52 protein-coding genes and 2 pseudogenes (2 of these 54 cut by a window edge) are annotated in these 57,671 nt (G+C 59.9%); 21 read left to right on the plus strand and 33 right to left on the minus strand.

From position 1 onward, the window contains the following. From ACIOYV_RS06280 to ACIOYV_RS06300, 5 genes are all read right to left on the minus strand, one after another. Window positions 1–1,216, minus strand: partial view of an LLM class flavin-dependent oxidoreductase gene (locus tag ACIOYV_RS06280; RefSeq protein ID WP_401321875.1) — the 5' portion only. The gene continues 155 nt to the left of window position 1, outside the view; only the first 1,216 of its 1,371 coding nucleotides appear in the window; it begins with the start codon at window positions 1,214–1,216; its stop codon lies off the left edge, out of view. A gap of 446 nt (window positions 1,217–1,662) precedes the next feature. Further along, the gene (locus ACIOYV_RS06285; RefSeq protein WP_054050904.1) at window positions 1,663–2,316 is read right to left on the minus strand and encodes a peroxiredoxin; all 654 of its coding nucleotides are present in this window, start codon (window positions 2,314–2,316) and stop codon (window positions 1,663–1,665) included. A 92-nt stretch (window positions 2,317–2,408) separates the two neighbouring features. Then, the gene (gene nadE / locus ACIOYV_RS06290; RefSeq protein WP_401321878.1) at window positions 2,409–3,266 is read right to left on the minus strand and encodes an ammonia-dependent NAD(+) synthetase; all 858 of its coding nucleotides are present in this window, start codon (window positions 3,264–3,266) and stop codon (window positions 2,409–2,411) included. Between the two features lies 1 nt (window position 3,267). Continuing rightward, on the minus strand, window positions 3,268–4,497 hold the full coding sequence (pncB, locus tag ACIOYV_RS06295) for a nicotinate phosphoribosyltransferase (protein WP_054050900.1): 1,230 nt from the start codon (window positions 4,495–4,497) through the stop codon (window positions 3,268–3,270). A gap of 10 nt (window positions 4,498–4,507) precedes the next feature. Then, window positions 4,508–5,155: a nicotinamidase gene (locus tag ACIOYV_RS06300; RefSeq protein ID WP_401321881.1), complete on the minus strand. Its 648-nt coding sequence runs from the start codon at window positions 5,153–5,155 to the stop codon at window positions 4,508–4,510. Between the two features lie 183 nt (window positions 5,156–5,338). Between ACIOYV_RS06300 and ACIOYV_RS06305 the strand changes: the two genes are divergently transcribed. Both ACIOYV_RS06305 and ACIOYV_RS06310 read left to right on the plus strand, forming a co-directional pair. Next, on the plus strand, window positions 5,339–5,884 hold the full coding sequence (locus ACIOYV_RS06305; RefSeq protein ID WP_401321884.1) for an adenylyltransferase/cytidyltransferase family protein: 546 nt from the start codon (window positions 5,339–5,341) through the stop codon (window positions 5,882–5,884). Between the two features lies 1 nt (window position 5,885). Next, a complete protein-coding gene (locus ACIOYV_RS06310; RefSeq protein WP_401321886.1) occupies window positions 5,886–6,593 on the plus strand; it encodes an NUDIX hydrolase in 708 nt (235 codons plus the stop codon). A gap of 25 nt (window positions 6,594–6,618) precedes the next feature. On the opposite strand, the gene ACIOYV_RS06315 is transcribed toward ACIOYV_RS06310, so the two are convergent. After that, a complete protein-coding gene (locus ACIOYV_RS06315; protein WP_401321888.1) occupies window positions 6,619–7,392 on the minus strand; it encodes a helix-turn-helix domain-containing protein in 774 nt (257 codons plus the stop codon). Window positions 7,393–7,563: 171 nt separating this feature from the next. Here ACIOYV_RS06315 and ACIOYV_RS06320 point away from each other — a divergent pair, with 171 nt between their 5' ends. From ACIOYV_RS06320 to yghU, 9 genes are all read left to right on the plus strand, one after another. Next, complete coding sequence (locus ACIOYV_RS06320) at window positions 7,564–8,490, plus strand: 4-hydroxyproline epimerase (RefSeq protein WP_401321891.1); 927 nt, start codon at window positions 7,564–7,566, stop codon at window positions 8,488–8,490. A 45-nt stretch (window positions 8,491–8,535) separates the two neighbouring features. Beyond that, window positions 8,536–9,483: a dihydrodipicolinate synthase family protein gene (locus ACIOYV_RS06325; protein WP_054050870.1), complete on the plus strand. Its 948-nt coding sequence runs from the start codon at window positions 8,536–8,538 to the stop codon at window positions 9,481–9,483. After that, entirely contained in the window at window positions 9,476–10,747 is a 1,272-nt protein-coding gene (locus ACIOYV_RS06330) for an FAD-dependent oxidoreductase (RefSeq protein WP_401321893.1), read from the plus strand. The genes ACIOYV_RS06325 and ACIOYV_RS06330 overlap by 8 nt, the downstream gene beginning before the upstream one ends. An 86-nt stretch (window positions 10,748–10,833) precedes the next feature. Continuing rightward, a complete protein-coding gene (locus ACIOYV_RS06335; protein ID WP_401321895.1) occupies window positions 10,834–11,469 on the plus strand; it encodes a hypothetical protein in 636 nt (211 codons plus the stop codon). A gap of 55 nt (window positions 11,470–11,524) precedes the next feature. Continuing rightward, window positions 11,525–12,676, plus strand: a complete 1,152-nt coding sequence (locus tag ACIOYV_RS06340) for an epoxide hydrolase family protein (protein WP_401321898.1) — start codon at window positions 11,525–11,527, stop codon at window positions 12,674–12,676. 374 nt (window positions 12,677–13,050) lie between these two features. Beyond that, complete coding sequence (locus tag ACIOYV_RS06345) at window positions 13,051–13,710, plus strand: hypothetical protein (RefSeq protein WP_401321900.1); 660 nt, start codon at window positions 13,051–13,053, stop codon at window positions 13,708–13,710. A 369-nt stretch (window positions 13,711–14,079) separates the two neighbouring features. Beyond that, on the plus strand, window positions 14,080–15,042 hold the full coding sequence (locus ACIOYV_RS06350) for a hypothetical protein (protein WP_401321903.1): 963 nt from the start codon (window positions 14,080–14,082) through the stop codon (window positions 15,040–15,042). A 38-nt stretch (window positions 15,043–15,080) separates the two neighbouring features. Further along, complete coding sequence (locus ACIOYV_RS06355) at window positions 15,081–17,462, plus strand: hypothetical protein (RefSeq protein WP_401321905.1); 2,382 nt, start codon at window positions 15,081–15,083, stop codon at window positions 17,460–17,462. A gap of 137 nt (window positions 17,463–17,599) precedes the next feature. After that, window positions 17,600–18,439: a glutathione-dependent disulfide-bond oxidoreductase gene (gene yghU / locus ACIOYV_RS06360; protein ID WP_401321907.1), complete on the plus strand. Its 840-nt coding sequence runs from the start codon at window positions 17,600–17,602 to the stop codon at window positions 18,437–18,439. Between the two features lie 158 nt (window positions 18,440–18,597). Here yghU and ACIOYV_RS06365 read toward each other — a convergent pair whose 3' ends face one another. From ACIOYV_RS06365 to ACIOYV_RS06375, 3 genes are all read right to left on the minus strand, one after another. Then, window positions 18,598–20,052: an aldehyde dehydrogenase family protein gene (locus ACIOYV_RS06365; protein ID WP_401321910.1), complete on the minus strand. Its 1,455-nt coding sequence runs from the start codon at window positions 20,050–20,052 to the stop codon at window positions 18,598–18,600. A 109-nt stretch (window positions 20,053–20,161) separates the two neighbouring features. Then, a complete protein-coding gene (locus ACIOYV_RS06370; protein ID WP_401321912.1) occupies window positions 20,162–20,839 on the minus strand; it encodes a type 1 glutamine amidotransferase domain-containing protein in 678 nt (225 codons plus the stop codon). 26 nt (window positions 20,840–20,865) lie between these two features. Next, entirely contained in the window at window positions 20,866–21,462 is a 597-nt protein-coding gene (locus ACIOYV_RS06375; protein ID WP_401321915.1) for a TetR/AcrR family transcriptional regulator, read from the minus strand. A gap of 182 nt (window positions 21,463–21,644) precedes the next feature. On the opposite strand from ACIOYV_RS06375, the gene ACIOYV_RS06380 reads away from it, so the two are divergent. Both ACIOYV_RS06380 and ACIOYV_RS06385 read left to right on the plus strand, forming a co-directional pair. Next, window positions 21,645–22,583, plus strand: coding sequence for a GlxA family transcriptional regulator (locus ACIOYV_RS06380; RefSeq protein WP_401321918.1), 939 nt, complete (start codon window positions 21,645–21,647; stop codon window positions 22,581–22,583). Window positions 22,584–22,675: 92 nt separating this feature from the next. Further along, window positions 22,676–22,852 (plus strand): annotated as a pseudogene (locus tag ACIOYV_RS06385) (N-acetyltransferase); the annotation flags it as partial. A 71-nt stretch (window positions 22,853–22,923) separates the two neighbouring features. Here ACIOYV_RS06385 and ACIOYV_RS06390 read toward each other — a convergent pair. Further along, complete coding sequence (locus ACIOYV_RS06390; RefSeq protein ID WP_401321920.1) at window positions 22,924–23,940, minus strand: succinylglutamate desuccinylase/aspartoacylase family protein; 1,017 nt, start codon at window positions 23,938–23,940, stop codon at window positions 22,924–22,926. 228 nt (window positions 23,941–24,168) lie between these two features. Between ACIOYV_RS06390 and ACIOYV_RS06395 the strand changes: the two are divergent. Then, window positions 24,169–24,597: pseudogene (locus ACIOYV_RS06395) on the plus strand (TetR family transcriptional regulator C-terminal domain-containing protein); the annotation flags it as partial. Here the strand turns inward: ACIOYV_RS06395 and ACIOYV_RS06400 are convergent. The 15 genes from ACIOYV_RS06400 to ACIOYV_RS06470 all read right to left on the minus strand — a co-directional run bounded on the left by ACIOYV_RS06400 (window position 24,553) and on the right by ACIOYV_RS06470 (window position 42,014). Beyond that, on the minus strand, window positions 24,553–25,560 hold the full coding sequence (locus ACIOYV_RS06400) for a DMT family transporter (RefSeq protein ID WP_401321922.1): 1,008 nt from the start codon (window positions 25,558–25,560) through the stop codon (window positions 24,553–24,555). The pseudogene ACIOYV_RS06395 and the gene ACIOYV_RS06400 overlap by 45 nt on opposite strands. Next, window positions 25,560–26,258, minus strand: a complete 699-nt coding sequence (locus ACIOYV_RS06405; RefSeq protein WP_054050925.1) for an ABC transporter permease — start codon at window positions 26,256–26,258, stop codon at window positions 25,560–25,562. The genes ACIOYV_RS06400 and ACIOYV_RS06405 overlap by 1 nt, the downstream gene beginning before the upstream one ends. A gap of 5 nt (window positions 26,259–26,263) precedes the next feature. Further along, the gene (locus ACIOYV_RS06410; protein ID WP_401321924.1) at window positions 26,264–26,968 is read right to left on the minus strand and encodes an ABC transporter permease; all 705 of its coding nucleotides are present in this window, start codon (window positions 26,966–26,968) and stop codon (window positions 26,264–26,266) included. Between the two features lie 152 nt (window positions 26,969–27,120). Further along, the gene (locus tag ACIOYV_RS06415) at window positions 27,121–27,903 is read right to left on the minus strand and encodes a transporter substrate-binding domain-containing protein (protein WP_054614506.1); all 783 of its coding nucleotides are present in this window, start codon (window positions 27,901–27,903) and stop codon (window positions 27,121–27,123) included. A gap of 27 nt (window positions 27,904–27,930) precedes the next feature. Then, window positions 27,931–29,934, minus strand: a complete 2,004-nt coding sequence (locus tag ACIOYV_RS06420; RefSeq protein ID WP_401321927.1) for an aminotransferase class I/II-fold pyridoxal phosphate-dependent enzyme — start codon at window positions 29,932–29,934, stop codon at window positions 27,931–27,933. A 177-nt stretch (window positions 29,935–30,111) separates the two neighbouring features. Further along, window positions 30,112–31,746 (minus strand): 5-guanidino-2-oxopentanoate decarboxylase, encoded by a 1,635-nt coding sequence (locus tag ACIOYV_RS06425; RefSeq protein WP_401321930.1) that lies wholly within the window; start codon window positions 31,744–31,746, stop codon window positions 30,112–30,114. A 198-nt stretch (window positions 31,747–31,944) separates the two neighbouring features. After that, entirely contained in the window at window positions 31,945–32,652 is a 708-nt protein-coding gene (locus ACIOYV_RS06430; RefSeq protein WP_401322620.1) for a winged helix-turn-helix domain-containing protein, read from the minus strand. A gap of 110 nt (window positions 32,653–32,762) precedes the next feature. Next, complete coding sequence (locus ACIOYV_RS06435) at window positions 32,763–33,398, minus strand: TetR family transcriptional regulator C-terminal domain-containing protein (RefSeq protein WP_401321933.1); 636 nt, start codon at window positions 33,396–33,398, stop codon at window positions 32,763–32,765. Window positions 33,399–33,419: 21 nt separating this feature from the next. Continuing rightward, window positions 33,420–34,121, minus strand: a complete 702-nt coding sequence (locus tag ACIOYV_RS06440) for an NAD(P)H-dependent oxidoreductase (protein WP_163914616.1) — start codon at window positions 34,119–34,121, stop codon at window positions 33,420–33,422. Window positions 34,122–34,159: 38 nt separating this feature from the next. Beyond that, a complete protein-coding gene (locus ACIOYV_RS06445) occupies window positions 34,160–36,247 on the minus strand; it encodes an acetate--CoA ligase family protein (RefSeq protein WP_401321936.1) in 2,088 nt (695 codons plus the stop codon). Window positions 36,248–36,265: 18 nt separating this feature from the next. Further along, window positions 36,266–37,426, minus strand: a complete 1,161-nt coding sequence (locus ACIOYV_RS06450) for an acyl-CoA dehydrogenase family protein (RefSeq protein ID WP_054050825.1) — start codon at window positions 37,424–37,426, stop codon at window positions 36,266–36,268. A 23-nt stretch (window positions 37,427–37,449) separates the two neighbouring features. Next, window positions 37,450–38,241: an enoyl-CoA hydratase/isomerase family protein gene (locus ACIOYV_RS06455; protein ID WP_401321939.1), complete on the minus strand. Its 792-nt coding sequence runs from the start codon at window positions 38,239–38,241 to the stop codon at window positions 37,450–37,452. 230 nt (window positions 38,242–38,471) lie between these two features. Then, window positions 38,472–39,569, minus strand: coding sequence for a polyamine ABC transporter substrate-binding protein (locus ACIOYV_RS06460; protein WP_401321942.1), 1,098 nt, complete (start codon window positions 39,567–39,569; stop codon window positions 38,472–38,474). 133 nt (window positions 39,570–39,702) lie between these two features. Next, on the minus strand, window positions 39,703–40,542 hold the full coding sequence (locus ACIOYV_RS06465; protein WP_401321945.1) for a helix-turn-helix transcriptional regulator: 840 nt from the start codon (window positions 40,540–40,542) through the stop codon (window positions 39,703–39,705). 53 nt (window positions 40,543–40,595) lie between these two features. Continuing rightward, window positions 40,596–42,014, minus strand: coding sequence for an aminotransferase (locus tag ACIOYV_RS06470; RefSeq protein WP_401321948.1), 1,419 nt, complete (start codon window positions 42,012–42,014; stop codon window positions 40,596–40,598). Between the two features lie 701 nt (window positions 42,015–42,715). On the opposite strand from ACIOYV_RS06470, the gene wecB reads away from it, so the two are divergent. From wecB to ACIOYV_RS06495, 5 genes are all read left to right on the plus strand, one after another. Next, window positions 42,716–43,954 carry a non-hydrolyzing UDP-N-acetylglucosamine 2-epimerase gene (gene wecB, locus ACIOYV_RS06475; protein ID WP_401322623.1) on the plus strand — a complete coding sequence of 413 codons (1,239 nt, stop codon included), beginning with the start codon at window positions 42,716–42,718 and terminating at the stop codon, window positions 43,952–43,954. A gap of 41 nt (window positions 43,955–43,995) precedes the next feature. After that, window positions 43,996–46,209 (plus strand): hypothetical protein, encoded by a 2,214-nt coding sequence (locus ACIOYV_RS06480; protein ID WP_401321950.1) that lies wholly within the window; start codon window positions 43,996–43,998, stop codon window positions 46,207–46,209. Window positions 46,210–46,221: 12 nt separating this feature from the next. Further along, entirely contained in the window at window positions 46,222–48,336 is a 2,115-nt protein-coding gene (locus ACIOYV_RS06485; protein ID WP_401321953.1) for a glycosyl transferase family protein, read from the plus strand. After that, window positions 48,333–50,876 (plus strand): tetratricopeptide repeat protein, encoded by a 2,544-nt coding sequence (locus ACIOYV_RS06490; RefSeq protein ID WP_401321955.1) that lies wholly within the window; start codon window positions 48,333–48,335, stop codon window positions 50,874–50,876. The genes ACIOYV_RS06485 and ACIOYV_RS06490 overlap by 4 nt, the downstream gene beginning before the upstream one ends. A gap of 157 nt (window positions 50,877–51,033) precedes the next feature. Further along, complete coding sequence (locus tag ACIOYV_RS06495) at window positions 51,034–51,837, plus strand: hypothetical protein (protein WP_401322626.1); 804 nt, start codon at window positions 51,034–51,036, stop codon at window positions 51,835–51,837. Between the two features lie 14 nt (window positions 51,838–51,851). Here the strand turns inward: ACIOYV_RS06495 and ACIOYV_RS06500 are convergent, their stop codons facing one another. Further along, window positions 51,852–52,415, minus strand: coding sequence for a TetR/AcrR family transcriptional regulator (locus tag ACIOYV_RS06500; protein ID WP_401321958.1), 564 nt, complete (start codon window positions 52,413–52,415; stop codon window positions 51,852–51,854). A gap of 149 nt (window positions 52,416–52,564) precedes the next feature. Between ACIOYV_RS06500 and ACIOYV_RS06505 the strand changes: the two genes are divergently transcribed. After that, the gene (locus ACIOYV_RS06505) at window positions 52,565–53,284 is read left to right on the plus strand and encodes a glutathione S-transferase (protein WP_401321960.1); all 720 of its coding nucleotides are present in this window, start codon (window positions 52,565–52,567) and stop codon (window positions 53,282–53,284) included. Window position 53,285: 1 nt separating this feature from the next. Here ACIOYV_RS06505 and ACIOYV_RS06510 read toward each other — a convergent pair whose 3' ends face one another. Both ACIOYV_RS06510 and ACIOYV_RS06515 read right to left on the minus strand, forming a co-directional pair. Next, on the minus strand, window positions 53,286–53,525 hold the full coding sequence (locus tag ACIOYV_RS06510; protein WP_290028580.1) for a hypothetical protein: 240 nt from the start codon (window positions 53,523–53,525) through the stop codon (window positions 53,286–53,288). A 312-nt stretch (window positions 53,526–53,837) separates the two neighbouring features. Further along, complete coding sequence (locus tag ACIOYV_RS06515) at window positions 53,838–54,023, minus strand: hypothetical protein (RefSeq protein ID WP_054050801.1); 186 nt, start codon at window positions 54,021–54,023, stop codon at window positions 53,838–53,840. A gap of 277 nt (window positions 54,024–54,300) precedes the next feature. Here ACIOYV_RS06515 and ACIOYV_RS06520 point away from each other — a divergent pair, with 277 nt between their 5' ends. Further along, a complete protein-coding gene (locus ACIOYV_RS06520; protein WP_163914587.1) occupies window positions 54,301–54,498 on the plus strand; it encodes a hypothetical protein in 198 nt (65 codons plus the stop codon). A gap of 46 nt (window positions 54,499–54,544) precedes the next feature. Here the strand turns inward: ACIOYV_RS06520 and ACIOYV_RS06525 are convergent, their stop codons facing one another. The 5 genes from ACIOYV_RS06525 to ACIOYV_RS06545 form a co-directional block, all read right to left on the minus strand. Beyond that, entirely contained in the window at window positions 54,545–55,147 is a 603-nt protein-coding gene (locus ACIOYV_RS06525; RefSeq protein WP_401321964.1) for a transcriptional regulator, read from the minus strand. A 66-nt stretch (window positions 55,148–55,213) separates the two neighbouring features. Beyond that, a complete protein-coding gene (locus ACIOYV_RS06530) occupies window positions 55,214–56,203 on the minus strand; it encodes an ornithine cyclodeaminase (RefSeq protein ID WP_401321967.1) in 990 nt (329 codons plus the stop codon). A 3-nt stretch (window positions 56,204–56,206) separates the two neighbouring features. Continuing rightward, window positions 56,207–56,410, minus strand: a complete 204-nt coding sequence (locus ACIOYV_RS06535; protein ID WP_401321970.1) for a hypothetical protein — start codon at window positions 56,408–56,410, stop codon at window positions 56,207–56,209. A gap of 96 nt (window positions 56,411–56,506) precedes the next feature. Further along, the gene (locus ACIOYV_RS06540; RefSeq protein ID WP_401321972.1) at window positions 56,507–57,400 is read right to left on the minus strand and encodes a LysR family transcriptional regulator; all 894 of its coding nucleotides are present in this window, start codon (window positions 57,398–57,400) and stop codon (window positions 56,507–56,509) included. Window positions 57,401–57,441: 41 nt separating this feature from the next. Then, a protein-coding gene (locus ACIOYV_RS06545; protein WP_401321975.1) for an acyltransferase family protein crosses the window boundary here: on the minus strand, window positions 57,442–57,671 show its final stretch. It continues 769 nt past the right edge of the window; only the last 230 of its 999 coding nucleotides appear in the window; its start codon lies off the right edge, out of view; it ends in the stop codon at window positions 57,442–57,444.

Here is a 57,671-nt window from a genome sequence, read left to right on the forward strand (position 1 = left end):
GCAGGACTTCGTTGGCGAATCGGGCAAACTCCCCTGGCGCACCGACGCGAATGTTGAACCCGTCGACCGCCCCTTCGACAAACCAGCGCTCGATCTCGTCGGCCACGGTTTTTGGCGAGCCGACAAAATTCGAAAACGGAGAGGCAAAGCGCAAGGCTGCCTGACGCAGGGTCAGCCCCTGCTCACGAGCCACCTGTTTGATGTGTTCGGCATGACCGCGATAACCGTTGCTGCCCAGCTCACCCAGCTCCGGGAACGGTTCGTCGAGCGGGTATTGGGAGAAGTCGTGATAGTTGAACGGCCGCCCGAGTTGCACCAGCGCCTTGTTCAGGTCCAGTTCACCGTGGCGTTCGCGATCGATGGCTTGGGCCTGCTCGTCGGTGTCGGCAATGATCGGCGCGATGCCCGGCAGAATCGTGACGTGATCGGGGTTGCGACCGGCCGCAGCGGTGCGCTGTTTGATGTCCCGATAGTAAGCGCGGGCATCCTCGAAATTGTCCACGCCGGCGAAAATCCCCTCGGCAAAGTTCGCCGCCAGGTTGCGCCCGGACTCGGAAATCCCGGCCTGGAAAATCACCGGTTGGCCCTGGGGCGAACGGGCGATGTTCAATGGCCCGGTCACGGAAAAGAATTCGCCCTGATGATCGAGACGGTGCTGACGTTGCGGGTCGAGAAACACCCCGCTCTGCTTGTCGCGTACAAACGCATCGTCTTCGTAGGAATCCCACAACCCTTGCACCACTTGCAGATGCTCACCGGCCCGGCGATAGCGCTCGGTATGGTCGATGTGCTGCTCGCGCCCGAAATTCCCGGCGGCGCCTTCGAGCCCGGTGGTCACCACGTTCCAGCCGGCCCGACCGCCGCTGATCAGGTCCAGCGAGGCAAATTGCCGGGCCACGTTGAACGGTTCGGTATAGGACGTCGTCAGCGTGGCAACAAGCCCGATCTTCGACGTCGCCCCCGCGACGGCGGACAGCAATGTCAGCGGTTCCAGGCGATTCAGATAATGCGGCGCCGAATCCGGCGTGATGTACGGGCTGTCGACAATGAAGATCAAGTCAAACTTCGCCGCCTCGGCCTGTTGCGCCTGCTGGCGATACCAGTCGATATCGATGCTCGCATCGCCGGGTATTTCCGGGTGCAGCCATTCGTTCTGGGCAGTACCGACGCCGGTGAGAATGGCGCCGAATTTGAGTTGTCGTGGTGAAGTGGACATCTGGATATTCCCCCGGAGATGGCAGCTCTGCTGGCCGTTGAAGGACGACCTTAGGCGTTGGGAATACGCTTGTGAAATGCTTTGTTGATCTATCCTAATTATGAAAAACAATGATCATAACTATTTTCTATATTTAACTATTGCATATAAACACATCAAACCTGTGGGAGCGGGCTTGTGTGGCGAGGGGGCTTGCCCCCGTTCGGCTGCGAAGCAGTCGTGAACAATTCACTCCGTTTGCCTGACATATCACAGCTGCAGGTTTTGGGGCCGCTTCGCGACCCAACGGGGTGATGCGGCATTCCGACGAGCCCCCTCGCCACACAAGCCCGCTCCCACATGGGATGTATATCGCTTCGCAAAGCGTGCTCGACTCAAGCAAACCTTGATCAGGCAAAAAAAAATGGACCTGTTTTCACAGATCCATTTTTAAAGCCTGGGGCGAATTACTTCGGTTGCGCCACCGTGCGCAGATACGGTTTCACCGTCCTGAAGCCGTCCGGGTATTTCTTGCGCGCGTCTTCGTCGGAAACCGACGTCGGGATGATCACGTCTTCGCCCGGACGCCAGTTCACCGGCGTGGCGACGGTGTGCTTGGCGTTCAATTGCAGGGCGTCGAGCAGCCGCAGCACTTCATCGAAATTGCGCCCGGCGCTCATCGGGTAGATCAACATCGCCTTGACCTTCTTGTCCGGGCCGATGATGAACACCGAGCGCACGGTGGCGTTGTCCACTGCGGTCCGATTACCGCCGCTGGCGTTCGGATGAATCATGTCGTAGAGCTTGGCCACCACCAGGTTTTCGTCGCCGATCATGGGATAGTTGACCGCATGTCCCTGGGTTTCTTCGATGTCCTTGGCCCAGCTCGCATGATTGCTGACCGGGTCGACGCTGAGCCCGACCACCTTGGTATTGCGCTTGTCGAACTCAGGCTTGAGGCCGGCCATGTAACCGAGTTCAGTGGTGCACACCGGGGTGAAGTCCTTGGGGTGCGAGAACAGAATCGCCCACTTGTCGCCGATCCACTCGTGGAAATGCAGGGTGCCTTCGGTGCTTTCAACGGTAAAGTCCGGTGCTTCGTCGCCTATGCGGATTGCCATGTGCGTTCTCCTTACTGTGGGTTCAGAGGGAAGTTCAACGGCGTTCAGGAACTGCGTTGAACCTGTCGACGCGAGACAGTATAGGAGACGGTTCAAGACATGCCGGTTACCGTTGGATTGCCGGTAACAGGGGCGCGAGGCAGTGCGCGCTTATGCGCTGTTTTCAGGTAAGCGCCCTCAATGATCTGCCGTGCCTGCGGCGATACCGTTTCGCCCATCAGGTAGGCATCGATCTCCTCGTAAGTGCAGCCGTACGCGGCTTCATCCAGTTTGCCCGGCGCCAGGTCTTCGAGGTCCGCCGTCGGTGCCTTGCGCACCAGGTAAGCCGGCGCGCCCAGGCCATCGGCCAGCAGCCGCACTTGGGTCTTGGTCAGGCCCGACAGCGGCGCCAGGTCGCAGGCTCCGTCGCCGAATTTGGTAAAGAACCCCATCAACGCTTCCGCGCCGTGATCGGTGCCGACCACGAGGCCGTTGCTGAAGTTGGCAATGGCGTATTGCGCCAGCATCCGGGCCCGGGCCTTGACGTTGCCTTTGGCAAAATCGACGAGTTCGGCGCTGGGCTGCAAGCCGCCGATGGCGATGCTCGCCATCAGTCCGTCAACGCACGCGGCGATATTGCTGGTGGTGATCAAGTCCGGCCGGATGAAATCCAGGGAAGCCTGGGCGTCGCGCTCGTCAGCCTGAGTCTTGTAAGGCAGGCGCACAGCGATAAAGCGCGCGTCATAGTCGTCGTCGCGCAGTTGCTCCACGGCCAACTGGCACAGGCGCCCAGCCGTGAGCGAGTCGACGCCGCCGCTGATACCAAGTACCAGCGCTTTGCATCCGGAGTCGCGCAACACCTGTTTGATAAAGTCGATACGTCGGGTGATTTCCGCGGCCTCGCCACCCAATGCAAGTTGACGGTTGATGCCTAATTCCCGAGCGATGATGTCTTGCCGTTGCGTAGTCATATCAGGCTCCCAATTGTGGATTAATCATCGTGACGTTGAACACCTGGGCCGCGTAGCGCAGGAACGAGGCGTCTTCGCAGACGTTTTTGATCGGGTCGTCGGAGAACTTCACCACCGGCTCACCGTGAACCCGTACCAGTTTCATCACGATGCTCAGCGGTTCGACACCTTCGACATCGCACGCCAGGCTGGTGCCCATGCCGAACCCGAATTTGGCCTTGCCGCGAACGTGGCGCAGGATCGGCAGGCATTTTTCGAAGTTCAGGCCGTCGGAGAACATCAAGTCCTTGGTACGCGGGTCGATGCCCAGTTCCTTGTAACGCGCCAGTACCTTGTCGGCCCAGACAATCGGGTCACCGGAGTCCTGGCGCAGACCGTCGTAGAGCTTGGCGAAGTACAGGTCGAAATCCTTGAGAAAGAAATCGGTGCTGATGCAATCGGTCAGTGCGATACCGAGCCGGCCACGGTACTCGTGCACCCAGTTTTCCAAGGCGGCGTTCTGGCTCTCGCGCAACCGCCCGAGTTGCTGGTGCACCATCAGCCATTGGTGGGCCATGGTGCCGATCAGTGGCAAGTCGAACTCATACGCCAGGTGAGCATTGCTGGTGCCGACAAACACACCGGGGAAATCACTGCGCATCACGTTCACCACTTCGCGCTGGGCCCGGAAAGACAGGCGCCGGCGGGTCGAGAAGTCCGAGACACGCAACTCGGCGAGTTCTTCACGACTGGCGTTTTTCTCCAGCCATTCGAACTTCTGGTACAGCTGGCGAGTGACGTCGGCCAGTTCGACTTCGGGGTACTTCTCGCGGTTGCGCAACTCGCTGACCATCGCCAGCACCGGCTGCTCGAACATGATGCAATGCAGCATCGGGCCGCGAACGCGGATGTTCAGTTGACCGTCGATTTCCGAGACATGGATGTAGCGCAGATTGAAGCGGAACAGCCCCAGAAACTGTTCGAAGTCCGGTGTCAGGTACTCGCGGAAACGCTTGTTGAACAGGAACCGCTGTTCACCTTCGCGCAATTGCAGTCCGGCGAGCTTCTCCAGCTCTTCGCGAATCTGCGGGATCAAGTGCCCGAGCCGCTCTTTGGAGCGCACGATGAACTGGTATTCCACTTCGACATTCGGGTGTTGGTGCAAGACTGCCTGCATCATGGTGAAGGTGTAGTAATCGGTGTCCAGAAGACTCTGGATCACACCATTGCCTGAATCGAATGCACTGTCCATGTTGATATCCTTATGCGCTTGCCCATTGGGCGGTGGCTTCGCGAGTCGCGGCAACCGCGATGCCCGCCTGTTGCATGTCTTGAATAGCCTGGGTGGCGCCCTCCTCGTTGATGGCCCGACAGGCCGGGAGATGCACGATCACTTTGAAACCGGCGGCCGCGAGTTGCAGCGCAGTGGTCTTGACGCAGAAATCCAGGGCCAGGCCACCGACGATGACCTGCTGCACATCCCGGCTTCTCAGGTATTCGATGACGCCGGTAGACAACTTGCCGTGCAGGTCGTGGTAACAGGCGCCGTAGGGGTGAAGGTCCGGCTCGACGCCCTTCCACACGAAGTAGTCGTAGTCGTAAGGGCTCGGCAACTCGTCCAGCAAACCAAAGCCTTCAGTGCCGGGAACACAATGGCTGACCCACGTCACGTCGGCGTGCTCAAGACCGGTCGGCTGAAGCATTTGCGAGTGCTGCGCAACCACCCAAGGGGCGTGCGGTGAATGTGCATCCTTGCTGCCGACACGCAGGCTACCAAGGGACGCCATGAAGTTCAGCTCGCCGCCAATCTGGTCCCCTCCGGTGACAGGAAGTTCATCAGGGCACAACGGCGTGAAGCTCTTTTGTGCATCAACATCGAAGGAAGCGGTTTTCACGGTCAGGCTGTTCATGTCGTGTCTCTCCTTTGCATGGATCGAACGGTACACGTCATGTACTTACAAGACAAGCCGCTTTCTGAAAATAATTTCGACCAACAATCTTTATGCGTAGGAAAAGAAAGAATGGCGCAGTGTTTCGCCTGAAGAAATTTTGATGATAAGGTACACGTCATGTACCAAACAGGAAGATCAGCCATGTTTGAGATTGCCCTTTATGGCGGCGCCTTCAATCCGCCGCACGCCGGTCATGTCCAGGCGATGATCGAGGCATCAACCCAGGCCCGACGTGTATGGGTCGCCCCAAGCTTCAGGCACCCCTACGGCAAACGCATGGCCGATTACGCGCTTCGCCTGGAATGGCTGGAATCGATCGTTGAGCATGTGCAGCCGCTGTGCCAAGCCGAACTGTGTGCGAGTCGAGTCGAGCAAGAGGTGGCGCGCAGCGTCGAAGGACCGATCTACAGCTACACCCTGCTCGCCCACCTCGCTGACAGCCTGGCCCTGGATGGCAAACAGATTGCGCTGGTGGTGGGTCAGGACGTGGCACGGCTGTTACCCACGTTCTATCGCGGCGCGCAATTGCTGGAGCGTTTTTCCATCCTCTGCGTGGAGGAAAAAATCCAGGTCCACAGCACGCAAATACGCGAACGCCTGGCCTTGGGCGAGTCACTGCCCAGTCAATGGCTGGCGCCGGGCATGAACCCGGTAAACTACGACCTCTACGCTGCTCACGGAAACTGACATGCCAGACCGCATCGCCCACACCAGTGCCTACCTGCACACCATCGACCTCTGCGTCTTGCGCTACTGCCGGCAAACCCAGGCGCTTGAAATTCTCTTGAACCGGCGCGAAGCCGAGCCGTTCGCCGGCCATTGGGCGCTGCCCGGCATTGTGGTCAATGGCGGAGTCGAAGACCTGACACTGGGCGATGCCGTCGAGCGTTTGCGCCAGTCGAACAAGGTCGGCATGCCGCTGGCGTGGATTGAACAGGTCGGCACCGTCGGCGATGCGTTCCGCGATCCACGCTGCTGGTCGTCATCCACGTTCTATCTCGCCATCGTCAGCCAAGACGTACAGCTCGCAGAGCATCAGAAGTTTTTTACGCTCAAGGATGTGGCGGACGCCTCGACGAAACTGCCGTTCGACCACAACAGCCTGGTGGCCGCCGTGCAGGAGCGACTGCTGTCGAAAGCCCTCTACAGCAGCCTGCCGCTGATGTTCCTCGGCAGTGAATTCAGCGCGCCGGAAGCGGTGAACATCTTCTCGCTGGTGCTCGAGCGCCCCGTACTCAAGACCAGCATTCGTCAGCGTTTGTTGAAAATGGCCGAGGCTGGCTACTTAAAGGAAACCGGGCGCAAAAAGAGCGGTGACGGCGGCCGCCCGCAAGCCACCCTGGAAAATCTCAAGCCTGCCAGCCTGTACCTGTTTGATCGAAGTTTTCTGGAGTGAGTTTCGTCAACAGGCGTATCTAACGTTAATCCCCGGTGGCCTGCCGATACTGACGCGGCGTAAACCCGGTCAACGCCTTGAACTGGCGGGTGAACGCACTGTGGTCGGTGTAGCCACACTGCAACGCGACTTCGGTGATGGGAATGTCGGTGTGCAGCAGACGATGCGCGTGTTCCAGGCGGACCTTTTGAATCATCTGCCGTGGCGTCAGGTGGAACACCCGCTTGCAATACCTTTCGAGTTGCGCCACGGAAATGCCGGCAATCCGCGTCAGTTCGGCCAAGGTGACACGACGATTGAAATGCGTGCGAATGTAGTCATCCACGGCCGCCAGACGCTGGTACGCCGGGTGCGTGTCGCTGGCCGATTGCAAATCCACCGAGATGCCCGCCAGGCCTATGATTTCACCGTGGTGGTTGAACAGCGGTCGCTTGTGCGTCAGGCACCAACCGGGCTCGCGGCTGCCGTACAAGTGCAGCTCCAGCTGATCTTCCAGCACCAGTCCTTGCTCCAGCACCCGTCGATCCTGCTCGGTATAACCCGGCCCAAACTGTGCTGGAAAAACCTCGGCGCTGGTTTTTCCGAGCAGGGAATGCAGCTGTTTCAAGTTACAGCGCTGAACCAGCGCCCGGTTGGCCATGACGTAGCGCGCCTGGACGTCCTTGATAAAAATCGTCGCGTTCGGAATCACGTCCAGCATCGGCAACAGCGGTGCCACGCCGGCCAGTAATGCTTCGATGGTTTCGGGGCGATTCCCCTCGCTCCCCTGGCACAGCATCGCCAACGCGTTCTGCGTCATCCGTCTCACCCTCTCAATACCCGACCCGAGATTGCCCCGTCGCGGGGGCAGTGTCGAGCACTCCTGCATTGTGCTGATTTCGTCATCCGCACCCACTGAAAAGATCAATCGCTAGAGTGGCGCCAAGTCCAGGCTATGGCCATTGCCTGCGCACTCCTCAAGGATAGGTTTATGAAACTGGTTCATGTCATTGACTCTCACACTGGCGGCGAGCCGACGCGCCTTGTGATAAGTGGCTTTCCGCAATTGCCCGGCCAGACCATGGTCGAGAAACGCGATGCCCTGCGCGACCAGCATGACCACTGGCGGCGTGCCTGCCTGCTGGAACCACGCGGCAACGATGTATTGGTCGGCGCGCTGTATTGCGAGCCGGTGTCGCCGGACGCCACTTGCGGCGTGATCTTCTTCAACAACGCCGGCTACCTCGGCATGTGCGGTCACGGCACCATCGGCCTGGTCAACTCGCTGCATTACCTGGGGTATATCAAGCCCGGCGAGCACAAGATCGACACGCCCGTCGGCCCGGTCAGCGCCACGTTGCACGACGACGGCAAAGTGACGCTGCGCAATGTGCCCGCCTATCGCCACCGCCAACAGGTGCCGGTCGACGTTCCGGGACATGGCCGTGTGTACGGCGATATCGCCTGGGGCGGCAACTGGTTCTTCCTGGTGTCCGATCACGCAAAAGTGCTGCAACTCGACAACGTCGACGCCCTGACCGAATACACCTGGGCGATGCTCAAGGCCCTGGAAGCCCAAGGCATCCATGGCGAAGACGGCGCAGTCATCGACCATGTCGAGTTGTTCGCCGACGACGATCAGGCCGACAGCCGCAACTTTGTCATGTGTCCCGGCAAAGCCTACGACCGCTCGCCGTGCGGCACCGGCACCAGCGCCAAACTCGCGTGCCTGGCGGCGGATGGAAAACTTGCCGCCGGTGAGCCTTGGGTCCAGGCCAGCATCACCGACAGCCAGTTCATCGGCAGTTACGAATGGGAAGGCGAGCGTGTCCGCCCGTTCATTACCGGCCAGGCGTTCATGACCGCCGACAGCACACTGCTGATCGACGAACAGGATCCCTTCGCGTGGGGCATTTGAGCGACCACGCGGCACTTCCCTCTCAATAAATCTGGAGTGATCACCATGAGCGGTAACATTTTCACTGGCTGCATCCCTGCCCTGATGACCCCGTGCACCGCCGAACGCAAACCGGACTTTGACAAGTTGGTGGCGAAGGCTCGCGAGCTGATCGATATCGGCATGAGTGCAGTCGTGTACTGCGGCTCCATGGGCGACTGGCCGCTGCTGACCGAAGCCGAACGCCAGGAAGGCGTGGCACGCCTGGTGGCAGCGGGTGTTCCGACCATCGTCGGCACCGGCGCCGTGAACAGTCGCGAGGCGATTTCCCATGCGGCCCACGCCGCCAAAGTCGGCGCCCACGGTTTGATGGTAATCCCGCGCGTGCTGTCTCGTGGCGCCTCGGCCACCGCGCAAAAGGCCCACTTCGCCGCCATCCTGAATGCCGCGCCGAAGCTGCCGGCGGTGATCTACAACAGCCCTTACTACGGCTTCGCCACCCGCGCCGAGCTGTTCTTCGAACTGCGCCGCGAACACCCGAACCTGATCGGCTTCAAGGAGTTTGGCGGTGCCGCAGACCTGCGCTACGCCGCTGAAAACATCACCTCCCAGGACGATAACGTCACCCTGATGGTCGGTGTCGATACGCAAGTGGTGCATGGTTTCGTCAACTGCAACGCCACCGGCGCCATCACCGGCATCGGCAACGCCCTGCCGCGTGAAGTGCTGCAACTCGTGGCCCTGAGCAAGCAAGCAGCCAACGGTGATGCCAAGGCTCGTCGCCTGGCCCGGGAGCTGGAATCGGCGTTGTCGGTGTTGTCGTCGTTCGATGAAGGCTGCGATCTGGTGCTCTATTACAAGCACTTGATGGTGCTCAATGGTGACAAGGAATACACCCTGCACTTCAACGACACCGATGTGCTCAGCGCTGCCCAGCGTCGTTACGCCGAGAACCAATACGCGCTGTTCCGCCAATGGTACGAACACTGGTCGACCGAGCAAAACGATGTCTGATCGCGGCGCTGAGTATCCCGACATTGCGGTCATCGGCGCCGGCATCATCGGCGTCGCCTGCGCCTTGCGCCTGGCACGCCAGGGGCTGCGGGTGGTAGTCATCGATCAACAGGAACCCGGTCATGGCGCCTCGTTCGGCAATGCCGGGCACCTGGCCACCGAGCAGGTGTTTCCCATCGCGGACCTGTCGATCCTCAAGCGCCTGCCCGCGATGCTGATGGACCCGATGGGCCCGTTGCGCCTGGACTGGAAATACCTGCCTCGCGCCCTGCCCTGGTTTACGCGGCTGTTGCTGAACCTGCGCCCGGCGCCCTTCCAGCGCACCGTGGCTGGCATCCGCGCGCTCAACGAAAGCAGCCTTGGCGCCTGGCGTCGGTTGCTGGAGGACATCGCCCGTCCGGATTTGATGAGGGAGGACGGCTCATTGCTGGTGTTCGAGCGCGCCGACTCGCGTCAGGCAATCGAAGCACTGCAAGCACGCATGCGCCAGCAGGAAGTGCCCGTCGATTACTGGCAGGCCGAGACCGTAAGCGCCATGGCCCCGCAACTCAGCGAGCGGATACAGGGCGGATTGTTCTTCCCGAGCACCGGGCATTTTCTCGACCCCTTTCGCGTGGTTGGCGAACTGGTGCACGCCGCCAAAACCAACGGCGTGCAATTCCTCAAACAACAGGTCCAGGGCGGACACCTCAACGAGCACGGTGTCTCGCTGATCACCAACCAAGGCCGCCTCACCGCCCGCCGGGTCCTGATCGCTTGCGGCGCCCACTCGGCAAAACTCACCAAGGCGCTGACCGGCAAAAAAGTTCCGCTGGACACCGAGCGCGGTTATCACCTGATGTTGCCCCATGAACATGATCGCCTGCCGTTCGCCGTCACCTCGCTGGAACGCAAATTCATCATGACGCCGATGACCGAGGGCTTGAGATTGGCCGGCACCGTCGAATTCGCCGGTCTCGACAGCCCGCCGACCATGCAACGCGCCTGGCAATTGCATCGCCTGAGCCAAGGCTTGTTCAGCCGCGACCTGAGCGCGGAAGCCGCCACGCCATGGATGGGCTTTCGCCCGTCCTTGCCGGACTCCCTGCCGATCATCGACCGGGTGTGCGATGGCAAGGTGTTGCTCGCCTTTGGTCACCAGCATTTGGGGCTGACGCAGGCGGCGGTGACGGCTGAGCTGATTGCTCAAATCGCTGCGCCCGGGGCCACCAGCACATCCCATGAGTTGCCGGCTATCGGGCCTTACAGGCTGGATCGTTTTTGAGAAATACGCCGGTGATGTCTTCGGATTGCAAACTTCTGAATGGAGCTAAGCTCCATAGCTCGGATAAACATCAGGAGGATGCAGATATGCGATTGATTGCGACTGTAGCGGCCCGTAAAGAAGAACCGGAATGTGAAATCTGGGAAGACGATGATCTGCGAGTGTATTTTACCGCTGACGCCGATATTGACGCGGACGGGGCTAACGGGCAGAACGGCGAACTTGCCGCTTACAAACTGGGAGACTCGGGTAGCGATTATTTAGAAAACGGCGGCATGTACGAGAAGCATGGAAAGGTCTATAGCAGCGAAGATGACAACAGCATCGCGATACTCGACAAGCATGGTAATCCCACCATCTATGCAGGCGGCGTTGTTGGCTGCAAGACGACCTACAAGGATCCCCAAAAGGCTTCGACTGATCTTGACGCCTACGTCGATGCCGCAACCGTGCCCTATATCGCTGTTCCCGGCCTAATCGTGAGACTGACTAAAGGCGTTGTTATTGGTTGCCGGGCAAGAGCGACGTATAAGGGCAAATCGGTTGACTGTGTAGTGGCTGATACCAGCTCCGACAAAAAGGTAGGTGAACTCAGTATCGCTGCCGCCAAAGCGCTGGGCATCGCATCGAGTCCAAGAAACGGGGGAACAGATGACCCGAACATTTTGTATGAGCTATGGCCTGGCGTGCCAGCGCCTGGCTTTGTGTTGATCCCGTCTTAGAAAAAGTGTTACGCAGTACGCACAACCTTAATCCCCCGCCAGGAAAGCGCACGCCATGCAGCTCCAGCCGTTCAAGATCGCCATCCCCGACGCTGACATTGCCGATTTGCACCAGCGTCTGCGGCGCACCCGTTGGCTGGAGGCCATCGACGGCCAGGGTTGGAGCGAGGGCACGGAGCTGGGTTTTTTGCAGTCGTTGCTTGCGCACTGGGCCGAAAGTTTCGACTGGCGTGCCCAGGAAGCGCAGCTCAATCAATTGCCGCAATGCCTCGCCCAAATCGACGCACAAACGGTGCATTTCGTTCATCAACCCGGCACCGGACCCGCGCCGCTGCCGTTGATCCTGACCCACGGCTGGCCGGGTTCGTTCGTGGAGATGCAGCGCCTGATCCCCTTGCTCGCAGACCCGGCCAGCCATGGCGGCGACGCGGCGGATGCCTTCCATGTGGTGGTGCCGTCTCTGCCGGGTTTTGCGTTCTCGCCTGCGCCGAAACATAAAGGCGTCGGCCCGTATGAAGTGGCCGAATTGTGGGCGGCGCTGATGGCCGGGTTGGGTTATGAGCGATTTGGCGCTCAGGGCGGCGATCTGGGCGCTGGCGTCTCGACCTGGCTGGGGCGGCGTTTCCCTGAGCAGATCAGCGGGATTCATTTGAACTACGTGCCCGGTTCCTATCGCCCGCCATTGGGTCCTGACCAGCCACCGATCAGCGTCGAAGAACAAGCCTTTCTCGATCGTGGTGCAGCCTTTGCCGACGCCGAGGGTGCCTACGCCAAAGTCCACGGCACCAAGCCGCAGTCCCTGGCCATCGGCCTCAACGATTCGCCGGCTGGATTGGCGGCATGGATCGTCGAAAAATTCCAGGCGTGGACCGATGGCTCCGGCGATCTGCAACGCGCCGTGGCCCTCGACGCGCTGCTGACCAATATCAGCGTTTACTGGTTCACCGGCAGCATCGGTTCGTCGCTGCGACCGTATGTCGAAGGTCGCGCTCGTCCGCTGGCCTTTGCCGCTGGGGAACGGGTGCAACCGCCCACCGGCGTGGCGCTGTTCCCCGCCGAACTGCCGATGCCGCCGCGCAGTTGGGTCGAGCGCTGTTTCAACCTGCAGCGCTGGACCGCCATGCCCAAGGGCGGGCACTTCGCCGCGATGGAACAACCGCAGTTGCTGGCCGAGGATATCCGCGCGTTCTTTCGACCGCTGCGTTGATCTTAGAGGTTCGCCCACCGGCAATATTTGTCCGAGTGAAAAGCTGATTCGTTCGCTCGCTTCTAAATTAACGCAGCATTTCGCCCAAGCCCCCGAAATTGCCAGCAGAGCATTACCGGCCTCATCATCACCCCTGGCGTTCCACCTACCAGTTGCTACCTTTGCACTTGTCAGATGCATAGACTTTCAACTGCGTTGGAATCCAATCAGCAGCGTCGGCACGGACGTTGGTTGCAATGCTTTTCTCAGAGACCTCTTTCACAATGCTCCTGAGACACTATCAGATGTAGCAAAATGCAATTATTTTGCAATCATTTTGCCTCGACCTATACTCCGTTCAAACGCCTGCGCGCACTGGCTAATGGATGGTCCAGATGCTTAAAAATGTCGCACTATGGGTCGCTGTTGTCTCGCTGTCTGGCTGCTCGACTGACTCCCTGTTTGTTGGAACGTATACCCGCGTCGGAATCGATGCATCTCAGGACGGCGCCGGAGGGGGTATCGGTGTGAAGAACGTCGCGATGACGATCGCACCGACAAAGGCAAATGGTCAGGCCTATGACGTCCTCGGCACCACAGATGTCGACCTCGCATTTTCGAATCTTGTCCTCTCAGAAACTGTCGCCACCGGTGAGGCGGCGGTGTGTGCAAGCGGAAAAAGCAAGGTGACCGAACTAATAGCACTAGCAGAAAAAGCTACCAAGCCACAGGGTCCTCTGATCTTTGTGGCGTCGACATCATGGTCTCTTCTCGAAGTAAGTCTGGGTGAGGCGACTGGCCCTGGCATATCGTTCGGTTATCGGCGAACCGTTGGTATCCGCATGCCGATCAAGAACGAGACCATCGGTAGCACCTTTGCATCCGTCTCGATCAGCACTGTCGATAACGACCATGGGAGCACCGCCCCGAAGACAGAAATAGGTGGGACCCGCAGTGTTTATACATTCGCGACCGGAAAAGCGTCAGTGAATATGGCCCAGAAGTACGCCTCCAAAATCGCCAGCAACTCTCAGCATATCGGCTGCCCGGATTGAGGCTTCCCTTGGTGGCTTGCCTGGCACTTCAGTTGAGTGGGTGTGCAATAACCTATGTTGATGCAGAGGGAACCACGCACAGGATGGGATTGTTATCGACCACGGAGAAGAAAGGTCGCTGCTCCATTATGCGGACGATAACCACGGCCGGTGTGAGCCTGGACACTTCACCATCCACTGGCGGACTTAGTGTCGGTTACAGGAGTGTGACCCTCATCCAGGCCCCTATTGATGGAATGGTCGCATTTGAGACAGCGCCAGGTGGCCAGTTGGTTTCCTATGACGGAGCAAGCACCGCGTTGCCCAGCGGTCACGTTACCTGCAAGTAAAAGCGCCAATTTCAACGGTGGGCCACAAGGAGCATTCGTTTTGGACAGCAAAGAATCCATGAGCTCGGACATCGAAATCCGGAACAACACCGCTCTACCCCTCCGAACGATAGATAGGGGAGCCTTGCAAGTACTTGGAACGTTGCTGTTTATGCTCATGGCAATCGAACCAGCATTCGCTTTCGACGCCAAACGTCATTCGATCTACACCCTTCAAGCTGTTCAAGCCTACCGCGATTGCGCAGGTGTAAACCTGCCCTTCGATGCCGGTGCGGCTTTGGCTGCGGGCACAGAATCAGAAGACACCAGTTTGCTCACCATCGGTGAACGCGCGACGAACTGGCACTTTTACAATCGCGAAGACAAGCTGCGGCCAGGCTGGTTCGGGAGTCGCAATCTTGATGGGGTTTTTGCCAAGCGTACTCGGGCGCTGGAAGAGCTGATGCTGAGCCAAAAGCCAAGTCAGGATGACGTCTATGAGCTCGCGGGACGTGTATTGCATTACGTCCAGGATATGAGTGTACCGGCGCATGTCATACCAGTATTCCACGTCAAGTTACCGCTACTGGACCGTTCCGACCCGTTTGACAACTTCGAACGAAGAAAAGATTTACCCCCCTTCAGGCTGACACCGGCTGAGTGTCAGACGCTCAGTACCGAGATTGTGTCGAACAAAAGCTATCCAGCTACCCTCCTCGAAAATGCGGCCCAAGCGACTTTAAAAGCAATAGGTCAAGCCAACTCATCAGACACGCCCCAAAACTCCTGGGCAAGATACTGGTTCTATCCGGCACGTCAGGCGTCTGACGCACGTAAGGGATGGGGCGATTATGGTGACTGCGCATTCACACGCGGTTCTACAACTGCGGGTTGCAAAAGTGACGCCGAGCTAGACGCGTTATTTGAGCATCAGTATCGGCAAGCGCTGATGAACTCGGTCCGAATTTTGTTTTATGTCGACGAGCGACTCCAATCCAGCCAAAAAACTGCATCCACTCGCTGAGAGACTAAGAACGGAAAAATCGTCAAGGAGACAGTCACATGGCCGAACAAATAAGGCGTGAGGATGAACAAGCACAAACACTGACAGGACGATGGAGTTGGATCAGCAGGGTTGCATTGATCTGCTCAGCCGCAACTTTAGCGATCGTACTGGGTTGTGCTCCGATCACAGGGGGCATTGCAAACAAGGTTTATCCCAACCTGGCGCAACCCGAAGAAACCGAAGCACCGCCAACGTTTTCCACTTTCCCCCCATCCAACGCAACCGAAGCCATTATTGGCGGACGCGGACAGGGATTGAACTGTTCTATTCCGCAACCTCTCAAGAGCTTGGCTTTTGAGCGCAAGGTCGATGGAGCATCAGTAGGTCTGCGCTTCCGTCAGTCCTGCGTGATGCACGACTTTTGCTATCGACACGGTTACGCAACGTACGGCTATACGCAGGCGGATTGCGACACGATGCTGCAAGAGTCCGCTTATCGCCTGTGTCGACAAATCTATCGACCGGCATCGGATAGTCAGATCAAGAAAAAGCAAGGCGAAGACCGGGAAAATGAGCTGCAAAAGCGCAATGTTTATGATCAGTGCGAGACAGAAGCCAAGAAGGTTCTGCTTGGCGTGGTCCTGGGTGGAGCCGGTTCTTACAAACCTGCAGGTCACTCCACCTACTTTGAATACGATCCTATGCCGAATCGAGCCGATAATTATGTCGTTGGCCGCGCCCTCCCCCAAAGCGATATGGAAAACACGACAAGTGATCTAGGAGTCAGGACTTTCTTCATTAAGCGCAATACTGTGCAAATGCGCATATTGAAGTCCCAATCAGATGCGAGCGCTCAAGGAGGAAAGTTGCTTGCGCGATCGGTTCTCTTTCCAGAACGACGAATTGTCACGCCGCCGGTAATTACCGGGATGCCTGGAGTTGCCGGAGGGACCTTCTTCCCACCACTCGTATCGTTAGCCAGGGATTCATTTGGTGACACGAGCATGATGGTCATTGGTTTCGATACGACCCCATTGGACCCAGCACCGGGCCAACCTCCAACGCTTGCATTGACTACATGTTCCGGGGGTATTGATGGACCCTGTGCGAGTAAGGCGGACGCATCGATTCACAAATTTGCCATTGTAGAAGGCAAGCCTCTTCTAATATCCCTAACGCATCGGGGAACTTTCAATACAAAGGGCGCTGGAACGACGGTGAAGCTTGTCCAGAAGGAACTGATGAACGTTTCGCGGACGCGAAACGTGAATGATACACCGCTTGCTGTATCGCTCACCCAACCCGAAAGTCCAGAAGAGAGCGGAATTAGCACAAACGCTCCAAATGCTCGCCAGAACAATCAATCAAAGCTTCGGATGGACGATTACCCGTTAAATGGCACGACTGCCATGCAGAACAAGTATCGCTTTTTGCAGCATGATGTATTGCTTGAAAAGAATCATGAGGGGCAGACAACACATGCGTGGGTGCTGGGCCGTGGCGCTAAAGTCGAAACAGGTTTATCCGAAACGCCGGAGTTCACCACCGATGATTCTGGCAGTGAGTATGAATCTCGGCTGGTCGTGGCGAGGCAGGCATTGGGTAACAACAAATCCGGCGAGATCCAGCGCTTCATGTTGGACGCCCGGGAAACCGATGAACCGCTTTCGCTGATTCGTTTAGGACCTGTCAACGGTTCAGCGCTTACCGGGTTGGCCTGGACGGAATCAGATCTTAAGCGAATACAAAATAATCAGCCGCCGGTAGACCCACCACAACTCAAAATCTGGAGGGTACCTGCGACAGGAGCGATACCGGCTCCAAAACCACTGGTGCTTGCGCTCCCGCTTGCGGTCAAGGATGGGTACATTGACTTGCCGCCCATCTTTGCTCGTCTAAGTGAAAAAGACGCTCCCCTGTTGATCCTGACCAATATAAGCACTCCATCAGTACAAACCGATACGAGCGAACACGATCACCCCATAAAATCCGTGCCGACCAAACTTGATATCACATTTAGAATTGAAGGCCTGGAAAGCGGGAGTAACGACACATTAAAACTCGCGCCTTGGGAGCAATTTCGTTGCCAACTCGATCTGGATGCACAACTCAGATCCGATGAAGCCGAGACTCTAAGGACTCGTGCCTATCGAGCTGAAAGCAGAGACCATAAACAATTCAACAAACTGCAACCAGAGTCGCTTCCCGACGACGTGAGGAATCGTGGAGTATCAGATCTGGCTAATCGCTGGAGGATGAGCCAGTTGATAGCTTCAGAACGGCGACTCTCCGACCAAGGAAGCGCGCTTGCTCTGACCCTGGTGTTTAACGGATTTCCCGCACTCTCCTTCCAGACGCTACTGCGACCCACATCAGCTGGCCTCACATTTGACCGAGTTGTATCTCAACCCTCATTCCTGAAGTGCATGTCCTTGTGAGTGCTTGAACTGAGCCAAGGTTCTTTCGACCGCTGCGTTGAAATTTGCAGGCGTGCCGAGTAAAAAAGCCTGTTCGCTACGAGAACTGTTCATCCTCGTTCTCGTGATCACAGTCAGCAACCCATAAGGTTCGTCTCATGAGCAAAGCGTCTTACATACCTCCCCAGGTCTGGAAAAACAACGCCCCGTCCGGCGGACAATTCGCCAGCATCAACCGCCCGACCGCCGGGCCGACCCACGAAAAAGAACTCCCCGTCGGCAAGCATCCGCTGCAGCTTTATTCCCTGGCCACACCCAATGGCGTGAAGGTCACCATCCTGCTTGAGGAACTGCTGGCGCTCGGGCATAGCGCAGCCGAATACGACGCCTGGCTGATCCGCATCAACGAGGGCGACCAGTTCTCCAGCGGCTTTGTCGAGATCAATCCCAACTCGAAAATCCCGGCCTTGCTGGACCGCAGCGTGGAGCCGGCGATCCGTGTCTTCGAGTCCGGTTCGATCCTGCTGTACCTCGCGGAAAAGTTCGGCGCCTTCCTGCCCACCGAACTGGCGGGACGCACCGAAACCTTGAACTGGCTGTTCTGGCAGATGGGCGCGGCGCCTTACCTGGGCGGCGGTTTCGGGCATTTCTACGCTTACGCGCCGGAGAAGCTTGAGTACCCGATCAACCGCTTCACCATGGAGGCCAAGCGTCAGCTGGATGTGCTTGATCGTCGTCTGGCCGAAAGCCCTTATCTGGCGGGTGACAGCTACACCATTGCGGATATTGCGGTCTGGCCCTGGTACGGCCAATTGGTGCGGGACAAGGTGTATTCGGCGGCGGAATTTCTGTCGGCCCACGAATACACCCATGTGCAGCGCTGGGCGGAAGACATCGCCAATCGCCCGGCGGTGATCCGTGGCCAGCGAGTCAACCGCACATGGGGCGATGAGGCGAGCCAGGTGCCTGAACGGCACGCGGCTGATGATTTGGCTTAGCCGATCAGTTCGGCGGCCGGATCGGGTTCACTCGATTCGGCCGCTGGCGCCATGAGTTCAAGCAATGTCATCTATTTTTGGCCGAGAACCTGAAAAAATCCCGGACACATGTATGCCTCCGGGATTTTTCATTTATGCCATCGGGAACGGCTGCTGATTTACTTCTTGATCAGCAGCGTTTTCGGGTTGGTGAACAGCAGCCGACCTTCATGCCCGCCTTCGGTGCCCACACCGGATTGTTTGTGGCCGCCGAACGGAATGTCCACGCCTTGGGTGTGCATCTCGTTGACCCACACCATGCCGGTCTCCAGACGATTCGCCACCGCCACAGCCAACCGGGTATCGCGTCCCCACACCGAGCCGCCCAAGCCGAACGGGCTGTCGTTGGCACGCTCGATCACATCGTCCACTTCGTCGTACACGATGATCGGCACGATCGGGCCGAACTGTTCCTCTTGAACGATTTTCGAGTTCTCCGGCGGGTTGTCCACCACGGTGACGGGAATGAAGTAACCCGGCCGCCCCTCGTCCACCTCGCCGCCCAGCACGATTTTCTGCCCGTTGGCCTTGATGTCGTCGAGGAAGGTGCGGACCTTGTCGAACTGCATCTTGTTTTGCATCGGGCCAATCGTCACGTCCGGATCGAGGCCGTCGCCGAGCTTCTGCTGGCGGGCGTACTCGACGAATGCCGCGACGAATTCTTCGTGAAACGACCGGTGAATGTACAGGCGCTTGATGCCCACGCACCATTGGCCCGAGTTGCCAACCGCGCCCCAGAACAGCTGGGGAATGGCGGCTTTCCAGTCGGCATCGGGCAGGACGATGGCGGCGTCGTTGCCACCCATTTCCAGGGTCAGGCGCTTGACGGTGCCGGCAGCCGAGCGGATCACGTGCTTGCCGGTTTCCGTCGAGCCGGTGAAGCTGATCTTGGCGATGTCCGGGTGAGCCGTCATTTGCGGCCCGAGCTCATTGCCGCCGGAGACAATCGACAACACGCCCGGCGGGAATACCGATTGCGCAATTTGCCCGAAGCGCAGCGTGGTCAGCGGCGTGAACGGCGAAGGCTTGATCACCATGGTGTTGCCGGTGAGCAACGCCGGGGCGACCTTCCACAGCGCCAGCAGCACCGGGAAATTCCACGGCGTGATCGCGCCAACCACGCCCAGTGGCGTGTGGTGCAGTTCGACAATGTGGCTGTCGGTGTCTTCAAGGATTTCGACTGGAATGCGTCGGGCGGCAATCTGGCGAATCCAGGAAATTGACTGGTCGACTTCCGGCTCGGCTCCGCTTTTGAGCGGTTTACCCTGCTCCAACGTCAGCAAACGGGCCAGTTCATCGCGGTGAACTTCCAGTGCGTCAGCATAGGCATTCAAGTAGCTCTGGCGTTCGTCGTAACTGAGCAGCGACCAGCCCTTGAACGCAGACTTGGCAGCCGTCACGGCCTGGTCAAGTTGTTCGGAAGTTGCCGCTGGTGCGTTAGCCAGCACTTGTCCTGTTGCCGGGTTTATTACTGCGAATGAGTCTTTCGTCTCGACAAGTTCGCCGGCGATGCTCAGATAATAAGGACCTTCAAACAGATTGGTCGGCGCAATACTGCGCGACAGGTTATTCATGATATCAACTCCAAAATATTAACTTTTCAGGCAACAGTTGGCCGACGTGCTAACGAATCGTCAGCACGTGACTTTTAAACTTTCGAAAAGTGAGTGTTAGCAGGTTAGATCACGCCAGCAACTTGAGCAGTGCTCTTGCAACTGCCTCGGAACTTGCCGGATTCTGTCCGGTGACCAGCAGACCGTCTTCGACAATAAACGATGCCCAGTCACTGCCCTTTTCATACCGGGCGCCAAGTGCCTTGAATTCATCTTCGATGAGAAACGGCACCACTTCGGTCAGACCGACGCCGGCCTCTTCCGAGTTGGTGAAACCGGTAACGCGGCGGTTCTTGATCAGCGGCTCACCGCTGGCAGCCTTGACGTGGAGCAATGCGCCCGGGGCATGGCATACGAAACCGATGGGTTTGCCGGCGCGCTCAAAGGCTTCGATCAACGCAATCGATGTGCTCGATTCCGCCAGATCCCACAGCGGGCCGTGACCACCTGGGTAAAAGACCGTGTCGAAATCCGCCTGCGAAACCGAATCCAGGGTCACGGTAGACGCCAAAGCCTGCTGCGCCGCCGGGTCGGCCTTGAAGCGTGCGGTGTATTCGGTCTGGAAGTCGGGCTCATCACTTTTCGGGTCCAGCGGTGGCTGCCCGCCAGCTGGCGACGCCAGCACCACTTCAGCACCCGCGTCAGTAAAGGCGTAGTACGGCGCGGCGAATTCTTCGAGCCAGAAACCGGTTTTCTTGCCGGTGTTGCCCAGTTGGTCGTGGGAGGTCAATACCATTAATACTTTCATGTGTGCTTCCTCGGAGAGTGTGGTTATCAGTTTTTTTCAGCGCATCCCAACAACGTTCGCGTCATCAGCATCGCCTCATCGAATGCAACGGTTGTAAGGGTTATCTTTGCCATGACACTTGCCCCCAGCCACAACGCGTACAAGCGCAGCGCCATGCGCTCGGGAGCTTCATCAATCGTCAACGAGCCATCTTCAATGCCGCGATCCAGCGCGGCGGCCAGCACGCTGATGATTTGCGACGTGCCGCGATCCAGGGCCAATCGCATCGGTTCGGAAAGATCCGCCACCTCGGCCCCGAGTTTGACGGCCAGGCACTTGCCAGCCTCTGTCTGCTGCGTCTGGTTGTCGATCCAGCACTGCCAATACCGCATTAACTTCTGGCGTTGCGACGCCTTCGGCTCCTGAAAAATCTGCCGCACGTCGTTCAAATAACTTTCAAAGTAGTTATCCAGCAGCGCAACACCGAATGCATCTTTGGAACTGAAGTAATGATAAAACGAGCCTTTTGGAACATCGGCGGCCTGAAGTACTTCATTCAAGCCCACTGCGGTAAAACCTTTATGACTTACAATCAGTTGTGCAGTATCGAGAATATGCTGTCTTACACTTTTGCTGACGTTCATCTTCCTATCCAACTGTCTGAGTAGACTAGTCGTCTAGCTCGTTGAGTTGAATGTTAGGAGCCGGGCAAAAGTTGCACAATGTCAAATCCGCAAGGATTCCGGACATGGCTGTCACGATGTCAGTTGCCGTTTGCCGGACCAACCCCGACAATCACCGACTTGTCGCCCCCTGGAGAGATGGAATGCACAGCGTTGCATTGGTGATTTATCCAAATTTTCAACCGCTGAGCCTGTCCGTAGGCTCGGTATTCGAGTGTGCAAACCTGCTGCACGATGAACCGGCCTACGAATTTCATCTCGTGTCGGAAACCGGCGGCGCCGTCATGTCCTCCCAGGGCTTTTCGGTGAACAGCACGCCGATCCGCGCAGAGGGTTATGACACGCTGATTGTCAGCGGCTACCTTGAGTTCCAGTTGCCGGACGCTAGCCTGCTTGAATTTGTCAGAGCGGCCTCCGCGCAATCGCGGCGGGTGGTCTCGCTGTGCACCGGCATCTTTGTACTGGCTGAAGCCGGTTTGCTCGCCGGCAAACGCGCCACCACGCATTGGCTTCACGCGCCGGCCTTCCAGAAGCGCTACCCGGACATTCGCCTTGAGGAAAACAAGCTGTTCGTCGTGGACGGCCAGGTGTGGACAGGCGCCGGGATGAGCGCCGCGCTGGACTTGACGCTGGCCATGGTCGAGAACGATCTGGGCAGCGACCTGGCCCGGCGGATCTCACGCAAACTGGTGATCTATCAGCGCCGTGGCAGCGAACAATCCCAACTGTCGGCGCTGCTGGAACTGGACCCCAAATCTGATCGCGTGCAGTTGGCGATGGCTTACGCACGGGAGAATCTGACCGATGATCTGTCGGTCGAAGCGCTCGCCGCCGTGGCGCGGCTCAGCCCTCGCCAGTTCAGTCGTTTATTCAGGGAAGAAACCGGGAAAACACCCGCCAAGGCGATTGAGAGCCTGCGGGTGGAAGCGGCGCGAATCATGATGGAGACCGGCCGCCATCCCATCGAAGTCATCGCCAGGACGACCGGATTCGGTGATCGCGAACGCATGCGCCAGGCGTTTTTGCGGGCCTTCGGACAAGCGCCACAGGCGATGCAAACCGCGCTGTTCAACGCCGGGTAATGCACCGCGCGGTTGTTTCACCTTTGCATTGATCTTTGCCGTCGCGCCGCGTAAAAAAGCCTGTCCCTTTTCGATCGCGCAAGGAGCATTGGATGCTGGCGTTACACACCGAGCAGCTGTATTTCCGGACCATGGTCGAGTCCGACTGGCCGCTGTTTCTCAGGCTGCATTCCGAACCCCAGACCATGCAGTTCGTGTTCGGCGAAATTGCCGAAGAGCAGGTTCGCAAAGGCTTCGATCACCGGCTCCCGGCGTGGACGCCGCAGTCCGCAGCCTCATCTGACGGAAAGCGCCGCCGTAAAGCCTTCGAGCGGCGCTCGGATGAGGTCGGGGTCGGGCCTCAATTTGGATCCAGCAAGCCGCCGCTCCAATGCCGTGATTCCCGGCTGCCAGTGAACTTGGCCACGACCATGCCTTGCGACACCAGCCGATCCCGGTAGCGCGTGACCATTCGCCCGGTCTGTTCGGCGTACAACACCACTTCGGAAGCAGGGTCGCCGGGGCGCTGGAGGACCCGCGCAAAGCGCTGCCCTGCCTCGACGACATCCCCCAGTTCCTTTTCGAAAATCAACACACCGGGTTGCGGCGCGAGGTGGGTTTCCATGTGGCTCATCTGCATGGTCTCGACGGGCCAATCAGCCGTCGGCACGGTCTCATCGATGGCGCCGATAGCGCACAGCCAGGCGTACAAGCCCTGCGCATCCTGTTCGGCGAAGTGATCGCTGACGTCACCCTGCCCGCGCAACTCCAGGGTTGCCGCCATTTTCTGCTCGGTGACGCCATCGCGCAGCCAGGGCGCAATGATCGTTTCTTCGAAAGAACCGTCGCCGCCGTCATCCCAGATAATCGCCACCTCCATTTTCATCGCCACGGCCAGTTCACGGCCTCGGGGCCAGAAACTGCGGTGCACGTAGAGGTACGGCAAGGCTTCGTCATCGGTGTGCAGATCGAGCATCACGTCCGCCGTGGCCGCCAGTTGCACCAGGCTTTTTTGCCATTCCTGGACGTTGGTCGAAGGTCGCTCCAGCGCCGCCGACAGATCAAACGAACGGTTGAAGTTATGCCCGGTGGCGTCGTGAAAACGCCCAAGAATTCGCCCCTGGCGAAACTGCCCGATGCCGAGCGGATTGGCTTGCGGCACCACCGTCACATGGCTTTTGAGCCGACCCTCGGCCTCGGCGACTTTCAGCCGTTGCATCAACAGGTGCAGGACCAGCATCCCGGCGATTTCATCGGCATGCACTCCCGCCTGCAAATGCACCTTCGGCCCACTGCCATCGCCTTCAAAACGCCAGACGCCGACCCGCGCCGGATCGCCGTTGTTGTTGCGAACACTGAACGAAATATTCTGCGCCATCCGCTTGTCCTCCCCTGTTGATCGTTAAAAAACCCTGGATTGCCGTCGCCGATGCTGGAACTTGAACGCACGTTCAACTAAGCTCGCCAACCAGGCACTGCACCCAAGGATTCGCTTGTGACCACCGACTCTCCAAAATTCCGTCGCGTTGAAGCCGACGCGCGCCGCGAACTGCTGATCGCCGCCACCCTGCGTTGCCTGGCCCGCGACGGCCACGCGGGTATTTCCGTGCGCCGTATCGCGACCGAGGCCGGGGTGTCCGTCGGCCTGCTCAATCACCATTTCGGCAGCATCGATGCGCTGATCGCCGACACCTACCAGACCCTCGCCAGCGAGCTGACCAGCGCCCTGCTCCAGGAAGTCCAGCAGGCCAATACACCGGCCGAAAAAATGGACACCTTCCTCGTCGGCTCGTTTTCGCCACGGGTCATGGACCCGCAACTGCTCGGGGTCTGGGTGGTGTTCTGGAGCCTGATCCGGCACTCGGAACACGTCAGCCAGACCCACGAAAAAAGTTACCGCGCCTACCTCGATCTGCTGCGCCAGTTGCTCGACGATCTGGCGGCCAGCGAAGGTTTTGTGATCCACGACACGCGCCTGGCGGCCATCGGTTTATCGGCGATGCTCGACGGACTCTGGATCGAGTGGTGCCTGAACCCCGAAACCTTCAGCCCCGCCAACGGCCTGCACATCTGTCGTTGCTGGATAAAGGGGCTGCGTCACGGAGCATTCAGCACCGACGACGTCCTGTGAAGCGTGGCGCCCGAAGAGCATGGCCAGGGTACCGCTGACCGCGATCAGCCCGGCACCGATCATCAGTGACACGTCCATCAACGTGCCCCAGATCAGGTTCGACAGCGCGAAGGCCCAGATCAGCCCGGTGTACTCGAAGGGCGCCAGCAAAGTCGCGGTCGCGCGCTGGAAACTGGCGAACAGCAGGAACTGACCGATACCGCCGACCAGCCCGGCCGCCAGCATGCCCAGCCAGGCCGGGGTCGGCGCCGGGGTGTGGGTCCAGGGCAGCGCCACCGTCATGCAAATCACAAACACCACGTTGGTGATCAGCATCTGCTCCAGCACCGAGGTCTGGTCGTCGACCTGACGCAACTGGATGTAGGTGAACGCCCAGCACATCGCCGCCAGCAGCGTGAGGATGATCGGCAACGGATCGGCGATGTGGCTCGGGCGGCAGGCGATGATCACGCCGATAAAACCGATGATCAGGCTGAACCACTGCCAGCCACTGGCGCGCTCCTTGAGGATCATCGCCGCCAGCACGGTGACCATGATCGGCGCGGAAAAATACAGGGTGGTCATCTCGGCCAGGGTCAGGTCCCGGGCGGCCGTGTAGTACAGTAGCCAGGCGACGATCGACAACAAACCGCGCACCACCAGCAAGCGCCGGCTCGGCGAACGCCAGGCCCGCTGAACCAGCCGCAGACGCCCCGCGAGCAGACAAGCCACGACCACCACCAGGCTGCGCCAGAACAGAATAGTGACCACCGAATAGTCGGCCACCAGCCACTTGATGACCGCGTCCTGCAACGCCAGGAACGCGTAGCCCAAGGTGCACAGGCCGATGCCCTGCAACGAGCGGTCGACGATCTTTGGCGAACTCATTACACCGACCTGCGCACGGGCGTCCCGCGCCGCTCGACGAAGCCGAACAACGCCTCGATCAGGAAAGTCAGGCAAACATACACGCCGGCTACCAGCAGCAGCGGTTCATAGACTTGCAGGGTCTGCGCCCGCACCACGTTGGCGGCGCCCAGCAAATCGATCACCGCAATGGTCGAGGCCAGCGCCGTGGACTTGAGCAACATCACGGTTTCACCGGCCAAGGTCGGCAACAACAAGCGCATCGCCCGAGGTAAACGCACCCGCAACAGCGACTGACGCGAGGTCATGCCGAAGGCCGAAGCGGCTTCCATTTCACCTCTTGGCACCGCGAGCAGGCCGCCGCGAATCACCTCGCCGACATAGGCGCCCATCGACACCACCAGGGCGAACACGATGTACCAGTAGCCGTCACGCAGGTAAGGCCAAAGGAAGCTGCCGCGAATCAGCGGGAACTGCGCAAACAGGCTGCCGAGCCCGTAGTAGAAAATGTAGATCTGGATCAGCAACGGCGTGCCGCGAAACACGCTGGTGTAGAACAGGCTGGCCTTGGCGATCACCTTGTATCTGGAGATCCGCGCCAGCGCGACCAGGATGGCCAATAAGAAACCGAACACACTGGACAGCAACAGCAGGGTGACGGTGGTTTGCAACCCTCGGCCCAACAGCGCTGCGTATTCAACTATCCACGCTGGAATCATTTCAATCACTCAGCCAAAGGCATCCAGCGACGAATGCGTCGCTCAAGCCGTCCCGACAGGTAGTTGGACACCAACGTCACCGCGTAATACATCGCCGCGGCCGTGAGGTAGAACAACAGATAATGACGCGTGGAACCCGCGCCTTGCTTGGCGGTGTACAACAGCTCGTTGGTGCCGACCACGCTGATCAATGCACTGTCCTTGATCAGGTTGATCCACAGGTTGGCCATCCCCGCCATCGCGAACGGCGCCATGATCGGCAACGTGACGCGCCGGAACAGACCGAAGCCGCTCAGGCCGAACGCCCGCGCCGCTTCGATCTGGCCGAACGGAATCGCCTGGATCGCCGCGCGGAAAATCTCCGAGGCATACGCGCCTTGCACCAGACCCAGCACCACGATGGCCGCCAGCGGCCCGCTGACATTCACCACGCCGTAACCCAACTGGGTCATCAACGAGTTGAGCAGCATGGAGCCGACGTAGTACAGCAGCAGGATCAGCAACAACTCCGGCACCGCGCGGAACAACGTGGTGTAGCCGCGCATCAGCGTCGCAATCGGTTTCGGCGCGTTGAGCTTGAGGCAGGCCACGACCAGCCCGATGAACAGCCCGAGCACAAACGCCCCCGCTGAAATCTGCAGGGTCATCCACAACCCTTTGAGCAGCGCCCCGCCCCACCCTGTTTCGCTGAAATTGATCAACTCGAACATTGTTGGCTCTCCTGTTTCCCGTCGGCGACCTGAAAACCTCACCGAACCCCGTGTAGGAGCGAGGCTTGCCCGCGAAGGGGCCTTTGAAGCCGCCAAAAGCTTCGCGGGCAAGCCTCGCTCCTACACAGGGATTGTGTTTGCAGTACTTGGTGTCAGAACGCAGGTTTCACGCTGGTGCCGAAGTAATGCTCGGAGAGGTCGTCGTAGTCCTTGCTGGCCAGCAAGGAAGTGATGGCCTTGTCGAGTTTGGCCTTGAGCTCGGTGTCGTCCTTGCGCAGACCGGCGCCCACGCCTTTGCCGAAGATCGGGTCATACGGCACCGGGCCGAGGTACGCCAGGTCCTTGGCATCGGGGGTCTTGACGAAAGCCGCCATGGCCGTGCCATCCGCCATCATCAGGTCGATGCGCCCGGCAATCAGGTCGGCGTTGGCCGAGTCCTGGGTGTCGTAGTACTTAACGTCGGCAATTTTTTCATAGTAGGTCTTGAGGAAACTTGCGCTCACCGTCGAGTTCTGCACGCCGATGGTCTTGCCCTTGAGGTCATCCGGGTACTTCTTCACCGAAGCGTCCTTCGGCCCGACAATCGCGATCACCGAGTCATAGTAGGCCTTGCTGAACGCGATCTGTTTTTCGCGCTCTTCGGTCACGGACATTGAGGAGAAAATCACGTCGATCTTCTTCGCCAGCAGCGACGGAATGATCCCGTCCCACGCCACTTCCTTGATCTCGCACTCGGCTTTCATTTCGCTGCAGAGCTTGTGAATCAGGTCGACTTCAAAGCCTTTCCATTCACCATTGGCCTGTTTTTCGGTGTACGGCGGATAGGGTTCTGCCGCGACCGCGAACCTGATCGGTTGGGCTTGCGCCGCGCTCATGCCGGCCAGCATGACGCAGGCCACGCCAGTCAAGAAGTTTGCCAAACGTCGATTTCCCATGATTTTTCCCCGTCTTTTTATGATGCGTTAGCGAGTCTGATGAGCGTTGACGAACTGCCGGCAACGTTCGCTGCGTGGGTGTACGAACACTTCATCCGGCGAACCGGTTTCTTCGATCAGCCCTTGGTGCAAATAGGCGACTTTGGAAGACACATCGCGGGCGAAAGCCATCTCATGGGTCACCAGGATCATGGTCCGGCCTTCTTCCGCGAGGGAGCGGATCACCCGCAGCACTTCGCCGACCAGTTCCGGGTCGAGTGCCGAGGTGGGTTCATCGAACAGCATGACTTTGGGCCGCATGGCCAATGCGCGGGCGATGGCCACCCGTTGCTGCTGTCCCCCGGAGAGAAACGCCGGGTACTCGTTGCGCTTGGCCGCCAGCCCCACGCGTTCCAGCAAGGCTTCGGCCCGTTCAGTGGCTTCGGCACGGCTTTCGCGCAGGACCTGGGTGGGCGCTTCGATGAGGTTTTCCAGCACCGTGCGATGGGGCCAGAGGTTGAAGTTCTGGAACACCATGCCCAGGCTCGAACGAATCCGCACCAGTTGCTTGGCGTCCGACACCAGCGGCGCGCCGGGGCGATCGAAGTTCAGGTGAATGCTTTCGCCGTCCACCAGGATGCGTCCCTGGTCCGGCACTTCGAGCATGTTGATGCAGCGCAGCAAGGTACTTTTGCCTGAGCCGCTGGCGCCGATCAGGGAGATCACATCGCCTTCGCGGGCGGTCAGCGAGACGCCTTTGAGCACCTCGATATTGCCGAAGCGTTTGTGCAGGCCATCGACTTCGATCATGGTCCGGGCGGCGACCGGCTCAGGCGTTGCGGCGCTGGTGACGTGGGTGGTCACGGGCCGTGGCGCCTCGCCGTTGAGCACCAGGACAAAGTCGCGAATGCGCTGGCAGGCCTGGGCCAGTCGTTCTTCGCCCAGGGTGAACGAGATTCGCACGAAGCCTTGTGCCGGTTCACCGAATGCCGCTGCGTCCAGCACCGAGACATGCGCCTCGCGCAACAGGCGCCAGGCGAATTCCAATGAAGTCAGCCCGGTGCCGCGCACGTCCACTAACACGAACATGCCGGCGTCGGGGTTGAGTACGGAAATGCCCGGGCAATCCGATAGTCCAGCGACCACCAGATCCCGGCGATGGCGATAGATTTCGCGCATGCCGTGGGTGACTTCTTCATGGGACTCCACCGCTTTAAGCGCAGCCTCCATGACGAACCCCGGCAAGCCGTAGAGCATGCTCAGCACCAGGTTTTCCGCATGGGCGACCATCGTTTCATCGGCAATGATCCAACCGGTGCGCCAGCCGGTCATTGCATGGGATTTCGACAGGCTGCCGATCACCACGCAACGCTCGGCCATGCCGGGCAATGACGCCAGGCTCAGGTGTTCGCGTTCGAAAGTCAGGCTTTCATAGACCTCGTCCACCACCACCCACAATTCATGGGCGATCACCAGGTCGGCGATGCCTTGCAGCTCTTCGCGGCTGAGCACCACGCCGGTAGGGTTGTTGGGGTTGGAGAAGAAAATCGCCCGGGTCTTGGGGGTGATGGCTTTAGCGAGGACAGCGGCGTCGAGGCGGAAACCTGCGTCCGCCGAGCATGCCACGCGGACCAATGTTGCGCCGGAGGCCTTGAGGGTCGCCTCGTAGGTGACGTACATCGGGTCCAGGGCAATCACCTCGTCGCCGACATTCAGCAGGCACATCGAGGTGGCGAACAACGCATTCTGCGCCCCGGCGACGATGATGACGTTGGAGGCAGTCACTTCACGGCCGAACAAGCCGCTGTAGCGGGTGGCGATGGCTTCGCGCAAGGCCTGGCGGCCGGCGATTTCGGTGTAGTGGGTGTCGCCTTCGCGCAAAGCGTGGATCGCGGCGTCGGTGATGAAGTCCGGGGTGGGAAAATCCGGGTCGCCGACGCTGAGGATGATCACGTCTTCGCCACGGCGCCGGGCTTCGAACGCTGCATTGTGAATATCCCAGGCGGCGACGCCATCGCCTGAAATCCGCTCAACAAAGGGTGAAAACCGCATGCCAGTGCCTCGTTCGAAGGGAAGAAACGCAAGCCCGCAACCAACCGGGGGTGGTGGAGCCAACATAGCCGACGCTGAACAGTCGTTCAACAGAAAACTCATGGTGGTTCGTGTTCAGCGTAAACAGGTCGTTTTCACGACAGTCGAGCCGTTATTTCAGCAGGATTTTTCCTGGGTTTATCGGCACGCGCAGGCGTGCTTGAGCTCGATCAGGGTTACGCCGGGATGGGCAAAACCACGGCGCAGATCGCGTTCGAGTTCGTCGAGGCTTTGCGGTTCGTGCACCGTGCAGCCGAAGGCTTTGGCCAACAGCGGGAAATCCGGATTGCGCGGTAGTACTCCCACCGGCTCGATGTCCAGGCTGAGCATGTCGTCGCGAATCTGTCCCAGTGCGTCGTTGTTCCAGAGCAGCACCACCAACGGGCTGTCCAGCTCCTCGACGGCGGTGGCCAGTTCCTGCGCGGTGTAGAGAAAACCGCCATCCCCTACCAGCACCAAACCGGGTCGTTGCGGCGCGCCGAACTTCGCACCGATGCCCGCCGGCAAGCCATACCCGAGGGTGCCGTAGCCGGTGGGATGCAACCAACTGCGGATACCCTGGCTGGCGAACGCGTAGTTGCCGGTGTAGGCCAGTTGGGTCATGTCGGTGCTGATGACGGTGTTGGCGGGCATCGCGGCGGCAATGCGGTCCAGGATCTGTTGATGGATCGACTGCAATTCACCGTGGCCGCTGCGGATCGCCGCTTTCAAAGCGGCCACCGTCGTTGCCGCTTCACGCGGATCCCGCGTCTCGTCAGGCAAGCGCTCCAGTAAAGCCCCGAGGGTTTGCCGGGCGTCGCCATGCAGGGCGACGGCGCAAAGGTAGAAATCGTTGAACTTGCGTGGATCGATATCAACCCGGATCACGTCACCGCTCAGCGGCAGGCGCTCGCGCCAGTAATCGGTGTCGGCCATTTCCGTACCGACCGCCAGCACCACGTCCGCTTGCGCGATCAGGTCCCAACCGGGTTGCACGCACAGGCTGGAGCCGGCATTCAGTGGCGCATCTGGCGCCAGCAGACCTTTGCCGGCGACACTGGTGAACAGCGGCGCGGCAAGACGTTCGCTCAAAACCTGCAACTCATCCCCCGCAGCCAAAGCACCGCCGCCCGCAATGATCATCGGACGCTTGGCCTGTTGCAGACGCCGGGCCGCGTCATCCAGCGCGCCAGCCTCCGGCAGACCGCGTCCGGGACGCCGCACCACGTCTGCGCTCCAGTCGCGGCTGATCGCCCCGGCCAGTACGTCCAGCGGCACCGAAATATGCACCGGACGTGGCCGCTCGCTGTCGAACACCGCGAAGGCGCGGGCGATCAACTCAGGCAAATCGTCGGTGCTCAGGGCCACCGCCGAAAACGCGGTGATAGGCGCGGTGATAGCCCGTTGATCCTGAGTTTCATGCAGGCTGCCCCAGCCTTTGCCGAGGCTTGAAGTGTGGTTGACGCTGGAGATCACCAACATCGGAATCGAGTCCGCGTAAGCCTGGCCGATAGCGGTCGCCGCGTTGGTCACGCCGGGGCCGGTAATGATGAAGCACACGCCCGGTTTGCCGCTGACCCGGGCATAGCCGTCAGCCATGAATCCGGCGCCCTGCTCATGCCGGGTCAGCACATGCCGAATGCCGCTGCCGGGCAGTCCGCGGTACAGCTCCAACGTGTGCACACCGGGAATGCCGAACACGGTGTCGACGCCGTAATTGGCCAGCAGACGCACCAATGCCTGGCCGCCGGTGAGGCTCGAAGAAACAGGTTGCGGGGTCGATTGGAAGCTCATGCCAGCCCTCGTTTTATTGTTCTGAAGTGATGAAGGATGCTGTCGATACTAAACACTCGTTCAACAGAGAGGCAAGCTTTTACTGTCTTGCGAATTCACATCACAAATATAATTTAATTCATTGTTTTTAAAAGAATTCATATAGACGAAACGGATTGCCAATCGCCGATTGTTACATCTTCGAACATTCCTGAATGCTCAGGCTGCCAGCGATGCGCCGGCGGTAAACAGATAGCCGGCACCGTGAATGGTGATGATCAATTCCGGTTCGGCCGGGTCGTCATGCAGCTTGCGACGCAGACGCCCCACCAGCACATCAATCGAGCGATCGTTGGGTAGCCATTCGCGGTTGCGCAACTGGTCCATTAACTGGTCGCGGCTCAAGGTGTGGCCGCTGTTGCGCATGAACACGTTGAGCAACTGGAATTCGCCATGGCTGAGCAAGGTTTCGCGACCGTCGCAGCCCTTGAGGCGGCGGCGATCAGTGTCCAGAGTCCAGTCGGCAAAACGCTTGAGGTGCGCAGCAGGTTGCACGAGTAATTGAGCATGCTGCACGCGCCGCAGCAGGTTGCGGGCGCGGGTGAGCAATTCGGGTGAAGGCAAAGGTTGGGTCAGGTAATCATCGGCGCCGCATTCCAGTCCCGCGAGACGTTCTCCGTCATCGCCACCCACCAGAATAATCCCGACCTCCGAGCGCTCGCGCCATTGACGAGTCAGGTCCAGTGAGTTGCTACCCCGCAAACGCGCATCCAGCAACACCAATCCCACCGGGAAACGCTCAAGGCACGTATTGGCCTGATCAGCGCTGTCAGCGCAGTGGACCTCGTACCCTTCCCCGCCCAGAAAAGCCTGTAACGATTCCCGCAGCAAAGGCTCATCACTCACTACCAGCACGCACGGCATCAGCTTCATGACCTGGCTCCTGTTCGTGCCGCGAACGGCCGATTTTTGGAATTTTGCGAAGCGCGAAGACCTGCACTGTAGCGACTGCTGAACAGTTGATCAACAAGCCGATATCAGTGCGCGATGAAACGCCGGAACCCGCCCATTTGCAGGCCATCGACCCACGCTTCACAAATCAGCACGCCCTGGGCCGGGGTAAATGTGCTGGGATTGAGCCCGCATTCCAGCCATAAACCATCCAGCAACGCACTCAAGCCTATGGATGCCAGACCGCTGTCGAAACCGTCCCAGCCCTGCTCCTGCGCCAGCAGACTCAAGGCTTCGCCCATGATGGTCCGGTACTCGCCATAGGAATGATCGTGGGCACGGTTGATCGCATCGGCGGTTTTCACCGCGCCCCAGAACGCCAGCCAGGCTTCGATCAGCTCGGGGTCGAGCATGCGTGAGGAAAACGACGCTTCGAAAAACGCCGACAGATGCCGTCGCGCGCCGTCACCCGAAGCGGCCACCGACTCGCGCAACAGCCGCATCACCTGCCCGGTGATGTGCAGATAGGCATCGGCGACCAGTTCATCCTTGCCGGCGTAGTGATGACTGATCAACCCCACCGACACCCCGGCTTCCGCGCAGATCTTGCGGATCGAGGTGCCGACAAAGCCGTACTTTTTCAGGCACCTCAGCGTGGCGGCCACCAGATTGGCCTTGCGCAAATTGGGGTCCATTCGCAGAAAACGCGCTTCCTCAGCCATGGTGCTCCTGCCCTCTCGACATCAACGGATCGGATACAGCGCCTCGTCAAACTGCGCCAGGCGCGGGAACACCAGCGGCGAATCCTGATGCAGATTCTCCAGGCGCCGCTGGTAATCGAGCAGAAACTGCCCGCGTGCTTCAGCGCTGATATAAGGCACATGCCACGCCACAAATGGCGGCAGCACGTCGAGGCCGACATACGCCAGCGTGCCGCGCAGCAGTGGGCGCAGCATGTCCTCCAGCGGACCGTGAATCGCGTCCTCGCCGAACATGTGCTCGCGCCCGCCGAGGGTCACGGTGACCAGCGCTTTCTTGCCCGCCAGCCCACCCTGATCGTAGAAACGCTTGCCGCCGTAGCACACGCCGGAGACCAGCACCCGGTCGATCCAGCCCTTGAGGATCGCCGGCATTGAGAACCAGTAGATCGGAAAGTTGAGGATCAGCAGGTCGGCCCACAGCAACTTGTCGAGTTCCTGCTGGATGTCCGGGGCCAGGCTTTTGGTCTTCACGCCCAGGCGTTGTTCAAGGGCGTAGACCAGATACTCGGGGTTGTCACGGTCGGAGAAATCCTCGGCGCTGGCGACCGGGTTCCAGTTCATCGCGTACAGGTCGGACACCTCGACCGCATGCCCTTGGGCTTGCAGGGTTTGCACCGCCTGATCGCGCAACGCGTTGGTAAAAGATTGCGGTTCGGGATGGGCGTGGAGAATCAAAACGTTCATTTGAGCAGCCTTATGGCAATCGATGATGCAGTCAGTGTTCAGGCCAGGCGGATCAGTGCATCCACCGCCACCGCGCCTTGGGCATTGACCAATAAAGGGTTCACATCCAGTTCCAGCAAGCGCTCGACGTTTTCGCCGGCGTAATCCGCCACGGCACGAATCGCCCGAACCAACGCCGGCATATCCACCGCCGGCCCGCCGCGAAATCCGGTGAGCAACGGCGCACAGCGCAGGCTCAGCAGCGCGTCGTGGATGGCCTGGTCGGTGGTCGGCAGCAACAGGCTGCGACTGTCCTTGAGCAGCTCGACCAGAATGCCGCCGGCCCCGATCACCAGCGCCAGGCCGAAGCCGGTTTCGCGCTTGATCCCGACGATCAACTCAGCCAAGGGTGGCGACGCCATGCGTTCGAGCAGCACCTGATCGAACACCAGCCCCGGTGCATGTTTTGCGAGATTGCCGCACATGCTTTCCAGCGCTGATTGCAACGCCGCCGGATCTTTCAGGTTGAGAGCAACTCCACCGGCCTCGGTTTTGTGCGGCAGTTCGGCGCTGACCACTTTGAGCACCAACGGATAGCCAAGGTGTTCGGCCTCCTCCAGTGCCTGTTCGGGACGGCACAACCGCGCTTCCGGCAACGGCAGGCCAAACGAACGCAATGCCTGTTTGGATTGCCACTCATCCAATAGCTGTCCTTCAGAAACCAACGCAGCCGAACAGATCGGCGCCAGCACCGATTCACCCTTGGCCAGCAACACCCGGCGGCGTGTCTGGTATTGGGCAATCCGCCCCCACGCCGCCAAACCATCCTCGATCCCTTGCAACGCGGCGACGCCACGGGCATGCAGCCGATCACGGGCACTGGCCGGGAGCAATTCGGGGAACGCCGATGTCACCACACCGGTCTTGCCATGCCGCTCCAGCAACTCGCAAAACAACTCCAGCAGCAAATCGCATTCCTTGCGCTCACCTGTGGATTCGGCCGGGTAATCCAGCACCAGCAATGCCGCATCAGCCGGCGTGCGCAAAACGCTCTCGAGCATGTTTTCCAGCGCCTCGCGATCACCCCAGATCGCCGTGGTGAAATCCAGCGGATTGACCAGGTTGGCATAGCTCGGCAACACCTGCGCCAGATCCGCGCGTTGGCGGTCGTCAAACTTGGGCAAGGTCAGGCCGTTGCGTTCGGCATAGTCGGCGATAAATCCTGCGTCGCCACCGGAACAGGCCAGCGCCGCCAGACTCGGACCCGCCGGCAGACGACCGCAGGCCGCAGCCTTGAGGGTTTCGACAAAACTCACCGGCCCGCTGACCCGGATCACCCCGAGCCGCTCGAACAGGCTGTCGTACAGCGCATCGGACCCGGCCAGCGAACTGGTGTGACTCAACGCCAGTTCGGCGCCGATCTGCGACACGCCGGTTTTCAGGGCGATCACCGGAATGCCTTTCTCCAGCGCCTTGTGCGCGGCGCGGGCAAAACCGGGAACGTTCTTCAGCCCTTCGAGGTGCAGACCGATGGCCGTCACACGCGGCTCGTCGAGCAGCACGTCCATCAACTCCGCCACACCCAACTGCGCCTGATTGCCCACCGAGGCCATGTAGGCCAACGGCAGCGAGCGATCGCTCATGCTCAAGTTGTAGGCAAAGTTGCCGCTCTGGGTCAGCACCGCGACGCCCTTCTCCACCGCTTTGCCGCCATGGGCCACCGGCCACAACGCGGCGCTGTGCAGGTAGTCGAGCAAGCCGTAGCAATTCGGCCCGAGCAGCGCCATGTCGCGGGCGGCTTGCAACAGTTGCACCTGCATCGCCTGGCCTTCCTCGCCGGTTTCCGCGAAACCGGAGGCATAGCAGATCGCTCCGCCGGCGCCCTTGAGCGCCAGTTCGGCGACGCAGCTCAACGTCAGTTCGCGATTGGTCGCGATAAACACCGCATCCGGCCCGCACGGCAAATCCGCAACCGACGCCACGCAAGGAATGCCCTCAAGGTTTTCGTGCTGCGGATTGACCAACCACATCTGGCCCTGGAAACCGCCATCGACGCAGCGTTTGAACGCCCGCGCCATGCTGCGCCCACCGACGAACGCCAAATGCCGCGGCGCCAGCATGCGCTTGAGATTGTCTCTGATTGACATGGGATTCTCCTCGACCGATCAGCGCAGCAGCGGCCGCAGCAGTTCGCGGGAAATGATGTGGCGCTGGATCTCCGACGTGCCTTCCCAGATCCGCTCGATCCGCGCGTTGCGCCAGATGCGCTCCACCGGCCCCTCGTCCATCAGGCCCATGCCGCCGAAAATCTGCACCGCCTCATCGGCAGCACGGCCCAATACTTCGCTGGCGAACAGCTTGGCCATGCCGGCCTCGCCATCGGTCATGGTGCCCTGGTCCATTTTCCAGGCTGCATGCAGCGCCAGCAGTTCGGCGGCGCGGATCTCGGTGGCCATGTCCGCCAACTTGAACGAGATGCCCTGGTAGGTGCCGATGGCGTGGCCGAACTGTTTGCGGTCCGCTGCCCATTGCAGCGCCACATCCAAAGCACGCTGGGCCTGACCGACACAGTTGGCCGCCACCATCACCCGGCCCGCGGTCAACCAGGCGTTGGCAACCTCCCAACCTTTGCCGACTTCACCCAGCACTTTGGAGGCCGGCACGCGGCAATCGTCGAAGAAGATCTCGCTGGTGTGATAACCGCGGTTGCTGACGCATTTCGGACCACGGCGGATGGTCATCCCCGGCGTATCGCGATCCACCAGGAACGACGTCACGGCGTTGCGCTGGCGACCGTTGTGCTCATAGGTGTCGGTGACCGCGAACACAATCGCGAAATCGGCATGCCCGGCGTGGCTGATGAAATGCTTGCTGCCGTTGATCACGAAGTCATCGCCATCGCGCACGGCGCGGGTCTTGATCGCATTGGCGTCGGAGCCGGCGCCCGGTTCGGTCAAGGCAAAACAGTCGACCTTCTCGCCGCGCACGCAGGGCAACAGATAATCCTCGACCTGCGCGCCGGTGCAGGCCATGAGGATTTTCGACGGGCGCGCGACGAACACATGCAGCGCCCACGACACCTTGGACAGTTCACGCTCGACCAGCGCCTGGGACAGGTAATCGAGGCCGCCACCGCCGACCTCTTCCGGCATGTTGAAGGCGTAGAAACCTGCGGCGATCGCCTTGGCGCGGATTTGCGCGGCCAGTTCCGGCGGCACGGCATCGGCGCGGTCGACGGTTTCTTCGTGGGGTAGCAGCTCTTTTTCGACAAACCGCCGCACCGCTTCCACCAGCATGTCCTGCTCTTGAGTCAGTTGGAAATTCATGGCTGTACGTCCCTGCTGTTGGATTAGCGGCCGATAAAGTGAGGGGTGCGTTTTTCCACGGCAGCCTTGAGGGCTTCGGCGCCGTCGAGGCTGCGACCGCAGAGCAAACCAGCGGCCTGTTCGGCTTCAAGCTGTTCGGCGAGGCTGCGCTGGGCGCCGTCGCGGATCAGCACTTTGGTCTGCTTGAAGGCGAAGGTCGGGCCGTTGGCCAGGCGCGTTGCGAGCTCGGCAGCGCTGTCCAGCAACTGCTCATCGGCGCAGATCTCACTGACCAAACCGGTAGCCAACGCGCGGTCGGCACTCCAGATTTCATCGAGGAACAGCAGGCGCTTGGCCTGTTCGGCGCCGATCAGGCGTGGCAAGTGCCAACTCGCGCCCGCATCCGGCGAATAGGCCAGGCTGGTGTAGCCGGCCTTGAACCGCGCGGATTGGGCGGCCAGGCGAAAATCGCAGGTCAGGGTCAAATCCATCCCGGCTCCGACCGCGATGCCGTTGATGGCGGCGATGGTCGGTTTGCTGAAACCGTGCAGGCGGTTCATCAAGGTGTGGGCGGTTTCGGTCCAGCCGTAGGTTTCGAGGATGCCGCGGCTTTCCGCATCGGCCCATTCGGCCACGTCGGCACCCGCGCAAAAGCCTTTGCCGGAACCCGTCAACACCAGCACCCGGACGTCAGGGTTGGCATCGTGCTCGTCGAGCAGGTTGATCAAGGCCTTGAGGGTCGGAATGTCCAACGCGTTGCGCTGTTCCGGGCGATTGAGCGTGACCCAGGCGATGCCGTTTTCTACCCGGCTCAGCAGTGTCGAATGAGAAGTCATGAAAGGCCCTCGTCTTATTGTTTTTGAGTTGCGGGAGTTGAATTGCTGCCGATACTAAACAAGTGTTCAGTAAGGCGGCAATCCCGTGCCAAAAGGCCCTGCAACATGCGTTACAGGACTTAATTCATTGATTAATTTCTGGTTTTTCACGAAACCGAGAGGGAGACGGGTGGAAGTTGTTACATCTTCGAACAACTCCCTACCTAATCCATCGGTAGAGCGCGCCGGTCTTACTTGCCGGTCTTCACGTTGTTCCACACCCGGGTCATGGCCCGCATGCCTTGGGCGTCGTGAGTCTTTTGCGTGAACAGGCGCTGGCGTGTCGCGTCATCCGGGTAGATCGCCGCCGTGGCCAGCACATCCGCATCGACTAACGCGGTCGCCGTCGAGTTGCTGTTGGCGTAGTGAATCAAGTTAGTGACGTCGGCCATGTTCTGCGGCTGCAACAGGAACTCGATGAACTTGTGCGCGTTGGCGGCATGCGTGGAATCTTTCGGGATGTACAGGTCATCGAACCAGATCAGCGAACCTTCCTTGGGCACGAAATACGACAAGTTGGTCTTGAGCCCCGCTTCTTTCGCCCGCGCCTGGGCGGTGGCGGCGTCACCCGACCAAGTCATCGCCAGGCAAGTGTCGCCGTTGGGCAAACTGTTGAGGTAACTCACCGAATCAAACTTCTTGATGTACGGGCGGACCGCCATCAGCACGTCCTGCGCGGCTTTGAGGTCTGCGGCGGAAGCACTTTGCGGGTCGCGGCCAAGGTATTGCAGCACCAGAGGAAGGACTTCGGTGGGAGCGTCGAGCATCGTCACGCCGCAATCGGCGAAGCGTGAAACGACTTTTGGATCGAACAGCATCGCCAGTGAACCGATCGGCGCATCCGGCATGCGTTCCTTGATCATGTCGACGTTGTACGTCACCCCGTTACTGCCCCAGGTGTAAGGCGCCGAATAGATAAGTCCCGGATCGTAAGCCTGCAACTTCTGCACAATCTCCGGGTTCAGGTTGCTCCAGCTCGGCAGCTGTTTCTTGTCCAGCGGCTGGAACACGTTCGCCTTGATCAACGGCGGAACCAGCGAAGCGTTGAGCATCACCAGGTCGTAACCGGAGTGGCCGGTCAGCAGTTTGGCCTGGACCGTTTCGTAACCATCAAAGGTGTCGTAGATGACTTTGATCCCGGTGGCCTTCTGGAAATTCGCCAGAGTGTGTTCACCGATGTAGTCCGACCAGTTGTAGATGCGCAGCGTGTCGTCCGCCTCCGCCGCATGAGTCACCGAGCACACAGGGAAAAGCAACAGACTGGAAAGGATGGCTAGCGCAGTTCGCATTTCTATTCACCTTTTGGTGTTTTTCTTCTGAAGGAAGCGTGCGCCTTTACTATTTAGCCATTGCGGGGGCGGCACCATACTCCAAATGGGTAGGTGCACTTTTTGGGCCGACAGGATGCGTTGCGATGCCGCTCTAAGCTTTCTGCAACCACTCGATAAACAGCGCAAACAACTCCGACTGCGAGTTGATGCCCAGCTTCAAGTACAGGTTTTTACGGTGCATGCGCACGGTCTCGGGGGAGATGCCCATTTCCCGAGCGGCGGATTTGATCGAGTGCCCGCGCAAGACCATGTGCGCACTCTCCCGTTCGCGCTCGGTCAGCACGTCACAGCCGAACTGCGCCATCGCCACCTGGATGCGCTGATTGACTGCCGTCGACGCCGCTGGCGCCAGGATTGAATCGCGCTGCTGGTCAATGTAGCCGCACTGGCGGATGAACAATCGCACCATCGGCTCGACGGCCCGCAGCACATCCAACTGGTCGGCGCTCAAGCTGCTGGCGCCCATGCCCTGGAACAGACTGACGGAAATCTTGCTGTGGTCGTCCAGGTTGACGATGTAATAGCTGTCTTCGGTGCAGCCCAGATTCAGGTAATAGGTCTTGTAGTAGTCGCTGTCGAAAAAGTCGTCCGGGGCGATTTCCGCCAGCGAATAAAAGCCTTGGGCCAGGCCACTGTCCACCGCCAGGCAGAACGGATCGAGCAAATAGCCCACCGAGAAATAGCGATTGAGGATCGCGTCCAGGTGCTGCTCGGGAATGCCGTGCTGATAGAGCAACCTGGGCGGGCAGTCCTTGCGCTCCAGGCTGATCATCACCGACTCGACCGGCGCCAGCGCCGTCAGCGCCACCACCAGATGCCGCAGCGCATCGGGCTCGGTGCCATGCTGGAACGCGCGCTCAAGTTCCACATGCCATTGATGCAGCGCATGCAGTGCCAGGGTGATCGAATGAGGGGGGGCCGATGAGTTCATGCCGGCCAGTCTAGCGATTGCCCCCTCCCCGCGCAAAGGTGTGAAACGCCGGCTCATTGCCCGGCGTAATCACCGCTGCATTGCAGCTCCACGGCAACTTCGAGGATGCATTCGCGCAGCGTCTCGACGATCTCATCGACCTGCGCATGGCTGATCGTCAACGGTGGCGACATCACATTGAGGTGCACGATCGGCCGCACCAGCAAACCTTTGTACTGGGCGCGCAGATGGATTTTCTCGCCGATGTTCAACGCCTCAGGGAACAGCTTTTTCGTGCGTTTGTCTTCGACGAATTCGACGCAAGCCATCAATTTCTTGCAGCGCACATCCCCCACCAGCGGCAAGCCTTCCAGGGTCTTCAGGCGCTGCTCAAAGTACGCGCCCACATCATCCACATGCGCCAGCAGGTTCTCCCGCTCGATGATTTCGATGTTCTTCAGCGCCGCCGTGCAGCACACCGGATGGCCGCTGTAGGTAAAGCCGTGGGTGAAACAGCGTCCCTGGCCCGGCTCGCTGATCACGTCCCAGATGCGTTGGGAAAAGATGCAGGCGCCCAGCGGCAGATAAGCAGAAGTCAGGCCTTTGGCCGTGGTGATGATGTCGGGTTGCACATCGAACACATCGAGCGAGGAAAAGAACTTGCCCAAGCGCCCGAAGGACGTGACCACTTCATCCGCGACAAACAGAATGTCGTACTTCTGGCACACCTCCCACATCCGCCGCAGATACCCTTCTGGTGGAATGATCACGCCGCCCGAGCCCATGATCGGCTCGGCATAGAACGCGGCGACCTTGTCCGCACCGATGCTCAGGATCTTGTCCTCGAACTCGCCGACCAGGAACTCCAGCAGTTGCGCTGCATCCATGCCCTCCGGCGCCCGGTAGGGGTTGGGGCTGGAAACGTGATGGATTTTATCGTGGGCATAATCGAACTCCGGGACCCGGTCCGCGGCCTTGTTGCCGATCGACATCGTCAGGCACGTGGAGCCGTGATAGGCGCCGTGCCGGGCGATTACATGCTTTTTCTCAGGCTTGCCCCGGCAGTTCTGATAGTACTGAATCAGCCGGTAGCTGGTGTCCACCGCCGTCGAGCCGCCGGTGGTCAGGAACACGTGATCGAGATCCCCCGGCGCCAGACTCGCGAGTTTCTCGCACAAGCGGATGGCGACGCTATTCGCCATGTCGGAGAAGGGATTCGAATAGGCCAATTGACGAACCTGGTCGGCGATGGCGTCAGCCATTTCTTCACGACCCAGGCCGATATTGGTGCACCACATGCCGCCCACTGCATCGAGGAATCGGTTGCCGTCGGCGTCGTAGATGTAAGCGCCTTCACCGGCCACAATGTTCAGCGCGCCCTGCTCCGCGTGGTCATCGAACACGTGGTAGCCGTGCATGTAATGCGCCTTGTCCGCACGGGTCAGATTGGCCTGCTCGGCAGGGGTCAAAACGGCTGGTTTTGAAATCGGCATGAACGCATCCCTCTCGAATAGTTGTGATGCCGATCATTCAGCCGATTGCCTGGCGGCGCCATACTCCAAATGGGTAGGTGCTGTTTCCATTGCAGGTAATTCAGTTTTTTGCCAACGGCAAATTGCGCACTTTGGAAAAGTTCAACTATTACAACCAAACTCTTCTACACTGCAAATACGCACAACAGACCAATTGCAACAAACTTACTACTACGGACTGCTCTTTGTAGTAGAGTGACAACATTCAGGCGCCATTTAAGTGACTGAGCGACAAATCCCATCGCCCAACTTAAAAATCGCGACCACCAGACTAAACAAATAATTCACACGCACTGACGAACGGGCACATATTAAAAATAATCCTTTAAAAACAATACTTTAAAAGTGAAATTACAACTAAAAATGATTATCCACGAATTACATAAAACAAGAAAAGACCGACCTCAAACATGAAAGTTTCAATCTTATTTATTTAATAAAAAAGCGCATATAACGCTTTAACAATCCCATCTTCAATGCTAATAATCCGGCCGTTCCGGGTTCCAGGCGCTACACCCCTCTCACATGAAGTGAACATCAGCCATTACGCTGATGCCCTCCCGGCTTTAACTAAAATCCAATAACACCAGCTCGCTCAAGTTAAACAACAACTTGGGTCTGCTCTTGTGCTGCGCACTAAAACTGCGCGAGGAAGGCCTCTCATCGCTCGTCATCATCCAAGGATTAAAATCCTTTCGATCTTCGGTACCCGCCCAGAAGCCATCAAGATGGCGCCTTTGGTCAAAGCCCTTGCTGCAGAACCTGGCATTCATTCGCAGATCTGCATCACGGGCCAACATCAAAGCATGCTTAAGCAGGTGCTGGATCTGTTTGACCTCCAGGCCGATTACACCCTTGATGTGATGACGCCGCACCAGACGCTCAACTCGCTGACGGCGGCGCTCTACGCGGCGATTGATCCGGTGCTGGAACAGACCAGCCCGGACCGTGTGCTGGTGCATGGCGACACCACCTCGGCCATGGTCGCCGCAATGGCCTCGTTCCATCGACGCATCCCGGTCGGCCATGTCGAAGCCGGGCTGCGCACCGGTGATATCTACAGCCCGTGGCCGGAAGAAATGAACCGGCGCTGCATCGACCTCGGTGCGGACATGCTGTTCGCGCCGACCGATGAATCACGGCAGAACCTGCTCGACGAACGCCTGCAGGGTCGCACCTTCGTCACCGGCAACACGGTGATCGACGCGCTGCAGATGACCGCCCGGCGCATCGAGCAGGACGCCGATCTGCGCGCCAGCCTGGACCGCCAATTCTCGTTCCTGCAAGCCGATCGCAAGGTGCTGCTGGTGACCGGGCATCGTCGGGAAAACTTCGGCGAAGGCTTCCTCGATATCTGCAAGGCCCTGAGCCATTTGGCGCAACGCTCGGATATCCAGATCGTCTACCCGGTGCACTTGAACCCGAATGTCGTCGGCCCGGTCACCGAGCAACTGGGCGGTCTGCCCAACGTGCACTTGATCAAGCCGCTGGACTACCTGGCGTTTGTGCGCCTGATGCAACGGGCTCATGTGATCCTCACCGATTCCGGTGGCGTGCAGGAAGAAGCGCCGTCCCTGGGCAAACCGGTGCTGGTGATGCGCGATGTCACCGAACGCCCGGAAGCGGTCGCGGCGGGCACTGTACGCCTGGTCGGTACCGCGCCGGACTCGATCATCGCCGGGGTCAACGCGCTGTTCGATGACGACCTGCTGTGGCGTCGTTGTTCCCAGGCAGCCAACCCGTATGGCGACGGCCAGGCCAGTGCACGCATCGTCGATGCACTCATGGGTCGTCCGGTCGATGAATTCCTCGTGGCGCGACTGCCATTGCCCAAGTTCCTGCATTACCCGTCGACGGTGTCTGTGACCGAGAAAAGACACCCGGCTTTCACCTCTCAATAAACCGAACCGTATTTCCCCTTATCAGCTCGAGATCTACCTGAATGAAGCCTTCCGTTGCCATCCATACGGGTGCGTTCAGCGCCCTTGCCTGTGGCGTGAGCCTGCTCGCGCTCATGCCGACCTTTGCCTTGGCCGCGGACAACCCGCTCACCCAGGCGATCAATCGACTCAATGCCGATACCCGGCAGGAGCGTGAGATCCGCTTGAGCGATCTGGGGATCGACGCACCGATCATCCTCGGTTCCACCGATGCCCGACGCGAACTGTATCTGCCAGTGCCAGCCGGTGTGCCGCTGACCGATGCCACGCTGAATTTCAACGCCAGCTACCTCAATGGCGAAGGCGGTCGCAACACCTTGCTGCTGTCGCTGGACGGTTACCCGGTGCGCGCCGAAGGCCTTAGCGAACCTCAGGGCGACGCCAGCGCCACCCTGGGCGTGGACAAGAAAGCCCGGGACAGCGGCTCGGTGCGCCTGGGCATTGCCTGGTCATCGGTGGTATCGCGTGTGTTGTGTGAAGACCAACGCGCCATCGGCAACGTCTTGCGTATCGAACCGGACACCCGCCTCACCTACAGCTACGACGCCAGCCAGTTGCAGAACGTCGGCGCCGCCTGGACCGCATTGCCTGGCAAGCCCGGGATCATGGTCGCGCCGGGCACCTTGTCGGCTGAAAGCTATGACGCGGCGTGGCGCCTTGGCGTGGCGCTGGAACGCATCGGCAAACACAGCCGCATCCTGCCGTTCCCGGCGCTGCAAGACAGCGTTGACCTGAGCAACCTGCGCATCCCCGCTGAGCTGCTGGCCATTCCTGCGTTCGCCAGCCTGAACGGCAAGGGCCCGCAGGTGCTGGCGAACCCAGCACAAATCGGCGCATTGCTGATGCTCGGCCAGACCCCGAACGTCCAGGCAGACCTGGCGATCAACGACCCGCAACTGGTCAAAGCGGTTAACGAATCCCTGGATGCCTTGCAGAGCCAGATTCAAGGCCTCGATGCCACCGCTGCCGCTGCTTTCACGCAATGGCGCGAACGGCACATCAATGCCGGCCTTGCGGTCAGCGGTACGGACACTGTGCGCCTGAGCCTGCTCGGCACGCGCCCGGTCTTGATGATCGCGCCGCAAGCGACCGGCAAGGCCTTGGCCCTGTTCAGCTCGGCCTGGAACAAACTGGCACGCAGCCGCGACCTGACAGTCAGCGAAGCCCAGTTGCCATTGAGCGCCGACGGCCGCGTGGCTTTGTCGCGCCTTGGCGGCAACCCTGGCGCCATCGACGTGCTGGCGAAATCCGACTGGAGCACTTCGTTCCCGCTGGGCAGCGTGGCCTACGACGGTCGCCTGCCGGTGAAAGCGGTGATCGACGTGTCCGCCGCACCCGGCGCCTCGGACACTGCACCGGTAGCTTCGCTGTTTCTCAACGATTATCTGATTGGCGCACAACAGCTGGTGGCCGACGGCGAGAAGCAACGCATCGAAGCGCGTATCCCGCGTTACGCCGTGGGCGCGACCAACGTGTTGCGCGTGTCGTTCCAGCGCCAGCCGGTCAGTGATCGCTGCCTGGAAACGCCGCAAGCGTTCCCGGTCTCGGTACTGCCGACCAGCCACATCGTGCTGGAGAAAACCGCACTGGATGACGACTTCTCCGGCATGGCCGCGCGCTTTGCCATGGACACGCAAATCCTTGTGCCGCAAGCCTATCTCGAGCACCCGGCGAGCAGCCTCGGCCAAGTGATTTCGGTCGCGGATGCCGCCGGTGTCTCGCCGCTGCGCGCACAACTGAAAGTCAGCAACGACCCGAAAGCCTCGGTCACCCCGGACAAAGCCTTCCTCGCCTTCGAGTTGCCGGTCAAGGACAGCAAGGAATCGGTGCAGGTCGATGAGCAGGGTCGCCTGCGCATCAATCACAAGGATCAGGTGTTGCTCGACGTGCATCCGCTCAACCATCTGGCCTCGCTGCAAGCAGTGGATGCCGGTGGCCAGCACGGTCTGGTCTATCGCACCCTGGGCGCCGATGCGCCACGTTTCGCCAAACCGATTCTGCTGAGCCGTGGCGATGTGGCCATCCTCGGTGACGACGGTGCGCTGACCACCTTCAACACCCAAGACCCAAGTGGCAGCCAGTTGATCGAAAACGAAGAACCCAAGGGCCTCGATGCCTGGCGCACGCCTTCGCTGTTGTGGCTGATTCCGGGCGGCATTCTGTTGGTTCTCATCCTGTTGCTGGCCGGCCGTAACGCCCGTCGCAATCGCCAGTAACGGAACCCTTCGATGACGTCGCTTTATTGGCCCTACTGGCTGGCCCACTACTACAGCTTCCTGGAGATCGCGACCATCGTGGTCGCCGTGCTGATCCTGATCTCCAGCCTGGACGATTTGTTCATTGACCTGTGGTACTGGTCTCGCCGCCTGTTTCGCAAGTTCACCGTGGGCCGCAAATACCGGCCGCTGACCGCCGAGCAATTGATGGCCGGGGACGAACAGCCCCTGGCGATCATGGTCCCGGCCTGGCTGGAATACGACGTCATCGCGCCGATGATCGAGAACATGGTGTCGACCCTGGATTACCAGAACTATGTGGTCTTCGTCGGCACCTACATCAACGACCAGCGCACCATCGATGAAGTGGAACGCATGCGCCGGCGCTACAAGCAGTTGCACCGCGTGGAAGTCCCGCATGCCGGGCCGACCTGCAAGGCCGACTGCCTGAACTGGGTGATCCAGGCGATTTTCCTGCACGAACAAACCCACGGCATGACCTTCGCCGGCGTGGTGTTGCACGACAGCGAAGACGTGCTGCACCCGCTGGAATTGCGCCTGTTCAACTACTTGCTGCCGCGCAAGGACATGATCCAGTTGCCCGTGGTTTCGCTGGAGCGCAACTGGTACGAATGGGTCGCCGGCACCTACATGGACGAGTTCGCCGAATGGCATGGCAAGGACCTGGTGGTGCGCGAAAGCATGACCGATACCGTGCCGTCGGCCGGGGTCGGCACCTGCTTTTCCCATCGTGCGTTGCGCGTGCTGGCCGGGGAAACCCAGAACCAGCCGTTCAACACCGACAGCCTCACCGAGGACTACGACGTCGGTGCGCGTTTGGCCAAGGTCGGCATGAACGCGATCTTTGTGCGCTTCCCGGTGCAGTTTCGGGTGCTGCGCAAATCCTGGTTTCGCAAGCCTTACGAATCGACCTTGCGGATGCCGTTGTGCGTGCGCGAATTCTTTCCCGACACCTTCCGCACCGCGTTCCGCCAGAAAGCCCGCTGGACGCTCGGCATCGGCCTGCAAGGCTGGGAGCAAATGGGCTGGAACGGTTCGCTGGCCAATCGTTATTTGCTGTTTCGTGACCGCAAAGGCGTGGTCACGGCGTTCGTCAGCATCATCGCCTACGTGATTCTGGCGCAGTTGCTGGGCCTGATCATCCTGCGCCACAGCGGCCTGTGGGACGTGAGTTTCCCGACGCCGTTCGAAACCAACGGGTTCATCAAGTACCTGCTGCTGGCCAACGGTGCCGCGCTGGCCTGGCGCATCGCTCACCGCTGTTATTTCACCACCGTGCTCTACGGCTGGCAGCATGGTTTGCTGTCGATCCCGCGCATGGTGGTGGGCAACTTCGTCAACTTCATGGCCGCTTCACGGGCCTGGCGCATGTTCATCGTCGGCAAGGTCATGAACCGCAAACTGGTGTGGGACAAGACCATGCACGACTTCCCGTCCACCGATCTGGTCGCCGCCGCACCGCGCAAGCTCGGCAGCGTGTTGCTGTCCTGGCAGGCGATCAACGAGACCGACCTGCAAAGCGCCCTCGCCGAACAGAAAACCCGGCACATGCCGCTGGGGCGGATTTTGCTCAGCAACGGCTGGCTGGACGATGAAACATTGGCCGAAGCCATCGCGTTCCAGAACGACCTGCCGCGAGTCTTCGACGTGGCCACCAAGGCGCAGGATTCGAATCAGACGCTGGACGATGAATTCGCCCTGCGCTGGCGCGTGGTGCCGCTGGGCCTGAATGCCGACGGCCGCGCGCAAGTCGCGGTGGCCAGCCCGTTGCCGGACGAAGGTCTGCAACAGGTCAGCGATGAACTGGGCAGCGAACCGGTGCAATTGATTGCTCGGGAAAGCGAAATCGTCGCGCAACTGCGCCAACTGAACGTGCGTGATGGCCAATCCGTGCCGGACGCCCGCGCGCCATTGCTGGGTGATCTGTTGATCGAGATGGGCCTGCTGGATCGCGAGGTGTTCAGCCGCGCCATGCTGCGTTATCGCCCTCAGATTCACGGACGCATCGGCGACTATCTGGTCGACAGCGGCGTGCTGCCCCGCGCCACCATTGAACAGGCCGTGGCACGTCAGCACAGCCACTACCCTGCGGAGCTTCCTGCATGAATCGCCCCTTGCTGACCCTTCTGGCCACGGGGCTGGGCCTGCTGCCCGCGCTGGCGCTGGCCGAAACCCTGCCGCTGCCGTTGACCGGCCCGGCCTACGTGACGGCCAACGAGGCGTACAGTGCCTACGAACGCAAAGACTACGACCTGGCCATCGCCAAGGCTCGCGAAGCATTGCGTCAACGCGCCGACATCACTCGCCTGAATACGCTGATTGCCCTGGCGCAGCGCGACAAGGAACTGCGCGACCATCCGAAACGCTACTCGCCATCGCCTCAGGCGCCAGGATTCGGCGCGGCGGCTCAGGCCTTCAAGGCGTATGACCGCGACAACTTTGAAGCCGCCGCTGTGTCGGCGCGCAAAGCCATCGCCCAGGCGCCCAAACGCCTGGATTATCGCTTGCTGCTGATCGACGCCTTGCAGCGTCAGCCTCAGTTGCAAGAGGCGGATCAAGCTACTAATCAGGCGCTCGCCGTGTTCCCCGGCAACGATACGCTGCTGATGCGCCGCGAAGGGATTCGTCGTCAATTGGCCGCACCGTTGGCGGTTCAGGGTTATCGCGCGCTGGAGTCGGGCAATGTGCCGCTGGCCACTGAACAGGCCAGGAAAGCCGTGGCCTGGGCGCCGCAAATCGGCGCCAATCAACAATTGCTGATCAGCGCTTTGCTCGCCGCCAAGGATTACCCTGGCGCCGAGCAAGCCGCATCAGCCGCATTGGCCCAGGATGATCAGGACATCGCGCCGTGGATTCTGCGCAGCTACGCCCTCGATCGCCAGGGCAAAACCCAGGCGGCACAGGCAGACCTGAATCACGCCCTGGCCATCAAGGGCCTGACGCAAGCGCAAACCCGCAACATTCGTTTCTTCGCCGCCGACACCGCGCTGGCCCATGGCGAACCGCAGCAGGCGCTCGATCATCTGCAACCCTTGGTTGCCGATGAAGGCGGCGAAGTGGCCCGCCGGCGCCTTGCTGCCGGAATCGCGTTGCGCCAGAAAAACAAAGGCATGAACACCGCTGCGCGCTTCCCTGCCCCGGCCCTGAACTGTCAGGAAAGCGCCTTCGGTCTGGTCTGCGATATCTGGCCCGGCAACCAGCGCGACGGCGGTACCGATCTGGCAACCCAGGCCTACGCCGCCCTGGCCCGCAAGGACCCGGCAAAAGCGGCGACTCTGGCGCAGCAGGCCGTTGACCGCGCACCGCACAATCCGGCCTATCGCCGATTGCTGGTCAGCGCCCTGACCGACCAGAAACGCCTGCCCGAAGCGATTGCAGCGGCCAGTAGCGGTCTCGCGGCCAATGGCGATGACGCCCAGTTGCTGAGCCAACGCGGTCGCCTGCGCCAGCAAACCGGCGACGATGCCGGTGCTCGCAAGGACTTCACCCAAGCCTTGGCCCTCGGCAGCCTGCCCGCTTACGAGGAGGCGAATCTGTATGCCGCCATCGGCCAGCGCCGAACCGCTCGCGAACGGTTGCAGCAAGCAAAGGACACCGACGAACTGGAGTCGATGACTGACCTGCAAAAGGCTTATCTGTCGGTTCAGGTCGGCAACGATGACGACGCCTACGCCTCGTTCCGCAAGGCCGATGCCGGGAATCAATTGACGCCAGCCGCCACTCAGGATGCGGCTTACAACGCGATGCAGGTCAACGACGACGCGCAAGCTGTCAGCTACTTCAAGCGCGTCATCGATGCGAAAAACAGCGGCGATCTTGACATGTCGCCGCAACAGCTTTTCGACACCCGCCGCGCCGTGGCCGATGTGTCGCGCACCATCGGTTTGACCAGCACCACCAGCTATCGCGGCAACAGTTCGAGCAGTGGCTTGAGCTCAGCCCCGAGCGGCGGCAGCAGCAGCAATGACAGCCTGCAAAACAGCACCGAACTGTCCTGGCGCCCCTTGGGTTATCGCAACGCACGCTTTGTCGAACTCTATGGACGCGTCACCGACACGCTGTGGAGCAAGAACGGCGATTCGGACACCGGTTTCAATGCGCTGCAAGGCGCCGTGGGTGTGCGGGTCAAACCGTTCACTGCGGTGAACGTGATGGCGGCCGTCGAGCGCACCTTCCCGCTGGGTTCGTCGGACGTCGACGGTGACTGGCTGCTGCGTCTGGGCTACGGTTCCAGCATCGGCACCGATTTGCGCGTGGATGCCTCCAGTTGGTGGACCTCGCAGTTGTTCGCCGAAGCCGGGCATTACGTCAACGATTCGCGCAACTACTTCAACAGTGAATGGCAGGTCGGTCGCAGCTACGCCATCGGCGGCGCCGGTTCGCGCTGGGTCAGCTTCCCGCATGTGGTGGCCGCGTTCGATTATGACTCGAAGATGAACAGCGGCACCGATAGCGATGGCCGCTCGGACTCGTCCTCGGGCAAGGCCGGCGGGATCGGGATCGGCAACAACGTTCGCTACTGGTTCCGCGAGGATGCCTACAACGCGCCCCGCTCCTACGTGGATTTTTCCCTGCAATACCGCGTGAAAGTGCTGGGCGATGAGCGTGCCGAAGGCGTGTTCGCGCGCCTGACTTACTCCTATTGAGGATTTGCATGAAGGTTCGAATTGATGGTTGGCAGCATTCTGGCGCAGCGCATCAGCGCATCCAGAAGGCTCTGACGTGAACGTCTTCGGTTATGCCATCAGTCGCGCGACGGCGGCGGCTTTGTTGTTCGCCGTCACCCTCAGCGCCGGGACGGGGATGCTCTACGTGACCCACAACAAGGCCCTGACCCCGGGGATTGTCGGCATCGTCTGGCAGCCGGACAACAAGACGGTCGGGATCAACGGGCACTGGGAAAAACTGGGCGCGCGGGAGCTGCTGGTGCAATGGACCGTCGTCGACGATCAGGCCTTCGTTCCCGGCACGGGCCTGCCTGCCGTCCCGGTGCTGCCGGATTGGAAGCGCATCGCCAAGGCGCCGTGGGCGCAGGACGTGATCCTCGGGCTGGCGGGTTATTTCAGCGAAAACCGCTCGCGTGACAACATCGAGCAACTGGCGGCGGTCTCGGAACGCATCGCCAAATTGCCTACGCCGCTGCACGTCACCGGCTGGTATTTCCCCGCTGAAGTCGACCCGAGCTGGACCCGCGCCAAAGAACTGCCGGCGCTGCTGGCCAAGCTGCCGCGACCGTTGTGGATCAGCGTCTACGACGGTGCCAACATCGGCCCCGCCGCAACGGCCGACTGGCTCAAACAGTGGCTGCCGAATGACATCGGCGTGTTCTTCCAGGACGGCGTCGGCGTGTATGCGCGCACCGCGCCGGTCGCCAGAACTTACGCCGACGCCTTGCGCCAGCGCCTGGGCAAGGACCGCGTGCGAATCATCGCCGAGGCCTTTCGTCCCAATTTCGGCGGAGGATTTCGCTCCGCGACCGCCGCTGAACTGAAAGCGCAATTAGCGGCTTATAACGGTTATCCGCTGTACCTGTTCGACGGACCGCACTACATGACGCCCGGATTGGTGGAGCAAATGGTGTCAGCGCCTGGAGCCACGTCGAACTGACGCATTTAGCCAGGTCAGGTCGAGAGGAGTCCCGCCTCTTGATAGCTCTGAATCAGCTCGTCGAATAACCCGATATCGACGCGAGTCCGGGCAATCAGTTGAGCGCCGGCGACGGCGGTATAAATGGCACGGGCACGCCGCTCGCACAGGTCATCGCTTCCCAGGCCGAGATCAGCAAGTACGGTCGTCAGCCACGCCACGTTGATGTCTGCAAACGCCAGCACTTCACCCTTCACCTCTTCGGGCAGGTCCTGGTATTCGGCCGCCATGAAGCTGGACAGACACAGCCTGTTTCCGTCTTCAAGTGAGCTTCGGAAGATGCTCGGATACACCTGCAGGCAGCGCGCCGGATCGGGATTGGCAGCGCGTATGGCCTCCAGCACCTTGGCGGTCTCTTCCCAGTAGCGTTTGGCGACAGCGGCGCCGAGGTCCGCCTTGCTCGGGAAATGGTAGTAAATGCTGGCGTTCTTGATCCCTACCTCATCGGCAATGCTGCGGAAATTGATCCCACTGTAGCCGTGGATTTGCGCAGCGCCTTTGGCCGCTTCCAATATGGCTTCCCGAGCATTTTCGCTCACGTGTTCACTCCTCGGTTTTGAATCACAGGGTCATAACGGCCCGATTCTACTCGCACAACCGGCTACCTGCCAATTGGTAGGTAGGGGTTGACATGAACAAATCAAGCGCTCAATGTTTACCTACCAACTGACAGGCAGGTGAATCAACCATGACGTTCCAACAGCCACATCCCGACGTGTCCAGCTTCCCGATGATGAAAATCTACGACTGGTTCGATGGTCCCTACCCGGCGCGTGTGCGCATTGCGCTGGCAGAGAAAGGCTTGCTGTCGCGGATCGAATTCGTGCCGGTCAATCTATGGACCGGCGAGCACAAGAAGCCCGCGTTTCTAGCGATCAACTACTCCGGGACACTGCCCGTGCTGGAACTCGACGACGGCACGCTGATTGCCGAGTGCACCGCCATCACCCAGTACCTTGACGTGCTGGATGGCAACCCGCTGCTCACCGGCAGAACCCCCGCTGAAAAAGGCATCATCCACATGATGACCAAGCGTGCGGAAATCGAATTCCTGGATGCGGTCAGCACCTACTTCCATCACGCCACGCCCGGTCTTGGGCCGGACGTCGAGCTTTACCAGAACCGTGAATGGGGTGAGCGGATGCGCGATAAGGCCGTGCGCGGGATGCACTACTTCAACGGCGTCCTGGCAAACCGGCCGTTTGTGGCGGGCAACGAATTTTCGATGGCCGACATCGCGGTACTCGGCGGCATGATTTTCGCCTCGCTGGTGAAACTGCCGGTACCTGATGAGTGTGAAGCACTGCGTGCCTGGCATACCAGGATGCTCGAGCGCTCGAGTGTTCAGGAATGGCGCGCCATGGTGGAACGCGGCCAGGGCATCAAAAACGTTGCCAATAAGGGCTGATCTAAAGTGACAACGGGCACACGGCCGCCACTTTATAGTCATTGCCCGGGGAACTGATCTGCACCGTCCAGCCCTGGGCAAACTCCATCTCGTTATCCACGACAATGGCGCTGATCACCGGGCAAAGCTTTTTGGCTTCTTCTGGAGAAGCGTCTACGGAGATGTAGACCGAGCGATTCTCGGCAGAGAACTCGGAAGCCTGGGTCAGGGCGTCGTTGCCGTCGAGGATTTTGCAGAGCAATGAGGCGTTCTCGGCGGACGTGTCTTCAGCGCTTGAATAAGCACAGGGAGCCGTCAAAACCGTGAGTAAAAGGCACATCCCTGCTGTGTAGGTGTTTCTCACTTCCATGTTCCTTGAGGGGGCGGGAAAGGAATACTAAACCGTTTCCCTTTGGCCAGTCATGAAAAGCCCAGCGCGGTGGCTGGGCTCTTTTCACTGTCTGTTTTGCATCATCTTGTCGGCGAGCATTTTGGCTCTTTCGATCAACAGATTCTGCCGGTCTTCGTGAGTGGCCCGCAAACAGCCCGCAGCCCGCAGCCCGCGCTACGGGTCCTAGCCAGGGATATTCAGGAAAGCATTCCAGCGTTCATAGGCATCGTGATGCCTTTGCGTGGCCGCGTCCCATTCCGGCCCGGAAACACATTTAGCTGTTACCAACGTCATCATTCCCATCGTGGCGGCATCCAGTTCTGTCAGAAGCGCCTGCGATTGGGTCCTGAAGTCTTCAAATGATGTCATTGCCTAACCTCAGTGCGGAGTACACCGCCATCGAGAAACCATTGCCTCTCGAATCATGGAGTCTGGCCAGCGCCAATAATTCAAGCCGTCTGACGGTCGGTGCACCTTGAAAAAACCGCGCGACAAGCCGTTCGTCGCCTGCAAAAACCTGCGCAGGCAAGCGACCAAATCTTGGCTTGGGCTTTGCAAATGCCGGTCTTAGCGGCCCCGGAACGACGTAATTCTGACGCGGCAGCCACCCAATCAATACCTTGGTCAGTCCCCCCGGAGAAGTAACGTGTCAACTCTCAATGAAATCGCAATGAACCACGCGAGAATGGCTAAGGCAAAGGAAGAAGAGTCGACCGGGCTGAGCGAGCGACACCTTCAAATCGTAGGCAGTTTCGAAGTCACCTCCGTTGAGACGCAACAGCACATTCCGGTGCACCTCATCGTTGGCGCAGTGGACAACCACCTCGGCCAGGCCTGCGCCTGACCCCGGTACCGCACATGAAAAGAGGCATCATTCGATGCCTCTTGCTTCACTCCGGCGATGCGGCCTGAACGGCCTTCAGATAGTTGTAGACCGTGGCGCGGGAGATCTCGAAGTACTCGCCGAAATAGTCGACAAAGTTTCGAACATCCAACAAGCCATGGGCCCGGGCTTCAATCAGCGCCAACATGATCTCGGCGCGCCCGAAGTCACTGCGACGCACACACTTTTCTGCCGAAATGGCCTCGACGATTTCATTGAGTTTTTCCCGCCAGTCTGCGCTGAACAACGCTTCCGGCCGGGCTTGCGGCTTCACGCCCGCAGCGAAACCTCTCAGCAGCTTCTGCACTTGCGCCAGCGCCGTCACGTCGAAATTCAGGCACAGCAGCGCGACGATCTCGCCCTTATCGGAACGCGCGGCCATGCTGATTGAGCGCAGCAGGCGGCCATTCGGTCCGACTTTTTCATAGGGACCGATGATATCCAGCCCCTTGTCCAGCTCCGGCAGGTCGGCAATCAACGAAGGGTCGCCGACTTTACGCTTGGAAAAACCGTTGGCGATGTGCGTGATCAGGCCGCTGCGGATGTCATGGACCACCGCTTCCAGATCGGGGAACAGCAACGCGGCGATGCCGTCTGCCGTTGCATTCATGAAGGCGATATCGACCATAGGGGCACTGGAAAACCTTGAAATGGACGGGAATTGTACGGGCTCACCTCAGCCTTGGACAGACCGGCCCAACGGCGCGGACTGGATCAACTCGATGGCCAGGGTCGCGATGGCGATGTCCTGCGCCGCCAGCCCCGTCAGATCGGCGACGGTCACATCGTCATCGCTGATCCGCCCCGCGCTATTTCCGGCCAGCACCTGTCCCAATGAAACCTCAGCCTTGGAAGTGTCCAGCCCTGCGGCAATGGCATGGGCCAACTCGCCGCGCTGGGCACACTGTTGACGGTCATCAGTCATGATCACCCGTGCCAGGCCCAGGATCCGTGGAGCGAGTTCCTGCTTGCCGAAGCTGTCAGCGCCCATGGCGACAATATGAGTACCCGGTTTCACCGCCGACACGGGCACTATCGCCTGGGTCGAAGGCGTGCAGGTAATCACCACATTGCAGTGCTCGAACACCTCTTCCACGGTCGCCGCTGTCCGAGCGCTGAAACCCTGATGACAAAGACTCTGGACCAGTCGACTCGACTTGATCGGGTCGCGCCCCCAGATCACCACCTGATCGGTGCCGAGGATCTCCGACGCCCAGCGCGCCTGATGTTCAGCCTGATGCCCGCTGCCGAGAATCCCCAGGGCCGAGACCTGCGACGGCGCACCGGCCTTCGCCGCAAGAGCCCCCGCCGCCGCAGTGCGCCAACTGGTGAGCCAGCCTTCGTCATTCAACACGGCGATGACCTTGCCGGTCTGGGCGTCGAATACCAGCATCAGGCCGTTGTTGGTTTCCAGTCCCCGGGCCGGGTTCTCATAGAACCCCATCGCAATCTTCACCACAAAAACCGCGCCGCCTCGGAAATAACCGAAGCGGATATGGCAGTCGCCAGGAGGCTGCTGGAACAACAGTTCGCCCGAGGGCGCCGCGACGACCTCACCCAGTGAATGCCGCACAATGGCGTCACGCACCACGTCAAGCATGTCCTTGCGCCGCAACACCGTGCGCATTTCGCTCAGGCTATAGATCGCAAAGGTTGACGAGGTCATGAGTCATTGCCCCCGCAGGTAATCGCGAAACACCTGCAAGCCTTCCTCGATATGCGACCGACCGCATCCGCTACGCAAGCAACTCGTCAGTGCCAGCAAGTCTTTGATGCACATGCTTTGCGCATCGGACGCCGTCATGTGGTCACGCGCGGAAAACTCCCACTTTGAGAAGTAGGTTTCCAGTCGGAAATCCGGAAGTGTGGCCATGCTTGTTCCCTCAGGTCGATGATCGGTTGGCCGATGACAACGACTTGAGACTACCCACGATTAGAATTTATGTCTAATTTATTCTTAACGTCTAAATCAGCCGTCACCTAACGCCAGTTCCGAAGCGATCGTGTCGATCAGCGCCCGGACACGGCGCGGCAGGACACTCACCGGCGGATACACAATCTGCAGCGCGGTTTGACCGGCCGAATAATCAGGCAGCACTTCCACCAGCCTGCCTGCGGCGAGGTCGGCCTGCACATCCCAAATGGACTTGTTGCAGAGGCCATGGCCGTCCAGGCACCACTGCCGGACCAGTCCGCCGTCATTCGCCACTCGGCGGCCCCGGACCACCACGCGATAAGCCTCGTCCGCCACCCGGAACGTCCAGACCCGATCAATGTTGCTGCCAAAGCGCATGACGATGCAGTCATGGTCTGCCAGGTCGTCCGGGTGTCGAGGCGTGCCGTTGCGTTCAAGGTATTGCGGTGCCGCGCAGATGACGCGGCGGTTCTCGCCAATCGGTTTGGCGCGCAAGGTGCTGTCGGAGAGGGTTCCGTAACGCACGGCGAAGTCGATCCCCTGGCTGACCAGGTCGACGAATCCATCGGTGAGATTGAGGTCGATGGTCACGGACGGATGCTCCGCCAGAAACCGGTCAAGGATCGGCACAATCCGCGATTGCCCGAGATCGACCGGCGCACTGAGGCGGATCAGCCCGGAGATTTTTTGCGTGCCCAGACGGATGCTGGTCTCCAGCTCATCGGCCTCGGCCAACAGTCGGCGGGCACCGTCAGCCAACAGGCGACCTTCATCGGTCAGGCTGAGCGAACGGGTGGTGCGGGTCAGCAGGCTCGCGCCGTAGTAACTTTCCAGCACTGCCAGGCGCTCGGACACCGACGCTGGCGACAACCCCAACTCGCGGCCGGCGGCAGACAGGCCACCCTTCTCGACGATCATCAAAAACAGCGCAAGGTTATCCAGCGTCATCTTTCGCTATCTCCGAAAAGTAATGTCCAACCCCGGGTCGTTTAAGCGACGGTTTCACCGCGCGGTTCTTGACCTGCGCCATTCCTGACGCCGGCCCGCAGCGCATGACGCAGCTTCAGGGCTGGCCGTTCGACGAAGTAATACGAAATCCCGCTCAGCACGAACGAAAGCAGCAGGACGAGCGAGATCATCGATGCGTCGTACGCCACCGGCCAGAAAGCCCGCAGCACATACATCACCACGAAATGGTTGAGGAACACACCGTAGCTGA

The organism is Pseudomonas sp. NPDC087342 (assembly GCF_044744265.1).
Classification (GTDB): domain Bacteria; phylum Pseudomonadota; class Gammaproteobacteria; order Pseudomonadales; family Pseudomonadaceae; genus Aquipseudomonas; species Aquipseudomonas nunensis.

Bases quoted from the DNA above. Each gene is read 5' to 3' on its own strand.
- ACIOYV_RS06285 (WP_054050904.1), bottom strand. From the start codon at position 2,316: ATGGCAATCCGCATAGGCGACGAAGCACCGGACTTTACCGTTGAAAGC.
- nadE (WP_401321878.1), bottom strand. From the start codon at position 3,266: ATGACTACGCAACGGCAAGACATCATCGCTCGGGAATTAGGCATCAAC.
- pncB (WP_054050900.1), bottom strand. From the start codon at position 4,497: ATGGACAGTGCATTCGATTCAGGCAATGGTGTGATCCAGAGTCTTCTG.
- ACIOYV_RS06300 (WP_401321881.1), bottom strand. From the start codon at position 5,155: ATGAACAGCCTGACCGTGAAAACCGCTTCCTTCGATGTTGATGCACAA.
- ACIOYV_RS06305 (WP_401321884.1), top strand. From the start codon at position 5,339: ATGTTTGAGATTGCCCTTTATGGCGGCGCCTTCAATCCGCCGCACGCC.
- ACIOYV_RS06310 (WP_401321886.1), top strand. From the start codon at position 5,886: ATGCCAGACCGCATCGCCCACACCAGTGCCTACCTGCACACCATCGAC.
- ACIOYV_RS06315 (WP_401321888.1), bottom strand. From the start codon at position 7,392: ATGACGCAGAACGCGTTGGCGATGCTGTGCCAGGGGAGCGAGGGGAAT.
- ACIOYV_RS06320 (WP_401321891.1), top strand. From the start codon at position 7,564: ATGAAACTGGTTCATGTCATTGACTCTCACACTGGCGGCGAGCCGACG.
- ACIOYV_RS06325 (WP_054050870.1), top strand. From the start codon at position 8,536: ATGAGCGGTAACATTTTCACTGGCTGCATCCCTGCCCTGATGACCCCG.
- ACIOYV_RS06330 (WP_401321893.1), top strand. From the start codon at position 9,476: ATGTCTGATCGCGGCGCTGAGTATCCCGACATTGCGGTCATCGGCGCC.
- ACIOYV_RS06335 (WP_401321895.1), top strand. From the start codon at position 10,834: ATGCGATTGATTGCGACTGTAGCGGCCCGTAAAGAAGAACCGGAATGT.
- ACIOYV_RS06340 (WP_401321898.1), top strand. From the start codon at position 11,525: ATGCAGCTCCAGCCGTTCAAGATCGCCATCCCCGACGCTGACATTGCC.
- ACIOYV_RS06345 (WP_401321900.1), top strand. From the start codon at position 13,051: ATGCTTAAAAATGTCGCACTATGGGTCGCTGTTGTCTCGCTGTCTGGC.
- ACIOYV_RS06355 (WP_401321905.1), top strand. From the start codon at position 15,081: ATGGCCGAACAAATAAGGCGTGAGGATGAACAAGCACAAACACTGACA.
- yghU (WP_401321907.1), top strand. From the start codon at position 17,600: ATGAGCAAAGCGTCTTACATACCTCCCCAGGTCTGGAAAAACAACGCC.
- ACIOYV_RS06365 (WP_401321910.1), bottom strand. From the start codon at position 20,052: ATGAATAACCTGTCGCGCAGTATTGCGCCGACCAATCTGTTTGAAGGT.
- ACIOYV_RS06370 (WP_401321912.1), bottom strand. From the start codon at position 20,839: ATGAAAGTATTAATGGTATTGACCTCCCACGACCAACTGGGCAACACC.
- ACIOYV_RS06375 (WP_401321915.1), bottom strand. From the start codon at position 21,462: ATGAACGTCAGCAAAAGTGTAAGACAGCATATTCTCGATACTGCACAA.
- ACIOYV_RS06380 (WP_401321918.1), top strand. From the start codon at position 21,645: ATGCACAGCGTTGCATTGGTGATTTATCCAAATTTTCAACCGCTGAGC.
- ACIOYV_RS06390 (WP_401321920.1), bottom strand. From the start codon at position 23,940: ATGGCGCAGAATATTTCGTTCAGTGTTCGCAACAACAACGGCGATCCG.
- ACIOYV_RS06400 (WP_401321922.1), bottom strand. From the start codon at position 25,560: ATGAGTTCGCCAAAGATCGTCGACCGCTCGTTGCAGGGCATCGGCCTG.
- ACIOYV_RS06405 (WP_054050925.1), bottom strand. From the start codon at position 26,258: ATGATTCCAGCGTGGATAGTTGAATACGCAGCGCTGTTGGGCCGAGGG.
- ACIOYV_RS06410 (WP_401321924.1), bottom strand. From the start codon at position 26,968: ATGTTCGAGTTGATCAATTTCAGCGAAACAGGGTGGGGCGGGGCGCTG.
- ACIOYV_RS06415 (WP_054614506.1), bottom strand. From the start codon at position 27,903: ATGGGAAATCGACGTTTGGCAAACTTCTTGACTGGCGTGGCCTGCGTC.
- ACIOYV_RS06420 (WP_401321927.1), bottom strand. From the start codon at position 29,934: ATGCGGTTTTCACCCTTTGTTGAGCGGATTTCAGGCGATGGCGTCGCC.
- ACIOYV_RS06425 (WP_401321930.1), bottom strand. From the start codon at position 31,746: ATGAGCTTCCAATCGACCCCGCAACCTGTTTCTTCGAGCCTCACCGGC.
- ACIOYV_RS06435 (WP_401321933.1), bottom strand. From the start codon at position 33,398: ATGGCTGAGGAAGCGCGTTTTCTGCGAATGGACCCCAATTTGCGCAAG.
- ACIOYV_RS06440 (WP_163914616.1), bottom strand. From the start codon at position 34,121: ATGAACGTTTTGATTCTCCACGCCCATCCCGAACCGCAATCTTTTACC.
- ACIOYV_RS06445 (WP_401321936.1), bottom strand. From the start codon at position 36,247: ATGTCAATCAGAGACAATCTCAAGCGCATGCTGGCGCCGCGGCATTTG.
- ACIOYV_RS06450 (WP_054050825.1), bottom strand. From the start codon at position 37,426: ATGAATTTCCAACTGACTCAAGAGCAGGACATGCTGGTGGAAGCGGTG.
- ACIOYV_RS06455 (WP_401321939.1), bottom strand. From the start codon at position 38,241: ATGACTTCTCATTCGACACTGCTGAGCCGGGTAGAAAACGGCATCGCC.
- ACIOYV_RS06460 (WP_401321942.1), bottom strand. From the start codon at position 39,569: ATGCGAACTGCGCTAGCCATCCTTTCCAGTCTGTTGCTTTTCCCTGTG.
- ACIOYV_RS06465 (WP_401321945.1), bottom strand. From the start codon at position 40,542: ATGAACTCATCGGCCCCCCCTCATTCGATCACCCTGGCACTGCATGCG.
- ACIOYV_RS06470 (WP_401321948.1), bottom strand. From the start codon at position 42,014: ATGCCGATTTCAAAACCAGCCGTTTTGACCCCTGCCGAGCAGGCCAAT.
- ACIOYV_RS06480 (WP_401321950.1), top strand. From the start codon at position 43,996: ATGAAGCCTTCCGTTGCCATCCATACGGGTGCGTTCAGCGCCCTTGCC.
- ACIOYV_RS06485 (WP_401321953.1), top strand. From the start codon at position 46,222: ATGACGTCGCTTTATTGGCCCTACTGGCTGGCCCACTACTACAGCTTC.
- ACIOYV_RS06490 (WP_401321955.1), top strand. From the start codon at position 48,333: ATGAATCGCCCCTTGCTGACCCTTCTGGCCACGGGGCTGGGCCTGCTG.
- ACIOYV_RS06495 (WP_401322626.1), top strand. From the start codon at position 51,034: ATGCTCTACGTGACCCACAACAAGGCCCTGACCCCGGGGATTGTCGGC.
- ACIOYV_RS06505 (WP_401321960.1), top strand. From the start codon at position 52,565: ATGACGTTCCAACAGCCACATCCCGACGTGTCCAGCTTCCCGATGATG.
- ACIOYV_RS06515 (WP_054050801.1), bottom strand. From the start codon at position 54,023: ATGACATCATTTGAAGACTTCAGGACCCAATCGCAGGCGCTTCTGACA.
- ACIOYV_RS06525 (WP_401321964.1), bottom strand. From the start codon at position 55,147: ATGAATGCAACGGCAGACGGCATCGCCGCGTTGCTGTTCCCCGATCTG.
- ACIOYV_RS06530 (WP_401321967.1), bottom strand. From the start codon at position 56,203: ATGACCTCGTCAACCTTTGCGATCTATAGCCTGAGCGAAATGCGCACG.
- ACIOYV_RS06535 (WP_401321970.1), bottom strand. From the start codon at position 56,410: ATGGCCACACTTCCGGATTTCCGACTGGAAACCTACTTCTCAAAGTGG.
- ACIOYV_RS06540 (WP_401321972.1), bottom strand. From the start codon at position 57,400: ATGACGCTGGATAACCTTGCGCTGTTTTTGATGATCGTCGAGAAGGGT.